Origin of the sequence: Haladaptatus sp. T7, assembly GCF_026008575.1 — an archaeon.
GTDB classification, from domain to species: Archaea; Halobacteriota; Halobacteria; order Halobacteriales; family Haladaptataceae; genus Haladaptatus; species Haladaptatus paucihalophilus.
Genome location: NZ_BROP01000006.1, coordinates 1 through 57,671 on the forward strand (window position 1 = coordinate 1; position 57,671 = coordinate 57,671).

The following is a 57,671-nucleotide window of genomic DNA, read 5'->3' on the forward strand; positions in this document are numbered from 1 at the left end:
ACCACGACTTCGACGACGACGGCGACGGAAACTACCGACTCTTCCGAATGGGCGTCGACTACGATCCCGGAACAGACCTGCGAATCGAGGGGTTCACCGTCGACCAAACGGCGGACGACACCGGTATCCGTGTCATCGAGGCCGAGGTAACCGACGGGTTGACCATCCGCGATATCGAGATCGAGGGCAAACACGACAGTGGAACGTGGGGCCCGCTCCGAGCCGTCGTGCACAACTCGGACGGTAGCGGTCTCGTCGAACGGTTCGAGGCACCTGACGGCGGCGCGTGGGAAGGGAACACACCGAGCGATTCCCTGTGGCGTGGACCGACCGGTATCCTCTGCAACGAAGCGAACAAGGGAAAGATGACGTTTCGCGACTGTGTACTCGGAAGCTTCCCGGACAACGGGTTGTACGCCGCCAACGGGTCCGGTGCTATCCAGGTCGAAGGTGGTCACTTCCAGAACAGTCTGAGTTCGAACGTCCGTATCGGTGGCAAGGACAGTTACATCGAGAACGCCACTATCATCATTGACAAAGAGAGCGACAGCGGTATCGCCCAGCGTGGTCTCCGCGTGGAGGGAGGCGCCAACATCGTCGCACGGAACGTCGACATACGGACGAACATCGATAATAGTCCCGCAATTTGGGTCACGAGCGATGCGGACGACGTAACGGTTGTCGACTCCACTATCACGGCTCGAACCGATGGCACAACGAATGCAATTTTCATTCAGGAATCTTCGGGTCGAACGAGTATCAAGCGAACGACCGTCGATCACGAGGCGGGGGGTTCGGAGGCTATCAAAATCAAGGAGGGTGACCAGCCGGTTTCCCTCGAAAACGTCACCGTCACCGGGAACGCAGCGACCAAGGGTACCCGGAGTGCCATCCAGAACAACCGTGACGATAGCGAGTTCCGCAATCTGAAAGTCCACCACGGCGGTGAAGCGGGCCGACGGGCGCTGACGAACACAGGGAACAACGTCGTGATCTACGAAGGCGATTACGTCTCCGAAGAAAACGCGCTTGTGGAGGCCGGTAGCGGAACGATGATAGAAAGCGTCTCCGCACTCGCACGCAGCGGGAACGAGGCACTTCGCATCACGAGTGACGCCGAAGGAGTCACCGTCACGGACTCCCACATAGAGAACGGCATCGACGACAGCAGTCCGGACGGGTACGAAGGCAGCAACAACAGCTGGGAGTACGACGGCGGCGACGAGGACGACGGCAACTCCGGCGGAGATTCCAGTGGTGACTCCGGCGGTGACTCTAGCGGTGATTCCGGCGGAGATTCCGGTGGTGATTCTAGTGGTGACTCCGGTGGTGATTCTAGTGGTGACTCCGGTGGCGATACCGGTGGTGATTCCAGTGGTGATTCCAGTGGTGATTCCGGTGGTGACTCTAGCGGTGATTCCGGTGGTGACTCCGGTGGCGATTCGGGTGGCGATTCCGGCGGTGACTCCGGCGGTGATTCCGGTGGCGATTCCGGTGGTGACACTGGGGACGACCAGGACGACCGCTGTTGATCCCTGTAATCCTGGTCTGACGCTTCAAACTCTCTGTCCTTCTCTGCTGTTTCAGCCGTTCACTTCGTGAGCGGAAACCACGGATATATTACTCGTTCGAACGTTCGCTTAACCGTTCGATGTCGAACCCATGGTCGCAGAGGAACGCCTCCATCCCCTCCGTTGAATTCCATCTCTCACGTTCGATTCCGTACGGATTTGAAGAACGAATTCGGGTGAATTACTCGTAGTAGGCTTTATGCTCGACGACCTCGGCGAAGGCGACGTTAGGAGTGACGTTGGTGATTTCGACGGTGACTCGGTCGCGTTTCTCTGTGTCGGGTACGATGATCACGTAGCCATTATCGATGCGGGCGATGCCATCGCCTTTCTCGCCGACGCCATCGATATCGACTGTTCGGTGGTCGCCCTCTTCGACTGGGGCCGCCGAATGGCCCGACTGTCGATCGTGATTCTGTTCTTGGTGTGTCGAGGGTGCTGTCTCTGGTTCTGTACTATCCGCTGATGACGGATGTTTCAGAATACCCACGCGGTATGCGGCGTCTGGTTGGATGTCCCCATCCACAACTTCACGGGTCGGCACAGTAAGCGTGTATGACCCATCCTCTGCTTCAATTTTGCCGCTGAAAACACAGCGTAGTTCGTCGGGTATCTCCATCTGTCCGTCTCATTATCCCGAGAATATAAGAATCTGTGTTTGTGTCTACCGCTAGAGACGACAATACGGGTCGATAAGCCACCTCGGTTTTGACTACATTCGGTATCGTCCAATTAGCTCTTCTTTATCCTCTCTCAAATCCCGGGACCGGGATATCCAGTTTGATCGGTGTTCTGCAAATCGATTATGATTGGTTACTGATCACGGTGTCGTTCACCACTACCGTTCTCGACTTCGTTCACCACTATTATTTAGCAGATATATTATAATAGATTTAATTTCTAAAGGCAGTAATTATATGATTAGTATTCCACATGGATGAAGACCAACTGCTAGAAACGACTGATGAAGATCGCCTCCGTGAACTCATCCGAGATGAGCTCACCTCGATCGAAGATGAACGAGAAGAATCTGGGCCTTCTCTTTCACGGCGAGGTACACTCGCGACACTCGGTGTCGCGGGGGCCAGTGCGATGGGGCTGCTTGGCTCTGCCGGTACCGCAACAGCGGCCACAAGCGAAGACGTCGGGACGGCGAACAATCCAGTATCCAACGTCTACACACAGAATCTGTTCACGCCACAACTCAATGATGGGGTGTTCGTTGTCGGTGAAGGGGGCTACGACACGATTCAAGAAGCCCACGACGCCCTCCCGGCGAAGGGTGGCGGTGTCGTTCTCGTGACTGAAACCTACGACCGGACGAACGAGTCATATCCGATTCACTGGACCACGCGCGCCGGACTCGTTGGCGACGGTGTGACGAAATTAGGGGATGCATCAAACGATTCGGATTTCATCCTCAACGTCGACTTCACTGAAGACCGCAATGGTGACGGGAAGATAGATGACCCGAACGAAGCAGCTTACATTAGTCATCGTCCACCCGGCGCGTGGTTCGAGAACCTCCAAATCGAAGGTGGGAAGGTTGGTGCGTACATCCGATCAACGCGCTTCAGTGTCTGGAAAAACGTGAACATCACAGGTGCATACAACAATGGCTTCCGAATCAGCTACGATGGCTCGAACGCCATCAATAGCCACGCTTTCTTCGGTTGTACTTCGGAGAAAAACGGTTATGACGGTTGGTCTGTCTCCCAGACTGCCCACGATATCAAGTGGTATGGTTGTACCGCACAGCTGAATGGTCGCCACGGTCTGAACGTGGACAAAGCCTTCGCCTGCGCATGGGTTGGTGGTGCGATTCAGAACAACGGCAAGTGGGGTGTCCGCGCGACTTCAGCCCACGGTCTGACAATTCGTGATGCCTACATCGAAGCCAACTGTAGCCAGGATACGATTGACGATGCAGAGCTGAATCCACATAGCCTGTCTGCGGAGCCCCCGGAGTCGCAATCGGACATTCTCGTGGACGATGGTGGCGAAAGAGCGGTCTCATCTGCACAGGTGAACATCGCGGACTGTTACATCAACTCGGACATGTCGAACAACACGTACTCGATGATTATCAACGGCGGGAAATGCTGCACCTTCCGCGACAACATCGTCAGAAGTGGGTCCGACATGAACTGTATGGTCTCTATCTGGGAGGGTGTCGACAATGACGTGTACGAACCATCTAACTACGACGACTTAGAGGATGTCGAGACGATCACGAGCTCCGAGGATAATGGCACGCGTACTCGCTCGTTCGGCGTGATTGGTGCGGCGACCGGCGGTGTCAACCTCGCGAATGAGACCGGAAACACGCCTGGTGATTTCGGTCTGGACAATGGAACCAACACCAACGGAAACCCATACTATGCGGTCTGGGACGGATCGAACTGGATTTGTGCAGCTAGTCCGACCATAATCGCATAAACTCTCCCGCGCTTTTCCGCTCAAGTATTGCCGTTGTGTGTAGACAATATCGGTCTGGTGTATCAACTTGGAATTGTAACTAAAAATGAGTGATGGCAATTAAAAGCTAATGTCTCACATTATTAGGACGAACTCGTCGACACATCCTTGAGAACGATACCGACATTATCCATCGTAATGGATGTTTGACCAACTGTTTGCGTATGACCGTCGATGGTGAGCGTTACTCCATCGATGTGGATTGTCGACGAATCGATCGTAAACGCTCGGTGTTCAATCGAAGTGGTCGGGAGTCCCGCCCCCGACAGGTGTGTATCTTGGATCTGAATCGTTCCATCACTAATTTGAATCTGATGCTCTCCCCTCGCGTGTTCGTTCACGTGTGTTGCTGAATCGCCACTGGAGGCTGTGGCACCCATCGCTACGGATGTGAGGAGTACCACGCCCACAAGTAGACAACCCAGGCGTTGTATTCGTCGCATTGCACGTTGAGGGTTGCCACCGCTCTTGATAACTTCCGTCGACTGTTTCGATTTTCAATCGAGCTGTTATTTTCGAAGGATTAGTCACGTGGGATAAATGGTTCCCTCCTAACTCGTACAAATCGGGACTCTCATCCGCTCTATAGCGAATTTTGAAGAATCACGAAGAGGGTCATCGTTTAGATCGTTTGTATCTTTCCTATTCCATGTAATCTTTGTCCAGAGGAACATGAGATACTGCTCTACAATTGCGATGAAATTTTCTGGGTGTGATTTCGGATGCTCCGATTGGTTGATTACTCACCGCACTAGGTGTGCCATTACCCGGCACTTGTCTCCCCTTTACACTCCAAAAAGCAGGGGGAACGAACTCTCTCCCTACTCGTTTCGCTGCCGAGACGGCACAGAAACGCGCACAGGCCGAACAATGTGCCTTCGACGCCGATGTCCCCGGGCTCGTTGACGTCACCGACGAGAGCCACGAGAACCCCGCAAACCATCCGCACGTTATCTTCATCGACGACGTGACGCACGAACTGATGGCCTGTACGTACCCGCATCACGTCCACCGTAACGCCTTCTGCAAGCACATGGCCGCTGTCGAAATCGAAACCGACGACGGGACCCATTGAGTGTAAATGTCTATTCGATGATGTCTCTCGGCAGGTGTGACAAAATATGATCTCGCGACCGGCGAGATAACGATCTCGCTCGCGCCGATTGACGAAACCACCAGCTCTGGCGAGACAATCGCCATCACGAATAGGGACTCGTCCCATCCCGAATCACGGTTATCCAACCACGAGATGAGTATACATACCGACTTACTGAAAAACATCTCAGATATATTAATTAAGGTACGACTATATCGGTTCTCCGCGTTCTAGCTTCTCGGGTGGGGACTATGGCACCAGAGAATTCCACAGCAACTACAGACACCAACCAGTCCTAACTACAGCAGTGGGCACCACTGATTGCTGTTTCGTTAGCCATGTTCATCGTCGTCGATTCGACCATGATGAACGTGGCTATTTCGGCAATCGTGCGCGATTTGAAGACGAACGTCACAGCCGTACAGGGTGCTATCTCCATCTACTCGCTCGTGATGGCCTCCCTCATGCTCGCCGGTGGGAAACTCGGCACGATACGCGGCGTCAAACGCATGTTTACCGTCGGACTCGTCATCTACGGCGTCGGGACGCTCTTGGCGGCCATCAGCTGGAACGTCGGCATTCTCATGCTGGGCTGGTCGATTCTAGAGGGTATCGCAGCGGCGCTGCTGTTACCACTCGCGTTCACACTTATCGTTGCAAACTACGAGGAGAGGAAACAGCGGGCATTCGCGTTCGCGGTACTCGGCGGCGTGCTGACCACGTTCGCGAGTTGGCGCTGGGGATTTGGCGGCCAAGTTCTCGTCGTGCTGCTCACATTCCTTTTCCTGCCATACCTCGACGAACTCGTTACTGCCGAAAAAGGAGCCACGCTTGACTGGATCGGGACGCTGTTGTCGATTCTCAGCCTCGGTACGATAGTAACTGGCTTCCTGTTGGCTGGCCAGTACGGATGGTGGACCGCCCGGCGGCCGTTCAGCATTGCCGACGTCCAGTTCAACCCGGCCGGACTGTCGCCGACGCCGCTGCTGGTCGCGCTCGGCGTTACTCTTGTTGTCGTGTTCATCCACTGGCAGTATCGCCGAGAACGCCGCGGTGAGATGGCACTGCTTCGTCCCCGAATCTTCAGTAACGGCAAATCCCTCTCCGGTATTTCGACGTACACCGTTCGATCGGTGTTCCTCGCCGGTTTTCTGTTCGTCGTCCCGATTTTCCTGCAATCCGCGTTGAAGTTCAGCGCCTTCGAGAGTGGACTCGCTATCCTTCCATTTTCACTGGCGACATTCGTTGTCTCACTGGGTTCCTCGGGACTAAGCGACCGATTCGCCCCGAAACACCTCATTCAACTCGGGTTGGTGATAATCGGACTCGGCTTCCTCATGCTGTATTCGGTAACGAGTTTGACGATGACCATCACGACAATGATCGTGCCGATGGGCGTCATCGGAATCGGCATGGGGCTGATGATTGCGCAACTCGTGAAGCTTACCCTCTCGACAGTTGAGTCAGACGACACCCCGGAAGCGTCGGGCGTGACGAACGCCTTCGACTCGCTCGGAAACGCGCTGGGTACGGCCGTCATCGGCTCTGCGCTCTTCTCGTTCTACTACGGCGGTGTTGTCGATGGCGTGCTTCGTGCCGGACAAGTCCCGGTGACACCATCCGAACGCGAATCGCTGGTGGTCCTTCTCGAAGACGCGAGTAAGGTCGTTACACCACAGGAACAAGCAGCGTTCGTCGCAAGTCTGCCACCGGATGTACAGGCCGGACTGGCCGGACTCCTTGATACGACGATGATCAGCGCACAACAGGAGACGCTCCTGCTCATCATGTTATTCTTGCTCGCCACGTTGCTGCTCTCGTCATTTCTTCCAAAACAACAACTTCGAGAGACGAGCCCTGATGAACAGGTCGAATTGGAAGAAGAGCCGGCACGTGACCGAGATGTCAGAACTGCCGGCGACGACTGATTCGTTGCCAAATATCTCTCTGGTGATCCGATAGCGTGACGGAAAACCCCTCACGGGCCCATTCGAGAGTAGAACATCGGTAACAAATCGGTCGGTGGGACTATTGGAGATACAAACGATACCGAGTCATCTGTCACACTATCATCGTACGGGATTCAATGAGAGCAGCGGTTGTGTTGCGTGCCGTTGCGTTCCGTCTTCCAGATATTTCTCCAGTTGGGCTTCAAACTCGTGTTCGGTGATTTCTCCCCTCACGTAGCGAGAATGCACCTCGTTACGAGCGCCGAAAAACTCGCTGCGGCTCTCGCTCGGATCCTTATTAGGATATTAATGAGGAGCACGGACTGTAGTGTCTGAAACGGCACTGTCTAGTTTAGCTCCTCTTCGACAGGCGTTCGGTTGTTGAGCGATTGATGCGGTCTCTGATGGTCATTGTAATGCACAAACTGTCCAATACAGCTCCGGACGATCGGCCGACCGACCATCCACAACGTATGGAAGCGGTTGATGAGATATTTGAGCGTATGAAATCACGTTTCGATCATATTCTTGTCTGTGTATTTAAGCCAACCGTGAAACGAAATTCGAAAGAGAGCGATTGATAGCTGTAGTCCTCGGCGAGAAACACAGCCCTCGAAAAGTCGTATATGTCGGCTAATTTATCCAGAAACGAAGCGCCGGGTCAGTGCCATTCCGATCAAACACTGTGACATCGAACAACAGTTTTGTTTCGGTGATTATTGTATTGTATACACAAGACTATCCTCCGTTGATTTTGACAGCGGTTTCGTCCACCGCGACCCGCGTCGGCGTCGCCGATGTCGCCGCTGACGGGTCGGACACGCTGTTAACCAGTCGATGTACCACTGGAAAATCGCTTGACGTGAGCGATTTACCCTGAAGGGCACAAGAATTGCTTTTGTCTCCCTGAGTGAACACCCGACCACGTTCCCCCCATTCAAGATTCGCGGTTTCTAACGTCTCGCTGAACAGTTCTTGGTCGAGCAAAGCGCTAAATCCATGAACTGATCCCTTCTTAAGCTGGCTTAACTAGACAGTACCGAATCGACCGTTCTATAATAGGTTGAAAGTGTAGGAAAATCGAATAGACCCGTGGAAAACGACTGCCAAGGTGAACACAAAGCAGAGAAGGTGGTCGTACGCCAAGAGTCACGTCCAAGTCGTCGATACGAAAGCTAACGACCCTCAGCTGAACTCTGGTATTACTTCGTCAGCGAACAGTTCCAATCCGGAATGATCGGGAAAGTCGACGAACCAGCCCTGAAACTTCGTTACACCACGATCGATGCGGTCCTCGATAGCTGCCGCACACTCTTCAGGGGTGCCCATGACAAAGTAGTTCCGGGCGTCGTCCTCCGTCTCGATATCCGGTTGGTCTGTGTATTCCTCCTCGAACTGGATCGGCAACATCAAATCGAGTATCCGATCAAGCTTCTTCTCGTCCCGGGTACAGATTATATGGCCATCCCACGAATACGTAATCTCGTCCGGATCACGACCGACCGTCTCACAGTGGTCCTCGATAACACCGATTTTTCGGTCGAGGGTTTCTGCGTCGCCGTTGAACACGTCCGTATTCCAGATGTCTGCATGTTTTGCAACGAGTTTCAATGTCACCTCTTCTCCCTGCCCACCGACCAGAATCGGCGGATGCGGGTCCTGAACGGGACCGGGTTCGCAGTATGCGTCCTCGATAGCATAGTGATCTCCATCGAACGAGACAGGGTCGGTACCGGCTTCCCACATGCGTTTTATGAGTCGGATGGACTCGTCGAGGCGCATCAGCCGCTCGAAGCCATCACGGTACTCCCAGCCGTACGCGTCGTACTCGGATTCATGCCACCCGCCCCCGAGGCCCAGTTCGAGGCGACCGTCCGAAACCACGTCGAGCGTCGAGGCCATCTTCGCTACGAGTGCGGGATTACGGTAATCATTACAGAGGACGAGCGATCCGACGTTCACATTCTCGGTAAAGCCGGCGATAGTGGAGAGTAGCGTCCAGCATTCGTATTCGGCGTGGTCCCGACCGAGAAACAAGTGATCGGGTGCCCAAACAGCGTCGAACCCGAGATTCTCGGCTTTCCGAATGCCTGCTTTCGTCGTCTGCCAGTCGAGTTCCTCATAACAGGGTGTGTCACGATGGATGGGGTCGGTCTCCTCTTCGGGCGCACCAGCGAACACCGGAATATTGTATTCGAAGCTGATGTCAGGCATCGTTCTGGTCCACAGCGAAGTGATTAAGGGCGTCGCGGTTCAGCTCCGCGCTTACACCAGGGCCATCGGGGAGCGGTATCGAACCGTTCTCAGCGTTTGGCGGGTTCGCGTAGATGGCATCGGCGTACGTCGACTCGCGATCCTCGGCCTCCTGCTGGCGCTCCTTGTACCATTCCGGGATGGGGAAGTACTCCGCTAGCGGCATATTGTCCGAGGCGGCAATACAGTGAAGTGTCGGATTCGTTCCGGAGTGGGGAATTACCGGCACGCTATACGTGTCGGCGATGTCCGCGATGCGCATCATCTCGGTAATACCCCCCACACGGTGGACGTCGGGTTGGAGAATATCGACGGCACCCCGTTCGAGCAGTTCCTTGTGTCCGAAGCGCGTGAACTCGTGTTCTCCACCCGAGATCGGGGTATCGACGGCATCGCGTATTTCCGCGTAGCCGTCGATATCGTCCGGGATAACCGGTTCTTCGACCCAGGCCATATCGTACTTGTCAAGTCGATTGATCATCTTCTTGGCGTACCGGACGTTCCATCCCATGTATACGTCGCCCGCGATATCGATATCGTCACCTACGGCGTCGCGGACAGTTTCGACGATTTTCTCGTTTTCCTCCATGCCCGCCCGTCCGGCCTCGGGGCCGTATCGGAAGCGGAGTTTCATCGCGTTGAATCCCGCCTCGACGTAGTCGACGGCCTCCTGGGCGAGTTTCTCGTGATCAACGGGATGGAGATTACTCGCATAGCTTGGAATCTCGTCGTTGATCGGACCGCCAAGCAGTTCGTAGACTGGTTTGTCGACCTCTTTGCCGGCGATGTCCCAGAGTGCGATGTCGACCGCACTGATGGCCTCGATAGCTGCCCCCTTCCGACCAAACGGAATCGTTGCGCGGTACATCATGTCCCAGAGCCGCTCCCGTTGACGAGGATCCTCACCCTCGATGAGTTTCGAGAGCGTCTCGTCGATGATCGTTTCGATAGCACCCGTTGCCCAATTCCCATGTCCGACGCCGGTGATCCCCTCGTCAGTCTCAATCTCGACGACGACGTCCCCGACGGGGCCCATCCATTTGCGACGGGCTTGTGGGTTGTCGCCGTCGGCGTTGTTGTACTCGTCGAACTTGCTCATGACTGTGACGAGCGGGAATTCCACGAATTCGCCCCAGGAATCGGTGCTGACCTTGGTAACAGAAATGTCGGTGATTTGCATGGTTTTGTGGTGGATCTCGATGCGGTGGTCCGCATCTAAATATGCTAGCAACTCCATCATAAATGTTTGTACGTCGCTGCTTGATTTCCTGTTCCATTTCTTAACGTCCCAAGCTATAAGTTTACTACCGCAAAACAGTGTAGAAACGCTCGCCTTCCCGGAGAGCGTAGTACCAACAATGAAAGCTATCGTTCAAGCTGGAGCCGAGTCTGTCGAACTTCAGCAACGAGACCGTCCGGAACCGAACAACGATGAGGTCCTTATTCGCGTCCACACCGCGGGACTCTGCGGAAGCGACGCACACGCCTACCGTTACGAAGGCGGGTACGAATGGATACCGATCCCACGAATAATGGGCCACGAGTACTCGGGAGAAGTCGCCGAAGTCGGTGACGACGTAAACGAGTTCGAGGTCGGCGATAAAGTCGTTGAGGAGCCAATTCACGACTGTGGCACCTGCTTCCAGTGTAAGAACGGCCAACCGAACGTCTGTCAGAACTTCTCAATCACAGGGATGCATCGCGATGGTGCGTATACTGAATACGTCACCGTCGCCCCACAACACCTACATGCAGTTCCCGACGACGTTCCACTCGAACACGCTGCAATCACGGAACCGACGAGCATCGCGGCGCGAGCCGTCCTTACACAATCGATAACCGAACCCGGCCATAACGTCCTGGTCGAAGGACCGGGCCCTATCGGTGTTCTCACGGCGTGCGTTGCCGACTCACTAGGAGCGAACGTCACAGTTTCGGGGCTCGGCCCCGACGCAACGTATCGTCTTCCACTCGTCAATGATCTCGGAATTGCTACGCTGAACCTTGACGAGGACGACCTCGACGAGCGAACTGCCACTGTTACTGACGATGTGGGATTCGATGTCGTCTTCGACACTACTGGCCACAAATCCGGCGTCGAGATGGCCGTCGAACAGGTGCGGAAGGGGGGTCAAATCGTCGTCGTGGGACTTCCCGGAGAACCCAGTGAACTATTCATGACGCCACCCGTCCGCGGCGAAGTCGACATCAACACCTCCTACGGATCCACCTGGCGGAACTTCGAACAGGCGCTTCGGCTGATGGAAAACGACGCCGTGGACGCGGAGACCATCGTTGACCCCTCTTTCTCGACGGACGATCCCGAGACTGCATTCGAAGCTTTCCTCAATTCGGAGACCTGCAAGCCGGTGTTCTCGTTCGGGGAGTGACAACGAGTTCCAGCTAAGATTTGTCGCTCGTTAAGTCTCACTCGGTGTATTCTACTAAGTTATTTGATTATTTCATTCGGTACACTTCCTCCATCCATATACCGCTGTTATCATCCTCCAGAATCGGATCCATTATTTCATTCCAGTCGGATTGTGCCTTGCTCGTCTCCATTACTCGCTTGATTATCTCCGGATTTTCGACCTCCATGTAACCGAACACGTGTCCATCCTTCTCGAAGCAACTGTACTGCACGATGTCTGCACCAGACGAGAGATAGGCCTCCTCGAGCGCGTCTGGAACATTCTCGTGTGCTTCGTGGTAGGCGGCGCGCTGTCCGTCACTGATTTCGAGGTGGAACGCGATTCGTTCCATTGCGGACAAGCATATTCATGGTGAGTACATAGCATTTACGTCCAGCCACTAATTGAGGAAAAGTTTAGGTCACATCACAGAGACTATTGTGACGATGGTCATCGATAGTCACACACACGCATGGGGACTGCCCAGTCAGGACCACCCGTGGGTAAACGGCGATATCATCGAACTCGTCGATACGTTCTCGACGGACGCGGGCTACACCGCCGACAAACTGCTCGCGGACATGGACGAAGCGGGCGTTGACGAAGCAGTGGTCGTCGGCTATCCGATCTGCGAGTGGACGGACAACTGGTACACGATCAGGGCAACCGCTGAGTACGACCGTCTCTCGGGCATCGTGATGATCGATCAGTTCGCGGACGACGCCGTCGCCAACCTCCGGAGCGCGATGGCTAACGACGGCGTCCTCGGCTTCCGCCTCGGTGCCATCTGTCCGTACGACCGGATGTGGGAGACGTTCGACCCGACCGTCGACTGGCTTCGAGACGTCATCGACGAAACCGAATTTTGGCAGGCTGCCCGCGAGACGGATGCCACCGTCCAGATACTCGCACACGTAGACCAACTCGATCAAGTTCTCGAACTCGTAGACGCCTACCCGGAGCTTACGTACCTCCTCGATCACTTCTCGCACGCCGACCCGAGTGAGAAGCCCGGTGACTCTGCGTTCGCCGCGTACGCCGACTTTTCTGAGTACGACAACGTCTACGCGAAAGTGTCGGAGGTCCAGCACCGCTCTGCCGAGGAATATCCGTACTCGGACATGCACGACCACGTACGGTGGTTACTTGACAAATTCGGACGTGAGCGTGTCATCTGGGGCGCTGACTTTCCGAATGTCAGCGATGTCGCTACCTACGATGAGTGTGTCACGTGGCTCGAGCACGTCGACGAACTCAGTACGGGTGATATTAACTGGCTTCGTGGGCGCTCTTTTGAGCGTGCCTTGAGTTAATACGCTTCAGACTTCCACTTCGCTGGTGGTTCCGGTTTCGCTTGTTTCTGAGCCGAGGCGGCCCTTGATGAGTCGTTCCGTCTCCCGCTCGAAGATGTAGACGTGTTCTGGAGCGATTGTGAACTCTATCGCCTCGCCTTCAACGATTTCGTGGAATTGGGTAATAGTTGCAGTTATATCACCATCTGCCGCTTCGGCATGCACGATTGCCTCCGTTCCCAGCGGTTCGATGACGCGAACGCTGCTTTCGAGGACTGGGCCACCGTGTCCTTGGACTCGGGCGCTGCTCGCGTTTAGAAAGAGATCCTGCGGACGGAACCCGACCGTAACTTCGCTAGTATCAACGTCGGCAGGAAGGAGCTCTGCAGGGATTGTGAACGAACTGTCGGCAAGTTCAACGCGATAGGTCTCGCCCTCATCGGTCATCTTGGCGTCGAAGATATTCATATCGGGACTGCCGACGAACTGGGCAACGAACAGGTTGGTTGGTTCGTTGAAGATCTCCGATGGCATCCCGAGTTGTTGCAATTCCCCATCTCGAAGAATGGCAATTTTGTCCGCAATAGTCATCGCTTCTTCTTGATTATGCGTTACGTACGCGGATGTGATTCCCATCTCTGACTGGAGTTCGACGATTTCGGTTCGCATCGACTTCCGGAGTTGTGCGTCGAGGTTCGCCAGCGGCTCGTCGAACAAAAAGAGCCGTGGTTCCCGAACTATCGCACGACCAAGGGCAACGCGTTGCTTCTGCCCCCCCGAGAGGGATGCTGGCTTTTTATCGAGTAAATCTGAGATTCCCAGCATTTCTGCGACATCGTGGACCGTTTCAGTGATCTCGGCCGACGAGAGGTCGTTGTCTTCACGCTCCAGTCCGAAGCCGAGGTTCTGCTCGATGGTCATATGCGGGTAGAGTGCGAAATCTTGGAACACCATTGCGACATCGCGGTTCCTGGCTTTCACATCGTTAACTCGGATATCATCGAATGTGATTTCACCCTCCGAGGGTTCCTCGAGTCCCCCGATCATACGGAGGGTAGTTGTCTTTCCGCAGCCGCTCGGACCGAGGAGAACGAGAAATTCACCGTCATCAACTGTGAGCGAGAGATCATTAACGGCGACAACCTCTCCACCGGGGCTGTCGAATCGCTTGGTTACGTCACTAATTTCTAGCCGAGTCATAAGAGAACAATGTTCTCTCCCCCCTATTAAAATTACTGTCGCTAGCGTAGCTACGCGGGATAATTGTGCAAATAGTCACGGAAACTTGGAGAAAGCGGCGAAAAAAGTACGATGTCAGCCCTTGATTGCGCCACCAGTCAATCCCTGGACGAAGTATCGCTGAATGTAGGCTAATCCGATCAACACAGGTAGCGAGACGAGGATCGAGGCTGCGGCGACGACGTTCCATTGTGTGTTGAATCCTTGGACGAAGGTGAGCAGACCAGGTGGAACCGTGTATTTCGTGTTCGACAGAAGCGTGAGTGCGAAAACCAGCTCATTCCACGCGAGCAGAAATGCGAAAATAAACGACGCGATGAGCGAGTTCAGCGACATCGGTACGATTACGAACCGGAAGGTTTCGTACGACGAGCACTGATCCATTCTCGTAGCGTCGAGGATAGCTTCAGGGAACTCGTCGAAGAAACCCTTCATCAGCCAGACCACGAAGGGTGAGGTCATCGCACCGTAGATGAGCACCAGAGCGAGATGTGTGTCGAAGATACCGAGCGTATTGACGAGCTCCCACATCGGGACCATAATCGCGGGCCCCGGAAACATCAACGAAGCCAGCAAGAGGCTCATCATGGCTTTTTTCCCAATGAATTCCCGGCGAGAGATAGAATAGGATGCAATAGTACCGAAAACGACCGCTATCAGGGCTGCGCCGATCGAAACCATCAGGCTGTTTATGATGAGTCCGACGATATCGATGTTGATCGCGGACGAGATGTGCATCCCAAACGTGTCCTCGAAGAACCCCGTATAACCTCCTGATTGGATCGACGACTCGACGACGAGCCGAAATCCTTGGAGCGACCAATTCTCCGGGAAGAGCGTCGGGGGGATCTGTTGGATCTCAGCGGTCGTTTTGAATGCCGTTACAACCATCCAGTACAGTGGGAACAGGACGAAAACGGTGATGAGTGCCGTTGTTAGTCCCACGACCGTTTTTCTCAGATACTGTCCCGCACGCGTGTCGAACAGCCACGAGGGATTCTTGTTGAACTCTTCTGTCGGATCAGTGGATTCAGTACTCATTGGGCATCACCCTGGATTTCGTCGTAAACGCGAATATAGTAGTAGGAGAACACTAGTAGAACCGAGAATAGTAGAACTGAAAGTGCGGAGGCGACTCCAACGTTGAAGTCGGTAAAGGCAGTACGGTAGATCATTACTGGGAGTGTCGTGCTAGAGACTCCAGGTCCTCCTTTCGTCATCACCCAGATCATCGAGAAATTCCTGATATTATATATTAACATCAGGAGAAATCCGATCGCTAGATTGTACCGCATCATGGGTAGTGTAATATATCGGAACTCTTCCCAAGGGGTTGCGCCATCCATCCGTGCGGCCTCATACAGATGTTCATCAATTCCCTGGAACGAGGTAAGCGTCAAGAGCGCAAATAACGGTGCGAGTCGCCAGATAATCCCGATAATCGGTGGCCAGAGAGACAAATCGTTCGACCCTAACATAACGATATACTGGTCGGTGATACCAAGCTGAACCAATAGCTCGTTGACAACTCCCTGAGACCCACTGAACATGAACTGCCATATCGACGCCCCCACGACTCGTGGGAGCACCCATGGAATGAGAACGATGGCGCTGGCGACGCTCACGTAGGGTAGTTTTGCGTGTAACAGCCATCCCATGACGAATCCGATGATGATAGCCGCCAGACTACCAATGGTTACCCAGAGGAAGGTGTTCCAGAGAACTTGGTGAATGGCCGAACTGTTCCATATCCCCGCGTAGTTTGCGATGCCAACGAACTCCGCTTGATCTGGTTGTAGGAGGTCCTTCTCGAAGAAACTCGTGTAAATCGCTTGCGCGATCGGATAGAGAATGAATAATCCTACAAGAGCCATAACCGGAAGGATTGATAGGTATACCCGGAGGCTCGCTGGAATTCGATCAAGAGCCTTCTCGTATGTCGTCCGTGTTTGATCTGCGTAACTCATTGTTCTATCGATGGAGTATTGGGGCGTTTAATGCAATAGACGAAAAGTATTTCTCTAGTCTAAATTTCAGGACAAATTCTCATCAAGAATCTTTTGAACGGCCGGGTTAGCGTTGTTACATGCTTTTTCCGCAGTGGATTTGCCCGTCGCGACTGGCTGAATAACCTTCGTGTTGATCTCGCTTTGGACGGACGACAAGCCCGGGAATGAGGGGAATCGAGATGAACTCGTGAACAACTTGTTCTTGTCGTAAAGCTTGAGCAAATCCCCAAACTGGCTTTTCATCAGGTCGGCCGGTTCCTCGAAGGCCGATTCGATGGTGGGGATTCGACCACGGATACCGACATCTTTCTTGTACGTCCATGGTTTGAGTTGATCGGGTTGGTTCCACCACTCAGCAAAGTCGAACGCGGCCGTACGCTGCGCGTCATTATCGATTCCGCCTCCGAGCATGAATCCTTGTGCATTCTGTAGGAGCAGATCCTGTGGCTCGAAATTACCACTCGGATTATTCGGGAGCGGAGCGCGAGTGACTGTGTGACCCTTACCGTCGAGCCAAGGCTGAGGTGCGCCGGTCGTCTGATAAACGGCGTTTGCGTGCGAATACGTGATGAATATTCCTGATTTTCCTTCACGAAGAAGGCGTCCGGCGGCAATATGGTCAAGTTCTGCTATCGACTTGGGGAACAGACCTGCTTCGGCGATTTTTTGATAGAGTTTCACAGCGTCCACGAATCCCGGCTTGTTGATTGTCGCCTTCTTCGTCTTCGGATCGAAGTATCGTCCGCCGTTCGCATAGACGAAGCCGATGAAGTATCCTGCTGTCAGTCCGAAGTCGGTCCCGGGGGCCGTAATGGGTGCCGTGACACCCTCTATCTCTTTCATCTCTTTCCCCATCTGGATGAGTTCGGGCCACGTGCGAGGCGGTTTGTCGAAGCTCGTTTTCTTCAAGTAGTCAGCCCGAATGTCAATGAAAGGACCGAGGTCTGCGTATCCGCCAGGCAATCCCCATTGTCGCTTATTATCGTAGTCACCGAGACCAGAGTACTGCTGGGCTTGGATGTTTGCATCCACAAACGGCTTATTGAGCTTCTTGAGTCGATCTTGGAACGGTTCCTGGTCGACTGGCTGTATTGCTCCAGCGCTAGCGTAATCGGGAATTTGTTGGGTCTGTCCTGCCATGACGTCAGGCAGATTTTGATTCGACGCAGCGGAGGCGATGATTTGATATTTGTCACCCCACGATTTGTGTTGGTACTTAGCTTTGTGCTTGCTGTAGTTAGTGTAGTGACTGCTGATGTACTCGCGCTCCGCTGGAATGCCGCCAAAAAGCCAGAAATCGAGGTTTTGTTCACCACTGCCACTTCCATCTCCTCCACCATTGTTACTACAACCAGCAAGGCTAGCCGCTGCAGCTGCCCCGAGTCCACTAACAAAGGTTCGCCGATTCAGACGTTCGTTGCGTTGGTGATTCTTGGACATGATATGTGTTCCTCATGGCGCTGAGCCTCCACCATGGGTCTGTCTTAAGACGAGTACGAGAATAACATAAAAGTTTGGGTGATTGAAAGATCCCACAGTGACTTAAATATATGAATTGCTTCCTTGTTGAAATAAAATCGGCAGGGCAGTCACGCAGTCTTTAGATACAGTTCACCACTTCATTCGGTAACAACCGTGTTACGGAGTGTACCGATGTCCTCGACCACCGCCTCAACGTCATCACCGGGCTCTAAGAGTTCCGGTGGGTCACGGAAGATTCCAACACCGCCAGGCGTACCCGTGGGAATGACGTCTCCAGGCCGCAACGTCATTACCTTCGAGAGGTACGCAATGACCTCATACACGTTGAAAATGAACTCCTCCGTATTGGATGTCTGTTTCACCACCCCATTTACGCGCAATTCAACATCGAGGCTGTTCGGGTCAATACCGTCGTCAGTCACCAGTTCTGGCCCCATCGGCGAGAATGTGTCGTAGGATTTCCCGCGGAAGAACTGTCCATCTTCGAACTGTGCATCCCGCGCGCTCACATCGTTTACTATGGTGTATCCTGCAATGTACTCCGCGGCGTCGGCCGCGTCGACGTTTTTAGCGGTCCGTCCGACGACTATGGCGAGTTCCACTTCGTAGTCCAGTTTGTCAATACCATCTGGATAAATGATCGCGCCGTCTGGATTCGTCACCGACGTTGGGGACTTCGTGAACAGCATCGGTTTTTCAGGAATATCTTCGTCCTGCTCTTCCGCGTGGTCGTGGTAGTTTAGGCCAACACACGCAATTTTCCCCGGATTTGGAACCGGAGCGAGTTCTTGGATTTCGTTGCGTGGTTCGGCCGAAAGCATGTTTGTACCGAGAATCTGACGGACTTTCTCTCGATATCCCGGTGTGGCGAGGTTCTCGTAGGTCAAATCGTCGAACGGAGCGTCAGCGAGTGAGTAAACGTTGTTATCAATGGCAACACCCCAGACTGGGTTTCCGTCCGTTGCGTAGCGTACGAATCGCATCGGGCACCTGTTCGTAAGGCCCTGTCAAAATGGTTTCCCCCATCCGGAGCCGACCCATCATACGATTATACCGGACGGATAATTTTGACGATACTGCTAGCTACGTTCTCCAACGGCTCCACAAAGTTATCGCTACGAGGCTCAACATTTGTCCGGTATTACCCAAAATTTATCGTACCCCATGCTCATCGTTCATGTATGTGCAAGCATAACAGGGTCCGGGTGAAATCAACGGCAACTACTTTCGATGTCATTGACTCATTAAAAGAGCTCGACCACCCCGGTCTGACGGAAGTCGCAGAGTTTCTCGGCGTCCCAAAGAGCACTGCACACGATTACCTCAGTACGCTCATCGAATTGGATTTTGTCGTCAAGGAACCTGAAGGGTATCGGCTCGGCGCACGTTTCCTCGAATATGGCGGGTACGCACGCGAAAGCATGAAAGTATATCGTGTTGCTCGCCCCGTCGTTAATCGTCTCGCCGAGGAGACGGGTGAGCACGCTAACCTCATGATCGAGGAACACGGCCTCGGTATTTTCCTCTACAAGGCGAAGGGTGACGACGCGGTGAATCTCGATACGCACCCAGGGATGCGAGTTCCGCTCCAGACGACCGCGCTCGGCAAAACAATTCTCGCGCACTTGCCCGAGGACGAAGTTAGACGCATCGTCAACGAACACGGCCTGCCGGCGGTGACCGAGAAGACGATCACCGATCGGGGCGCCCTGTTCGACGAATTAGAAGGCATTCGCGAGCGGGGGTACGCCACGGACGACGAGGAGCGCGTCGAGGGAATGAGATGTATCGCCGCACCAGTGGTGAACCAGAATGACGTGATCGCTGCCGTTAGTGTCTCCGGTCCGATGAGCCGAATGCATGATGAACGCTTCGAGAACGACGTTCCCCGCCGTGTTCTGAGTGCTGCGAACGTTATCGAAGTAAACATGACGTACTCGTAGTATCCGGTAATATCCAATGATTCTATCTATTGTTCGATTGGCCCCGTATTTCCACAATTCGAGGTCGACAATTCCCGCTGGGTCTGTGGTCACTTTGCTATCCGCCGGAAACAACCCTTTCTGTATCACCGCACTAGTCTTTGAAAGGAACGTCGTGAACCCGCGAATACGTCCATTGAGTATCCCGCAGACAGAGCACCACGTCGATGACGCTGTTCGATTGCGTACGTCCGGTAGTACCCTAACCGGGATTATTCTATCTAATGGATGCCGGAAAGAAATGGCTCTCGTTAGACGTTACAGAACTACAATTGTAATACATTTTGGCAGCGTCGGTAATCATAGTAATAGAAAGAGAACAGGAAAAAGCACGTCAGAGACTAACAACCGATCGATCTACCGCCAAACCATTATTCACATCTTAGGATGTGGAAATTAATACGCGGTGAGGAAACTACTGTCCGGTCATATCGAATCGCAGCCAGCCTGGGTGAAAATGATCAACGCGAAAAACGCCCGCCCAAAAAGAAGTAAAACGGGGAGCAGTGCGGTCGAGTACTACTTTAAAACGAATGGAGCCTCGAGCGGGAGCGGGAACGTTCTTTTTCGTAGAGTTAAACAAATAGTCCTTATATCGGTTGATCTTGACATGGCCAGACCGTTGATTGCGTACAGGGTGACGGATCGTTCAGGTCGGGTCAGGGAAGTTCGAGTTTGAGCAGTTGGGGTCCAGACACACGGTGGGTCATTGGCAGTAGACAGGGCACCATAGAAGAATACTGGTCTATTTTATACATTTAATACATATACAAGGTTTATTGTATGCGGAGATATAACATGGTGATGAAGCAGTAAACAATACCACGCTTCACGAACCCATGAGTCAGCCAATCTCATCAGACATTTCGTCAGACGAACAGAATCAACAGAATGCAAGCGATAGCCAGATTCCACTTAACCGGCGTGAGTACCTTCAGTACACGGGCGCGCTTGTGAGTGCACCATTCATCGGAAGTGGGGTGGCTGCCGCTGAAAAGCCAAACAAAGACCACTATGCAGAGCTACCCTCACCGGTCGACCTCCGAGTCGAGTATGAGCGTAACCCTAACAATCTCGAACCTACGAACGGCAGTACTGCTGAACGACCCCGGTTTTCGTGGGTGGGTGCCCCCAATTCAGGGTCAGGTAGACAAGTTGCCTATCAGATAATCGTCTCGCGGACTCAACACAACCTTAAGAAAAACCACGGCGATGCATGGAATTCGTGCAAGGTCAACTCGGATGAATCGACGAACATCTTGTACGACGGGTCGGTGCTTGCACCCGACCAGACCTACTATTGGAAAGTCCGTGTCTGGGATGAAGACGGCGACGTGAGTGAATGGAGTGATGTGGCAACGTTCTCTACGGCGATCCCTGACGCAGACGACCAGTGGGAAGGTGAGTGGATCAGTGCCGACATCGACCCGATCGAGGCACCGGAGGGCCATTCGAACGAAGTCCCCCCGGATCCGCTGCTCAGAAAAGAATTCTGCCTCGACAAGGGAGTCACAGAGGCGCGGCTCCACATCAGTGGCCTTGGATTCAACGAACCATATATTAACAGCGAGCGTGTCGGGGACAACGTTCTCGACCCAGCAATTACCGACTACGAGGAAACAGTACTGTTCACTTCGTACGACGTGACGGAACTGGTCCAGGAGGGCCGAAATGCCATCGGTGTTGCCCTCGGCCGTGGTCGGTTCGGCGAACCACTTGAGAATACGTGGTTCTGGGAAGATACCCCATGGTGGGATGACCCCCAGTTGCTCGTCCAGCTCAACGTCACATACGAGGACGATTCGACTACGTCGATCGTGAGCAACGACACCTGGCAAGTGACGGACGGGCCAACCCGATATGATTCGCTCTTTGACGGTGAAGAGTACGACGCCCGTAAGGAACAGCCGGGATGGACAGGCCCGTCCTTCGATGATGCTGACTGGGAGACAGCTACCGTTGTTGATGCACCCAGCGGTGAACTTGAACCCCAGCGTGTTCAACCGGTCCGAACTCACGAAACAGTGACGCCCGTTAGTCGGTCGAACCCCAAAGACGGAGTGTACGTTTTCGACATGGGCGAGATGGTCGCGGGCTGGACCCGTCTCACGGTCGAAGGTTCTGCGGGAACAGAAGTCAGAATTACGATGGGTGAGAAGCGTAGCGACGACGGAACCGTTCACCATAGCTGGTCGCCAGGCTACCCAGAGCCCATCCAAGAGGATACATACATCCTGAGCGGTGACGGGACAGAAACTTGGGAATCCCGCTTCACTTATAAGGGCTTCCGGTACGTGCAAGTGGAAGGTTTCCCAGGGACACCCACAGCAGACGACATCAAAGGTGTCGTTGCTCACACCGACCTAGAGACGGGGAACGACAGCGAGTTCTCGAGCTCGAACGACCTTCTCAACCAGATTCACGAAAACACACGGCGCGCACTTCTAAACAACCACCACGGTGTGCCAACAGATACGCCCGTATACGAGAAGAACGGGTGGACCGGTGATGCACAAGCGACAGCCGTGACGGCGATGTACAATTTCGACATGGCCCGCTTCTACCAGAAGTGGCTCCGAGATCTACGCGATGCTCAGCGTGAATCAGGAGAAGTCCCAACAATCGTCCCAACAAGCGACTGGAGCTACGAGGACGCTCCGGGATGGGGTGCTGTTAAGGGACCAACGCCCGGATGGGATGCATCGTACTTCATCATACCCTGGCAGATGTACCAGTTCAACGGAGACAAACGCATTCTCCAGAAACACTACCGACCAATGAAGCGATACATGGACTGGTTTGAGGGCTACTTTGACGGGTACATCCCCGAGATGGGCCTCGGTGATTGGGTCACACCTGGGGAAAATGAAGTGCCCATCGTCGCGACTAGTTACTATTACCGTGAGCTCGACATTTTATCGAAGACGGCCACCGTTCTCGGGCAGAAAAACGAGGCGGCCACCTATGGGGAGAAGAAACAAGCCGTCGCAGACGCGTTCAACGAGCGGTTCTACGATTCGCGGGCAGGCTACTATGGAACTGAGGAGGTCGATACGTACGTTCAGACGTCAAACATCCTCCCGTTGGCGTTCGGAATGGTACCCAGCGACCAAATCAACACGGTTGTGGACTCGCTTGTCCAAGATATCGTGGAAGAACACGACAGTCACCTCTATACTGGATTGTTCGGTACGAAGCACATCCTTCCCGTTCTGACCGAATACGGAAATCACGATTTGGCTTATTCAGTCGCAACTCAGACGACCTACCCGAGTTGGGGACACTGGGTCGAGAACGGAATGACTGCACTCCTCGAATCGTGGCCGCTTGACGCTCGGTCCCGCGACCACCACTTCCTCGGAACTATCGATGAGTGGTTCTACCAGTATCTTGCTGGTATTCGCCAACCAGCCAAACCTGGCTTCGAGCACGTCGTGATCGCCCCGAAACCAGTCGGAGACCTTGAGTCGGCTAGTGGACGCGTCGACACAGTGCGGGGACAGATCGAATCTAAGTGGGAGCGGACCGAAGACAGATTTGAACTTGCGGTCACCATCCCTTGGAACACGACTGCGACGGTCAGGGTCCCGACTTGTAACGGTGAAACTCTCCACGTCGATGGAAGTGAATTGGTGCTCTGGAAGGACGAGAGCGTTGAGAGTGCGGATGAGAACGGCATCGAATCTGTCGAATACAATGGTACTACCGTAGATGTCGATCTTAACGCTGGTGATTACAAGTTTATACTAGAATAACAGTCACCATTCTCTCTGAACAATGGAGAGATTGGCACTGTCTAGTTCTGCCAAAATGATCAGATTCGCGTCTTCGGTCCTGTATGAACCGTTAGCACTACGAACTGCACACAGATCCCGGGGTCACGGGACAGTTCCACTTCCGCTTACGACCTGAAGTGAATGTGTTGTCTCTACTTTCTATTGGTCACCGGATAGAACCCTACTATCGAACTATGTCATCAATTTAGAATTACATATATCTTATGTTGCTATACTGAATTCGCTGGTTGTGAAGATGAGGCTTTGGATCGCGTGAACCACCGTTATGAGACTTTTTCCGGTCAGAATCGAGGTCCATGGCTCAAAGAAAAGAGAAAGGAGACGTGACCAACCGTCGAGAACAACGAAAACAAGAGGGCAGAACAGTACGGTGGCTATCGAAGCCACTCGGTTGGAACCGAGAACCGGACTATCCGACGCCAGTCGATCGTTGCACCGACGCGAGAACCTGCGCGGCAGAGAGAGCGGGACTCCCTCTAGTATGTATAAGGAGTATTGATTCTGTCCGGCGAAGATTTTATACCGTGGATTGAGAGACACTACCACATGAAACTGGATGGCTTCGCACTGGCTGCAACAACAAACGACCTCACACGAGAACCGGAGGCTCGTGAAGCAGCGAATGTCCTCGAATTCCGGATGGACAGCGCACAAGACCCAATTGGGCAACTTCGTGAGTACGACGGGGCGCTCCCGATAATCGCCACGAACCGCACGAAATGGTTCGGCGGTGAGGCGAACGACACTGGCCGACTAGACCGCCTTGCCGCGGCGTCCCGCTTCGACGCGGTCGAACTCGTAGATATCGAGTTGGAGACTGCCCGTGCGATGGGGTGGATTCTCAATGAATTCCGACAGAACAATGTGAAGCTCATCATCTCGCATCACGATTTCAAAGAGACGCCGGATCAAGATGTGCTCGACGCTATATTTGAGCAGTGTGCCCAATACGGGGACGTCGCGAAAGTCGCGACGTATCCGCAGAACAACGATGACGTACTCCGTCTTCTGAAGGCCATCGGTACAGCAACGAACGATGGGATGAACGTAGCAGGGATCTCGATGGGCGGTATCGGGAGTCACAGCCGCGCCGTCGCACCGCTCTATGGGTCGAAACTTGGATATGCACCCCTCGCTTCGGACACCAACGAGTACGCTCCGGGACAGATCCCACTGAAGAAACTGTCCGTGCTCGTTGAAATCCTCCAGACGGCGAGTGAGGATGTCGACGAACTCGAGTCGTTGACCGAGAAACTCGTTGATCGCGAGACGTTCGCGTAGGTCCATTCTGGATTCGCTTCTTTGACAAATTCTCGCAACACTGGCCCGAACAGTTACACGCAAACCGCCGGGATTCATATAACTGCATCTGGTGAGTGATTCACAATGACAGAGAGTACCAATCTCTATCGGAGGATGAATTACACATGAACGAACCACAAAGCGAGGCGAACGCCTACACGATTCGCCTCGAACTGGTCGACGAACCCGGAGAGTTGCTTCGAGCACTCCACCCAATCGGTGCGAACGGTGGGAACCTATTGTCGATATACCACGAGCGTGGGCATATCACACCCCGGGGCCATATTCCCGTCGAAATCGACCTCGAAGCGACGCCGAAACAGTACGAGACGATCGTTGACACGCTCCGTGAAGAGGGGATCAACGTCATTCAAGCGGGAACGGAGCGATACAGCGAGTCCCTAACCGTACTACTCTCAGGTGACCTCGTCGACACCGGACTCTCAGACACATTGACACGGATTCGCGAGACCACGAACGTAACGATTGCCGATTTCGAGTTGTCCGCACCGCAAGGGTCCGAGGATATCTCGAGTGGGCGACTCCGTCTCGGTATTGAAGAGGGCAAGACGGAGCACACCCTCTCAAAGGTTCGGGAGATTGCCTCGGAGAAGGACATCCGCGTTATCGAACCGCTTTCGGGTGGATTTGCATGAAACTCGCGATCATCGGAGCAGGCACCGTGGGTACATCGGTCGCGGAAATGGCCGCTACCTACGGTCACACCGTGACCGCGTTGACTGACTCGACGAGCGCGTCGATCGACTCGGACGGGCTCGACGTCGAGGCTACCCTTTCACAAAAGCGAGACACAAACGAGATCGGAACAGATTCCGTCGAAGACGCGCTGGCGAGCGAGTACGATGTCCTCGTTGAAGCGACTCCCACGACGCTCGATACCGCACAACCGGCCTACGACCACATTCGGGCGGCATTTGAACGAGACCGAGACGTCGTGCTTGCGAACAAAGGACCCGTCGCACAACGATACGCAGATGTTCGGGCGCTTGAACGGGAGAGCGAGGGAGAACTCCGTTTCGAGGCGACAGTCGGAGGGGCGATGCCAGTTCTTTCCACAATCGAGGACTACGGACCCGAACACGTGACTGCCCTTCGCGGAGTCCTGAACGGGACCGCAAATTTCATCCTCTCAAGAATGGCGGCCGAAGGACTCGATTACGAGCACGTGCTTGTAGAAGCACAAGACCTCGGTGTTGCGGAGGCTGACCCGTCTTTCGATGTCGAAGGGACGGATACCGCACTCAAGTGCGTGATCGCCGCGAACGTACTCGCGCAAGGGGAGCGTGAATACACGCTCGATGACGCGTCTGTTGACGGAATCGTCGGAACGTCCGGCAGTGCACTGTCGCTCGCGAACGCCGACGGGCGGACGGTCCGTCTCGTTGGCGAAATCGTGGACGACGAAATTCGCGTCGGACCGCGGATCATTCCACAACAATCCCCACTCGTCGTTTCTGGTACCGAGAACATCGTCCAACTCGCAACCGAGAACGCCGGCCTGCTGAGTGTCTCGGGTCACGGTGCCGGCGGATCGGCAACGGCAATCTCCATCATGGCCGACATCCGTCGTTTGGAGTGACAGCATGATCTGACTCTGCTGCCTCCCTTCTCCCCTGTCAATAACAAAACTGTTTTACCGGATTAGGGAAAAATATTCTGTAGATACTTCTATGGATAGATACTATTTCAGCGGGACTATTAACCAGTTTCAAAAATGCGAGACGCCGGTCTTCACATCAATAACCATGCCAGCCAAACACTGCGCTAGCTACACTTTCGACCATCTACTCGTGTCCCGACTCTCGCTGACAACCGGGAGTCGTGGCTAATCATCCCATCTCAGGTTCGATCTCTCCCGACATCCATTACGCTGTAATGCCGTCGTTAGGACTGGTCAGCGAGCGAGACGACCGGGCAGGAGGCATTTAGCAGAACTGTTTGTGCGACACTTCCGAAAAGTAACTTCCCCGTCTGTGAGCGACGTCGCGGACTGATCACTACGTAACGAGCCTGGTGATCGTCCGCGTACTCAACGATTTCGCTCGCCGGATCACCGATGCGGCCAACGGTCGTCGTCCCGACCCCCGTTGGGTTCGTATCCACAAGTGACTTCGCCGGCTGGGCGGCTTGCTCTCGCAACTCGGCGGTACTGACTGCCTCGTCCTTATTTGTACTGTCCTCTTCGATTTGGATGGCCTCCGAGCGTTTCATCACGTGCAGGACGTGAACCTCCTCTTCGAACTTCTCTGCCAGGATAGTGGCTTCCGCGAGTACATCTGTCGCTCGTTCCGTACGGTCGATGGCTGCAACGATGACCATAGGTCCCATATGGAGCCACCACTATTAGTTGTTGGTGACTACGGGTGAATTCATGGGTCCCGTCGACTTCCCTATCGGTCTCGCCGTCGCGCTTGCGCTCGGGTTGGGGAACGTACCTGTCGCTCGGGTATTTATTTTGCTCACGGCAAAGCCAGTTGCTGTGGCACCAGTTATCTTCGCCGTGGAGTTCGCGAGTGATACCACTGTTCGTGGTGTGGCACTCCCCGAATACGTTTCAGTAAACGTGCTCACAACGACGCTCGTATCCGTCCCCGTCCTCTCGATTGTTGTCTTGATTCTTAAGATAGGACTCGTCTGACCCGCCATTACGACAGTGGCGACGAGATAGCAGCTACAAATAGTGGATGGAAAAAACCGGTGAATCCAGGTCTCTTAGAAGAGCCCGAATGCACGGGGAACCGCCAGCGTTAACGGCGGAACGAGGATGATCAAGAGGAGGACAAACGCCAGTGGCAGATAGTAGGGGATCATCGACCGCATGACATCATCAAGAGACTCGTCAGTAACGCGCTCCAGCACAAAGAGAATCAGGCCAAAGGGTGGTGTGATAAGTCCGTACATTAGGGCGACGACCATGACGATTCCGAACTGAACTGGGTTGATGCCCAGCGTCGGATAGAGAGGCACCAGCATTGGGACCATGATCAGAAGAACTGCCGTACCTTCCATGAACGTCCCTAGGACCAGCAGAATGGCAGTGAGGATTAACATCGTCACGGGGGGACTCGCGGAGATTCCAACGAGAATCTGCCCGATCAAGTCGGGAATACCGGCGAGCGTTAACCAGTACGCGTAGAGATTCGCGAAGCCGAAGATGACTACAATGCTCGCGGTGTCCTCGAACGTGTCCTTGCTGACCTCTATCAGGTCGGTCAGCCCGATCGAGCGATAGTAAAACACGCCGAGAAGTATTGCATACACGACGGCGATCAGAGCAGCTTCCGTTGCGGTGAACACGCCACCGAGGATCCCGCCGACGATTATGAGCGGCGTGATAAGCCCGGGCAAGGCCCGAAGAAAGGACTCGAATAGGTTCGAGAGATCGTGGCTGTCTTCTCTCGGCCATCCGTCGCGCTTTGCGAGGTAGAAGGCCGTAGTTGCCATCGCGAGGGCCATGAGAAGGCCCGGGACGATACCGGCGACGAATAGCGTCCCAATCGATCGTTGCGCGAGCACGGCGTAGACGACGACGGGGATGCTTGGTGGAATGATCGGCCCGATGATTGCGGAGGCACCGGTGATGCCGACGGCGTCATCCCCTTCGTAACCATTCGACGTCATCGCCTCATATTCCACACTCCCGATGCCTGCAGCGTCTGCGACGGCAGATCCGCTCATCCCAGAAAAGACCAGGCTAACGAAGACGTTAACCTGCGCGAGACCACCGGGAAGGGGACCGACTAGCTCGGTGGCGAAATTAAACATGTCGTCGGTGATTCCAGTGATATTCATGATTCGTCCGGCCATGAGGAAGAACGGAACGGCAAGGAGGACCCATGAGGTCATCCCAGCCCAGAACCGTTGCGTAATCACGACGAGATTCAGAGGCGGACCGATTGGCAACAGCATGATGAGGAGGACAGTTAGACCTAGCGAGTAGGCTGCTGGCACGCCAACGGCGTACAGTGCCATGAGGATGGCGATGAATGCGACGAGTAGGAGAATCTCAGGCATTGGTCCTCCCCAAGAATTCGGTAACGCGTTTATGCGTGTCGAGTACAACTACGATGAAGAGGCAGGCGGCACTCAGCGCGATTAGGTTGTACGCCCAGCCAACCTTGAACCACTCAATCATCGGAAGCGCGGTATCCCCGGAAACGCTGGTCGCTCGATACGCAGACAACACGAGCGTGGCTGAGAAGAACGCCATCAGGATGTTCCGGACGAGCAACACCTGGTCGGTCCGGGTGATGATACGTTTTAGAACAGGGAGGAACGAGATGTCCGCCTCGTTCTGGAATAGATATGGGAGTGCGATAATCGTCATTAGTGCAAGGGCAGTTCGCGCGACTACGTAGGTCCAGTTGAGGTCGATGGGGAAAGTAATGTAACGACTGACCACCTGAAGGAGTCCTACTACTAGCATTACATTTAGTAAGACCACCCCTACAGCAGTGGTGATCCGGTCTAACCAGTTCTGCGCCATAGTAGGAAAGCCCACTCGTTCACTAAAAACATTTTGGTTCCCCGTGGAATGATCAGGATAGATGCCCTGATCGATGTGGTGAGACACAGGGTCGACCGTGGAGTGTCCTACCTCTGACCATCCATGGGAACTGGGAACTCTATGCGAGGTTGAGGACGTCGTTGATGTTGACTGCCCACTTGTTCTTCGAGAGCTGCTTGAGCGCCGGCATTCCAGCGTTTACGAAAGCCTCACGGTCCACCTTATCCGCTGGAACGACGGTGGTGCCTTTCTGCTTGGCTTCCTCGTAGAGACTCGACTCATTGCTCTTGATCTGGTCGGTCATCTTTTCCACGGCGTCACTTGCGGTCGATGTAACGAGGTCGCGGTTGTCGTCACTGAGCCCTTTCATGAACTCCTGATTATAGAGGAAGTGCTTCGTACCGAGTAAATGATTTGTAACGCTGAAGTGGGACTGAACCTCGTAGAGGCTGACCGAAAGGAACTGCGAGATGGGGCCTTCGGAGGCATCGACGACACCCGTTTGGAGTGCCGAATAGAGTTCGTCGTACGCAACCGGAGTGACATCCGCTCCGATTTCGCCCCAGACTTTGGTCCACGTGTCGTACTGTGGAAGACGAAGCTTCATGCCCTGTACGTCTTTCGGGGTCTTCACCGTGGAATTACTAGTGAAGCCACGATTGCCAACATAGAACGCATCACCCAGTTGGACGCCGTTCTTTTTGAGAATCCCGTTCAGACCGTCGTCCGGCTTCAGGTACTTGTCCGTGACCGCCTGGTAGTGGTCCATATCTTTGATAACGAATGGGTCACCAGCAAAGGAATACTTGGATGCCCACCGCTGTGCGAGGGCAGTCGGACTCTCGTGGAGGATATCGACAGTCCCACTCTCGAGAGCGTCGAGGTTGTCCTCTGTCCCGCCGAGTGAGCCAGCCTTCAGGTCGACCGAAATTCTTCCGTCTGATTTCTTCTCGAGGGGCTTGATGAAGTGTTTCTTGGCGGCCTTCACCGAGACATTCTCCGGTGGCTGAGTCGTAGCGAACGTAATCGTTAGCTTCTCACCGTCCGATTTCGCGTTCGACTTCCCGTTGTTATTATTCGAATCATTATTACCAGTACAGCCTGCGAGACCTGCCATCCCGATACTGAGGGCTGCACCGCTCTTTTTTAATAGGCTCCGCCGAGATTGCGCCGTCTGGTCGCGAACCATACTACTCCGACCTTACCAATCAATAATAAAAGTTGTGGTGCCCAAGTAAGAACGACACGTCAAATGGGTCAGTTATCCGGCCGCGGATCCCACTCTCGCTCGACGAGAAAGTCGTCGAGTTTCTGCTTCGGGTTTTCGAAGACGTTCGACCCATGGAAGACGAGGACGGTATCGAAGTCGTACTGTAGCAGGTCGTAGAGATTGATCTCCGCGGCCTTGTGATCATCGTTGAACAAGGCGGGCGGCGGGAGGAGATAGCCCGCAGGCAATCCGGCGCGGTCGGCACCGTCGAGCGCATCACCCGAGATGAGGATGTTGCGGTCGCGGAGGAGCAATGCAGACGTCGCCTTCGTGTGGCCGGGTATTTGAATGACCTCGATATTTCCGTCGAGGACGTCACCATCATTGAAACGATGGTCCGGTTCGTAGTCGATTGCTTCGTAGAGTTTGGTTTCGTCATCGGCCGCGAGGAACTCCGGTTCGAACGCCTCCATGACAGACGGGAGGCCGCCGTGGTGCCCGTGGTCACCGTGGGTAAGGATCACACGATCTATCGTTCCAAATTCTTCACGAATCGTCTCGACGAGTTCCTCACCGTTCTCGTCGAACCCGGTGTCGATGAGAGTCGTCTTACCCTCGGGGACGTCCTCGAGGATGTACACTCGGACATGTTCGAACTGTACCTTGTAGATGCCGTCAGTTACCTCTTCAGCAGTCATTCCGGTGGAATAGTCGAGCAGCGTATTGGATAAATCTACCGAAAAACAGGGTACAACGCCTATCCTTAGGCGATCGGCTGCGCACACGAAACTATCTAACCGATGCCGAGGCTGGATTTCAACATAGTCGAAGTTTTCGGAGGCCTTATCACGACGCTCTTCCTTTGAGAAAGTATGACACGGGAGAACGACGACGGGCCTCGGAGGCTGAAAAGCGTCAAGCAGGCCTTCGATATGATCGAATATCTGCGGACAGATGGGTCAGCGACGCTCTCGGACGTCGCGCAGGCGCTGGATATGCCGATGAGCACGGCGCACATTCACCTAGCAACACTCGTGGATAGCGGCTACGTGGTGAAGTCGGATGGCAAGTATCAGTGTAGTCTTCTCTTTCTCAGGACCGGCGGGGAACTCCGCGATGAGATGCCACTCTTCCGGGCGGCAAAGAACGAAGTCGACGATCTCCAAGAGAAACTCGGCGAAATAGCCAACCTCGCGACTATCGAGAATGGATATATGGTGCAACTGTACAAGTCCGAGAACGCAGAGTCGATCGACGACAACGCTCCGCTCGGTGATCATTTCTATATGCACACGACGGCGACGGGGAAGTCGATGCTTGCTCATCTTCCTCAAGAGGAACGTGAAGATATTCTCGAACGTCGTGGACTCCCGCGGTCGACGGAGGGAACCATCGATGACTACGAGGAGTTGATGGCCGATCTTGAGACGATCCGTGAACGGGGATACTCCATCAATCGCGGCGAGCACTTCGGCGGTGTCTGTGCGGCAGCCGTTCCAATAATGTCGAAGAATCACTCGGTACTTGGTGCTATCAGCCTCAGTGGGCCGATTAGCCGAATGAGCGACGAGCGAATTGAAGACGAGATTGCGCCCGAACTGTTCGATAAGAAGAACATCATCGAGCTAAAACTCAAGCAGTATTAGCTCACCACCGTCTAGGATTACATACATAGTTGTGTAATGGGTATCCGGGCTTGCCTTTACACTGATACCACTGTCACGGTAAGGATCTCTCGGTAGCGTAGTTCAATAATATTGAAGATCCGAATCGACCTATCAATGGAGTAGGGTCTTTCGAATAGACACAGAAAGACGGTTAGAGAGGAATATGCCCGTGTTGTGAAACGCAGCTCTAGAAGGGCGACAAAAAGATATTTAACGCTACTTGTACATCTCCCTATCGATGAGTACGCAACGAGTTCTAGTCACCGGACCGTACGGTGAGGCCGGGGAGGCGATTATGAACTACCTCCTCGAAAAGGAGGACTATGAGTTCACCTTCCTCGACCAGAACGACCACCCAGAGTACGACACGCACGTCGCTGACATCTCTGACTACGAGGCGATCCGACCCGCGTTCGATGATCAAGATGCCGTAATCCATCTTGCTGCCCAATCAGACGCAGGCGCCGACTTTGAAGGAATCATCGAGCCAAATATCGTCGGCACCTACAACGTCTTGCAAGCGATGAAAGAAGCTGATGTTCCAAAGCTCGTCTTCGCCTCTTCACAGCGCGCGATGGGGCTCTACGAGGAGGAACACGAACCCGCACTCTACGAAGAGGACTACCCGAGCGAGTACGATCCGCTCCGACTCACCCACGAAACCCTCCCGAAGCCGGATGGTTACTACGGTGCATCGAAGGTGTTCGGCGAACACATCTGTCAGATTCACGCCCGTCGGGGTGGTTCACCCGAACAGGTTTACGCACTTCGAATCTCCAGCGTACGTACGGAGGCTTACGACCATCCGTACGGGGATGCCGAACGTGGCGTCGAACGGGGAGATGAGGATACGGTAGAGGAAGGGGAGGTCTGGGACCAGTCTCAGACCGGCTCTTGGGAGCGTGGGAGCAAGGAGTACGAGCAAATGGTGAAGCGACTGAAAGCGACTTGGACCTCCCAGCGTGATTTCGCACATCTTCTTGAATGCTGCCTACAGGACGACACAGTGACGTATGACACGTTCTACGCAGTCAGTGACAACGCCGCCCGCTGGTTCGGCACCGAACACGCGAAGGCAGTCCTCGGCTACGAACCTCAGGACGATGCGTCCGAATGGGACAGCCCACCGAACACAATCCAGACCCCAAACTAAATGGAACCCCAATCCAGCAAACCGGTAGGTGAGACGATGAAAGCCATCGTTCAGACTGGTCGTGAAGAGGTGGAAGTCCAAGAAGTAAAACGGCAGAGTCCAAGCGCCGACGAGGTTTTAGTTCGCGTCAAGTACGCTGGCGTCTGTGGCAGCGACGTCCACGCATATCTACAAATGGATGGCTTCGAGTGGGTGAAGATGCCGCGCGTGATGGGACACGAGTACGCGGGTACGGTCGTCGAAACCGGCGAGAATGTCACCCGTTTTTCGGTCGGTGAGACGGTGGTCGAAATCCCGATCCATCCCTGTGGAGAGTGTCACCAGTGCGAGATTGGTGAGGAGAACGTCTGTCAGAATACGACGCTCGTCGGGATGGAGACCGACGGTGCTTACTCGGAGTACACGACTGTCGACGCGAACCAGCTCATCGCGATTCCCGATGCGATTGAAACACGCCACGCAGCAGTTACAGAGCCCCTCGCGATTGCAGCGCGAGCAGCCTATGAGCGGGCGGACGTTACTCCTGGAGATTCCATCCTCGTCCAAGGACCAGGGCCGATCGGTATGCTGATCGCCGCTCTGCTCGACTCACTTGGAGCGCATGTTATCGTCTCCGGACTCGGAAAAGATACGAAATACCGTCTACCGCTCGCCAAAGAACTCGGGATAGAGACCGTCGATATCAGCGAGACGGACCTTGGTGAGTACATTGAGAGGGAGACCGATAGTATTGGCGTCGACACCGTGTTCGACACGACCGGCCACAAAAGTGGGGTTGAGACAGCTGTCGACTACGCGCGAAAAGGCGGTGAGGTAATTGTCGTCGGCCTCCCCGGGGAGTCGAGTGAATTGTTTTTCTCACCGATCGTCCGCGGTGAACTTGATATCAAGACCTCCTACGGAGCGACTCGGGAGAATTACAAGCAGGCGGTGAACGTGCTTGAGGTCGGTGCTATCGACGTGGAAACTATCATCGACACCAGTTACGAAAGCGACGGGCCTGCGTCAGCGTTCGAGGACTTCCTTGCTGGACAAACCTGCAAGCCGATGTTCTCGTTCCAATAGTCAGATGGATCACCGACCGATTTGGAATGCTCATTCGAGTTCTACCACATCGAAGACGACCTTTGCCGATCCACATACAACCACTTCTGTAAGGCCAATAGACAGAATTCTAGGATAGTGTATTGGCTCATTCTCGGCTGTAAATAGCAATATAGGGTCAGTTATGGATGATGAGTCACAAAGACCGATAGTTTAAGGTACGGCAATTACATTGTGAGAAGTGTGCATACCGTAGAGCCAGAGATCGAACGACCTGATAGTGAAGTCGTTGAAGGTTTCGAGGGAATTCCCAGCTCTGTTGCGTCGGACGTGACGGGGAACGTGCGCTTCGCGATGGACTCCGGCATCAAGCCAGTATACGACGGAGCAACACTCGTGGGGACTGCAGTGACAGTAAAGGCAGAGCCAGGTGACAACCTCATCATCCACAAAGCGATCACGATGGCGGAACCAGGCGACGTGCTCGTCATCGATGCAAATGGGTACGTCGAAACTGCCCACCTCGGCGAACTCATGTGCGCCTCTTGTAAGGCGAACGACCTCGCCGGCATCATCATCGACGGTGCGATCCGCGATAGCGCAGACATCAAGGAGATGGAGTTTCCCGTGTACGCTCGGGGGATCCACCCACAGGGTCCGCTGAAGCAGAGCCCTGGGTCGATTAATGTTACCATAACATGTGGTAAAGTGTCAGTCGATCCTGGAGATATCATCGTCGGTGACGATGACGGTATTACGGTTGTTCCCGGTGAAAATGCAGAGAAAGTGCTCAAAGACGCTCGTGAGAAATTTGCCGCCGAAGGTGACACACGTGAACTCGTCGAGGATGGTGCGTACCTCTACGAAGCTAAAGGATACAACAAGCTATACGAGGATATGGACGTCGTCGGCCCCGAAGATTCCGTCCAATAACACTTCAAACCGGTGTACAGGGTTGGTTGAGGAAACCAGTACCACGACCGATCTGGAGATTGAGCCGGACACTCGCTTGAGTTGGGGGACTCATCGAATATGTGGGCGGCGATAGTCTCATCTTAGGCGTCGATATACGTGCTTCACGTACTCGATTAACTCACCTTCTGTCGAAACATATGTGCCGAAACGACCGAGTCCTTTTCCATTCTGTGTCAACGATCCTCTGATATGGATGGGACTCTTTTAGAGCCCTCGAAAAGCAGCTCAAGGATACAAACGCACGACGAAGACAACGAATTGCAGATCAACGTTGAACCCATCCACCGAGAAAAACGCTAGTCGGAAATATTGACAGCAGTCCTCAAGGAACGCGCTTTCCCTTCTCTAGATTCTGCAGGGGTCACAGCGCAAGTAGACGTAGTGGTGTTCGCCGGGTCGGCCAGTTGGAGCGCGTGATGTGGACCGAAGATCCGGTTGGGGGGTTGTCATTATGCTCCCACCGTCCAAGTTATTCGCCGCGAGGTGGATGCAACCGGTATCAGCGTGTTTCGAGACTTCGTGGTTGCCGTATTCGTAGTTCTCATCATAGTCGCTCCCCCGAAACGCTTCCGACAAGTCTCGCACATAGATTTAGTTGGTATCCCCGTACCCGTCCACTTCCGCTTAGTATAATATGCGGCAGTGTCCGAGTTGCCACCGATTTCAGTGTAATCCAGAGCTTGAGGCCCCATACCTGTCGAAATTGATTATTTTGAACTTCATAAATCGTATAACGCTTTATCAATTCTGGGGGCTGGAAGATGAGATTACATAGGCGATAAGCACCCCGGAATGCACGAATTCAACAGGGTCAAAACCGCGTTCGCCGTCATAATCGGCGCATGCTCGTCTCGCTAGTCAACTCAACCCGGACGAGTAAGTCGACCGTGCGCCAGATCGAGAACGTCAAACAGGAAAGGCGAAGTAGAAGGATTGCAAGACCAAGTTCTCGTGTGTCAGTCACGCGTTCGAGCAGACCCACGTCGGTGAGTCGGTTCGAGGACGGAACGTAAGGAGAGACCGTTTCGAATCCAACATGGGTCGTACACTACCACATGTACGCTTACAAGCGATCTAGAAGAAAAATATTTAAAATTTACATATTGTCGTAGTCGGATACGCGCGAGTAGTCCATCGCAATACCCACGTCACTCGGGGATGACGAATATTCGGAAATCGTTGACGTTTGTTCCCGTTGCCCCCGTTACGATACGGCCGTCGAAACGCTCCAGAAATCCGCCAGCGTCGTTTTCTTGGAGTGCCACCTGTGCTTCTGTCTTCGATGGGATCGTTTCGGAAGTTGCGATACCACCCGCAGCGGTGGAGACGCCATCGATTCCGTCGGTATCGACGCTGGCGACCGTAATACCCGGTTCCGTGAGTTCGAGGGCAGAACTGAGTACGAATTCTTGATTCGGACCGCCGATACCATCCCCACGGCGGGTAACCGTGGTCTCACCCCCGGAGAGTAACACCGCGGGTGGTTCGACCGGAACCCCCGTGTCGGCACACTCCTCCGCGATGCCGGTCAGTGTCTTGGCGACCTCTCGGGATTCTCCCCGAATCCGTGAGCTCAGTATCAGCGGTTCGTATCCACCCTCACGCGCCACCGCGGCGGCCGCCCGGAGCGCTGTATTGCCGTCCGCGAGCACGTACTGGCTCACGGACGCGAAGGATGAATCGCCGGGAGAAGGGGTCTCCTCGTAGAGTCCCTCCGAGCCCCGTTGGAGGCGGGTAGTGACCGAATCGGGAACGTCGATATCGTACCGGTCGATGACCCCAACCGCGTCCCGGAACGTCGATTCGTCGGCCGTCAATGGACCGCTGGCGATCACATCGAGGCGGTTGCCGACGACATCGCTGAACACGAGGCCGACGACGGTCGCCGGCGATGCAACGTCGGCGAGTTGCCCACCTTTGACGTCCGAACAGTGCTTGCGAACGGCGTTGATCTCGCCGATATCCGCCCCACAGGTCAGCAACCGATCCGTCGTCGTTTGGAGATCCGAAAGGTCGATACCCGCCGCCGGTGCGGGCATGAGCGCACTACCGCCGCCGGTGACGACGACGAGAACGAGGTCGTCCGCTCCTGCCGACTCGGTCATCTCCAGAAGCGTCCGCGTACTTTCTACGCCGCGCTCGCTCGGGATGGGGTGGTCACCGGGGAGAACGTCGATTCGTTCGGTTTCCACCGGCGTGTCGGTGACGACGACGCCGCGGTCGATCCGGTCACCGAGTACCGTTTCGAGTTCCCTCGCCGCGGTAGCGGCCGCATTCCCACCACCGACGAGGAGTACGTCCCCGTGCTCCGATAGGTCGTATCGGTCGTCGTCGTCGACGCTCATCACCGTGCCATCCAACGTGACGCGTTCGTCGATAACGGTCGATGGTTCCGATGCGCGGATACCGGCGGCGATACAATCGAGCGCCACCTTCCGATTGGGATCGCCGACGGAATCGGTGTCGGAGAACATCGGCTCCGTTTTCTTCATTGCTGGATGGGTGGTGCTGGATCCGTTTTGCGTTCGGTCCGATCTGGCGACGTCATTTCGACACCGAAACCCATTCGCCGGTCTCACCTGATTCGTAGGCGGCGTCGAGGACGCGGAGCAGTTGTACTGCGTCGTCTATCGTCGCGGGGACGTCCCCGGTCTCGTAGCCGTCGAAAAACGCCTCGAAGTAGTCCTGAACGTAGTCACCCCATGCTGGGAAGCGGTCGTACGTAAACTCGTACTCGATGGTTCGTTTCGGGGCACCGGACCAATCGGGGCGTTCGGCGGTGAGTTCGAGCGGAACGGTCGGTTCGTGCTGGAGCGAATCGTGATGGACGGGCGTCCGAGCCTGCGCATCGGTTCCGTAGATGCCGAGGTGGGTATCCTTCCCTCGGTCGCTCAGATAGTAGCCGGTGTGATACGTCCCCAGCGTCCCGCTCTGCGTCTCGAACTGGAGGACGCTTCCCGCTTCCACGTCCACCTCCGCAGCGTCGTGAAACCGCGCGTTCACTTTCGTTATCGGGTCGTCGAGGACCCACGGCATCATATCGACCCAGTGTGGACCGATCCACTGGAGCGCACCGCCGCGGCTCGTCTCCCGGTCGTAGATGTAGTGATCGGTGTTCCGGTACGAGAGCTGACTCGCGTTGAATCGTCCCTCGACGGTCCACACGTCGCCGAAAAAGCCGTCCCGAATCCGTTCACGAAGGTCCAGCATGACGGGATTTCTTCGATAGAACGTCGTCGGTGAGACGGTTACGCCTCTTTCGTTCGCCTTCGAGACGATCGGCTCCAAATCCGCCGCCGTCCGACCGATCGGTTTCTCGCTGAGCACATGGACTCCGTGTTCCACCGCGGTTTCGACGATAGACGGAACCCTGTCGTTTCGGTAGGTGATCCAAACGACGTCGATGTCGGCCTCGGCGACGAGTCGCTCCGGGTCTGCATAGACCGTCGCCCCTTCCACGAGGTCCGCGACTTCCTGTCCTTCAGTCGTGATTTCGTCGGGGCGTTCGTCCATCGCCGCGAGGTTGGAGAGATCGATCTCCCGGCCCGGTTCGCAGACTGCTGTGATGTCGAGATCGAGTCCGCTCGCGATCGCGAAGTACGGGTCCCGATGGTGATGATCCACTCCGACGTAGCCAATACGTTCGGTCATACGCTGGAATCAACTGGGGAATCGCTTATGAAAGTACCGGTCACGACGACTGTATTGTTGTCCGTCCGGGCTAGGTCGGGGCGGCAAACGTCGCTCTCCACGGCCAAATATGACAGATGGATTTCGAGACGTTCCAATCGATAAACTATTATAGTTCAACTATCGAGATTTGGACGACGTGAGACAGCTATGGAAGAAATTGGTATCGTGATGAACGGCGTGACGGGTAGAATGGGAACCAATCAACACCTCATCAGGTCGATTCTGGCACTCCGCGAGGAAGGCGGTGTCGAGTTGTCGAACGGGGAGCGAGTGGTTCCCGACCCCCTACTCGTCGGACGAAACGAACGCAAGTTACGGGAATTGAGCGAGGAACACGACGTCGACAGATGGATCGCCGATCCGGACCTCGAAACGTGTCTGGACGGGGACGATGCGATCTACTTCGATTCACAGGTCACGCCGCGGCGACCTGAATCCCTCCTCAAGGCCATCGATGCCGGGAAGGACGTGTATTGTGAGAAGCCGCTCGCGATGGACTTGGACACTGCACTCGAAGTCACTCGCGCCGCGGAGCAAAGCGACAGCAAGCACGGAATCGTACAGGACAAACTCTGGCTCCCCGGGTTGATGAAGCTGAAGCGGCTGATCGACCAGGGCTTTTTTGGCGAGATACTCTCCGTGCGCGTCGAATTCGGCTACTGGGTGTTTACCGGCCACATCCAGCAGGCACAGCGGCCATCCTGGAACTACCGCGCGGAAGACGGTGGCGGAATCATCGACGATATGTTCTCCCACTGGAGTTACGTGCTCGAAAACCTCTTCGGCCGGGTCGAATCGGTCATGTGTCTCGGGAAGACTCACGTACCCCGCCGTGTTGACGGGACGGGCGAGGAGTACGAAGCGACGGCCGAGGATGCGGCGTACGCCATCATGGAACTGGAGGACGACATCGTTGCACAGCTCAACTCCTCGTGGACGGTACGGGTCAATCGGGACGATTTACTCGAAATACAGGTCGACGGAACGGACGGAAGCGCCGTGGCGGGGCTGCGGGACTGTAAGACACAACACCACGCCAACACGCCCAAGCCGGAATGGAATCCCGATACACCGACCGAACACGACTTCTACGACGACTGGACGTCCGTTCCCAACAACCAAACGTTCGAGAACGCGTTCAAACGGCAGTGGGAGATGTACATTCGACACGTCGTCGAAGACGAACCGTTCCCGTGGGACTTCCGCGCGGGTGCGAAGGGCGTCCAGTTGACCGAAGCGAGCCATCAGTCCTGGAAGGAAGGTCGTCGGGTTTCCGTGGACGAACTGACTATCTAACGAACGCAGCGCGGCCGATCGGTCACCGAACGTCCGAACGGCGTCGCGAACGTCACCCACGGTCGCCGATGCGGTCCCCGCTATTTTTCGTCCCGATCCGACGTGCCGTGGGAAGACGTTTCGTGTGGCGACGGATCGGCGAACTCACCCGATTCGAAGCGGATCGGGGCGGGTTCTTCGACGACTCGGAGGTCGTCCCGGTCCCTCGCTTCCTCGACCAGCGCCGTCGAAGCGTAGAGCCGATGGAGACGCATCGTATCGGTTGCGCGGAGGACGCGGACGGTCGTCGAATCGACGACGCCGATGGTCGATAGTGCGGCGACGAGTCCGGCCCGGTCGGTTTCGACGGCAGGCGGTAGACGGACGCCGCGGGTGGTGCTCGCGGTCAACGCGTTGATGAGCGTCGTCGGCATCTCGATCTCCGTGAGGAGGTTCTCGTGTACGAAGTCGGCCGAACCTACACCCATGGCATTACCGTGGGTCGTTTCCGTCAACGAGCGCGTGTATATCCGCTTGATATCGGGGGTTTCCGGCTCCGGTTCCTGGATCGCGAAGGGACGACGACCGATGACGTTCGTGTCCATCCCCTGTCCGCTGATGTCCTTTCCCTGCTGATCCAAGATTAGAACGTCGAGTTCCGGGAACGGAACCTTGGGCATGATATCGTAGGCCGTTTCGAGGAGTTCGGCTTCGCGGTCGAGGAACCCTTCCGGCGGAATCCCTTCGATTTCGGTCGTATCGTCGTGCTGGTCTTCGAGTATTGCGACTCCCCCGACGACGGGGAGTTCCGCGAGCAACTGGGCGGTGATTTCGGGAATCATGTCCCGCAACGACCAGTTGACGGCCCAGTCGTGAGCGATTTTCGCACCGCGTTGTTTCCCCATTCCGATGACGAGCATCTTCGACAGGCCGCTTTCGACGTCCCCGCTGAAGTCCGTGTGCGGTTTGATCCGATTGATAGGGACGATGGCATCGGCGTTCGCCGCGTTGGCGTCGGCGACGACCGGAACGTCCCGCTCGTCGGTGCGACCGACCTCGATGACCTCCATGCTCGATCGGATCTCACAGCCGATTACGGACTCCGCTACGCCGAGCTCGGCCAACATCTCGCGTTGACCCGCCCCGGTCGCGCCGCCGTGACTCCCCATCGCCGGGAAAACGAACGGTTCGTATCCGCGATCCTTCGCTTCGGTGACGACGCCGGTGACGATGTCGGGAAGGTTCGCGATACCGCGACTCCCGACGCCGAGTGCGATCTCACTTCCGTCCGGCAGCTCACCGATCGGAAGCGAAGCGAAGGCGCGTGCGGCGCGTGCGGCGATGTCCGCCTCCGGAATGGGGTTCGTCTCCCATACCTGCTCTATGATTCCCATCTCCGGGAGCGGTGTCTCGCCGCACGCTTCGAGGATGGACTGTTCCGGGACGGCGAGCGAACTGCGCGTTCGATTCGAATCCATATTGTAACGCTGGGCCGGTCGTTTGATAAATATAACCCACGTCACCGAACGACTCGAATCGGGAAAAATCACACCGAACGGTCGTATTCAGCTCAACATTTAAGTAGTAGAAAGGAAGATAGCCGATCGATGCAATTCGTTCGCTACAACGGCGGTTCAGGTCCCACCATGGGTATCAAGGAAAGGTCGAAGATTTACTCCGTCGCCGATCTTCCGGCGGGGGAGCCTTCGTTCGAAGACCTCACCAATCGACGGTATCTCGATAGAGTACGGGACGGGGTTCGGAACGGGGCGCTCTCCGACAGGGACGAGGATGACGTGGACTTGCTCGCACCGGTGCCGCGTCCCGGGAAGATCGTTTGTGCCGGACTCAACTACCGGGACCACGCCGAGGAACAGAACGAGGAGATTCCCGAACGTCCGATCCTCTTCTCGAAAGCCCCGACGACCGTGACGAACCCGAACAGTCCGATCGTCCACCCCGACGGTGAGCAAGTCGATTACGAAGTCGAACTCGCCGCCGTCATCGGCCGCTTCGCCAAGGACATCGACGAGGACGAGGTGAGCGACTACATCGCGGGATACACGGTTCTCAACGACGTGAGCGGACGCGACGCGCAGTTCTCGGACGGGCAGTTCTTCCGCGGAAAGAGCTACGATACCTTTTCGCCGATGGGGCCGACGCTCGTCGCCGGAAGCGACTACGACCCGAACGCCGTCGACGTCGAATTGCGGGTCGACGGGGAAACGAAGCAGTCGTCGAACACGCGCCAGTTCATCTTCGACGTCCCGGAACTGGTGTCGTTCATCAGCCAGAACATGACACTGCGGCCCGGAGACGTGATCTCGACCGGGACGCCCGGTGGCGTCGGTATCTTCCGCGACCCCGTCGATCTGCTCGAACCGGGGCAGGTCTGCGAGGCAGAAATCGAGGGGATCGGTACGCTCACGAACCCCGTCGTCGAATCGTGACGCCGTAGAATCCGATCACGGATACCCACGACAGAGTTTTCTTTTCGAATTCCACGGACGAAGGCGAGTACGCGGTCGTACTCGAAATCCCGGCGTCGTCGTTCGTCCGACCGTGATCCTCGCGGTTCCACCGCCGAGGCTACTCCGACCGCACGGCGTCGATGACGCCGCGAAGGTAACCGACGGTGAACCCGCGGGACCGATGACGCCAATCGTCGTCCCCGGTCATCTTCGGAACGTGATCGGGGATGACGACCCCGTCGTACCCGATATCGTGGAGGGTTCGAACGACGTCGACCGTATCGAAATTTCCCGCGTCCACGAACGTTTCGTGGAATTTCGGGACTGTCCCAACCACGTCTCGAAAGTGGATAAAAACGATCTGGTCGCGTTCGCCGAACCGACGGAGGACTTCCGAGACGTCCTCGCCCATCTGCGAAAAGCAACCGAGACAGAGCTTCAAGCCGTGGTTTTCGCTCGGAACTATCGACATCGCCCGCTCGAAGTTCTCGACGTCTCTGAACAGACGGGGGATTCCTCCGAGCGACTCCAACACGGGCGGGTCGACCGGATGCAGCGCGAGCGTGACCCCCGCTTCCTCCGCGACGGAGAGGACCGTCCGCAGAAACTCGTTATACTGTTCCCAGAACTCCGATTCAGTGTACGACCGGTCGAGTCCGGGAGCAAGTGCGTCCGGGTCGTCGAGTTCGGAGAGGTCGAACGCGGTGGTGCTGGCCTGACCGCGCGTTCTCACTGGCGACGTTCGCATCGGCACGACGCCGCGGGGATTCCACTGATATCCCAGGATGGGAATACCGGCTTCGCCGAGGTTACGGATGAGGGTCGTTATCTGTTCGAGCGCTGCGTCGCTTCCCTCCCGACCGAACATGATGTCCCCGTATAGCGAATACGGAAGCGATTGAACCCCCGTGAGCGAGAGTCCCGCGGATTCCACCCGTTCGCGGGCGGCTTCGAGATCCGCGGCCGAGGGAATCGAATCCCGGCCGATTGGGACGGTTTCCGACCCGTCGCGGTCGTTGAAATCGTCGGGTTCCTCCTCCGTATCCGCGTGATCGAGGAACACGTCGGTCGCGCCTAATTGACGAACGTATCGAAGGCGCTCGTCCGAGAGGGTACGCGTCCGAACGCCGACGCGAACGTCGGCGGCCCGATTCGCTCCGGCATTCGTTCGATTATCGTTCATACCGATTCACCGGGTCTAATCGTGAAAAATCAACCGACCGAGCAGTTGCGGTTCGTACACATCGACCGTCGGTTCGACGGCCATTCACGACGGTTCCCCCACTCACTAACTCGGAGCTACAACGTGGGCCGATGCGTTTTTGCCGCCATCTACGGCGAATCCGTCTCGGCAAGAACGGTTTCGAGCCTCGCCGCCAAGTTTTCGCCCATCCGGATCATGGCATCGTCGCCCGGATGGACGAGATCGGTCGTGAGGCCGCCGAGGGAGTCGAGAACGTCGGGACCCTCCACGAGGGAGACGTTATCGCGTGCCGTCTCCCGGACGACGTCCCGAAGCGCCTCGCGGAATCGCTCACACCGCCCCTCCGTGTCCGTTCCCTCGCAAACGTCGCGGGCGTTCGGGTAGATGGTGATGGGAACCACCGGTTTCTCCGGATGGGCGTCGGCGACGGTTTCCACGAGATTCCGTGCGCGTTCGTGGAACTCCGAAACCGAAAATCGATCGACCATGTTGACCGAGACGGCGAGCGTCGCAACGTCCCAGTCGTCCCGTTCGGCGATGTGTTCGGCGATGGCCTCGTCGCAGAACGCCGTGCCGCAGGAACCGAGGTTGATCAAGTCCGCTCCCAATCTGGAGGCCGTCTGGGACGCGTAGGTCAGATGCTCGCCGAGAGGTGCCTCACCCTCCGTGATGGACGTTCCGTAGGCGAGATAGCGCAGGGAGGGCAGTTCGTCCGCGCGTGGCGGTCGAACGTTCCCCTCGACGTCGTGGTAGAAGACGTGGCCGCCACGGTGTTCGCCCGGAAGCCGTAAGCGGCACACCCGGGGGTGAAAATCGAGTTCATCGACCCGGTCGGATTCGATTCGACCCAGTTTCTCGGGGAACGTCACCTCGATGGTCCGTGGTTCGGCCCCGACGACGAACTCCTCGGTTCCTTGGAACGGTCCCCAGAACGGCCGAACGACGCTTTCGCGCACGCGCGTCGAGAGGGTCACGCGCACCGGTCCGTCGGGAACGAACCGTATCTCCGCCCCCGCCGGATGACACATCCGGTTTTGCGCCCCCTCGTTCAAACCGAGGCGGACGTCTTCGGGGACGCGTTGAAGGAGTACCCCGTCGTGGCCGTCGATCGATCGAGTCGCTGCGACGTTGTGGAATTGAAGCGAGTCGCGTTGCACGGGGACTCCTTCGTAAGCACCCACCAAATACGTTCCTCACGTTTTCACCATACGGACCGGAAAAATCGTCGCTCGTGGGTGGGACTCGGTTGGAAGCCGTTCCCTACGACCGAACGATTTCGGACACGGACACCGGCGGGAAGCGACCGACTCGCTAGTTCGGCACGACGGGACGACCGACCTCGGCGGATTCGTACGCCGCCCGAACGATGGCAACCGCCTTGCGTGCCTCGTGGCCGTCGAGTTCGTACGGTTCGTCGGACTCCACGGCGTCGAGGAACGCCTCGACGTTCCGACCGTACTCCGAACGGTCGTCAGCGGACGGAGAGGAGGTGGGTGCCTCGGTTTCGTCCCCTCGCTCGTGGCGGAACTGCCACTCGCCGTGCTCGTCGGCGACGATTTCCGCCGACCCGTCGCGCCCACCGATCTGAATTCGTTTTTCGAGGCCGGGATACATCGACGTCGTAGCGAGGACCTGTCCGAGCGTGCCATCCCGGTATCGCAGCGAGAGAACGGCGGTGTCCTCGACCTCGATTTCGGGACCGTCGTGGCCCAACGTATCGGTGTACGCGAACACTTCGGCGACCGGGTTCACCTCGGGACCGACATCGAGCGCCGCCCCGGCGAGCCACTGTGCCATATCGACGCCGTGGATGGACTGGTTGATCAGCGCACCGCCGCCGTCGAGGGCTCGTGTCCCCTGCCAAGCGTCCTCGTAATACTCGTCCGGTCGCCACCAGGGTACCGACACGCTCACCGCGGCGAGGTCGCCGAAACGACCCGAGGTGGCGGCCTCGTGAACCGTCCGGGCCGCCGGATGGTACCGATTCTGGAAGATACCGCCGAGACGAACACCGGCGTGCTCGCAGGCCGAAATCATCTCGTCGATCCGTTCGGTCGTTATTTCGAGCGGTTTCTCACAGAGGACGTGCACGCCCCACTCCGCTGCGGCCCTCGCCGGTTCGAGGTGGTTGCCGCTCGGCGTGCAAACGAGGGCGACGTCGAGGTCCGCCTCCACGAACATCACTTCGTAGTCGTCGTACCACGCACACCCGTACTTCGTGGCGAACGCCTCCCCTTTGGTGCGGGTACGACACGACCCGGCGACCAGTTCGGCGGTAGCTATCTCCTCGATTCCCCGCGCATGCGTGTCGGCGACGGAGCCGATGCCGACGATTCCGATACGAAACGTCACGGTTCTACCGCCGTGTACCCATCGCAAAAACCTTTCGTCGGTCCATCTCCCGTTCCGAACGACGTTACCGGACCAGCTCTGTCGGAAGGTCGTAGGTTGGGTCGTTGACGAACCGGTCCATCCCGGCTTCGAGGGAGAGGGACGTACCGCCGGGGAGCGTCACCCGAATGCGGTTCGATTCCGCGGCCCGCTCCCGTCCGTCGGTGCTGACGGTCGTGAACTCGTGTTCGCCGTATGCGCCGGCCTGGACGAGCATCTCACGGTCCTGCCCGCCCACGTTGACGAGCGTCAGGACGATGCCGTCGGTGGTTACCTCCTCGACGAGCGCCGCGACGCCGTCGGGGAGTCCCGGTCGCCCCCGTCCGAGGTCGAAGTGACGCACTTGGGCCATGACGAGGCCGCCGTAGTAGATGGGCTGTGGCGCGCCCATTGTGAGCTGAAGCAACCCCTTCTCCGAAACGGGATTTCGGTTTCGGAGGTAATCTTCGTCGATCTCGTCGGGGCAGTATCCCTCCTCTCGCATGAGTTTCGTCCGGTCCCGAACGTGTGCGTGGTTGGCCTCCATGATGCGTTTCGGATAGTCGGGAAATTCGCCGTCGAGGTAGGAGAGCCACGCGTATTCGTGGCCGTCGGCGTGTTTCGTCTTGGCGCGCGGATCGACGCGTCGCCAGTCCTGTTTGTGGTGATTGCGCAGATCACGGACGCGCTGTCGGTCGTCGTCTCGCATCGACATGTACCAGAGGTGGACGGCGTACGGGTCGTCCTTGTGCGGTCTGAACTCGAACCAACCGTCCTCGTAACGAATTTCGCCGTCGTTCTCCTTGAGGACGCCCGAAGCGTTGTAGTGATAGTTCCCCGGTTCACCGAACTTGTGGGGGATGTAGAGGGTATCGTTGACGGCGTCGGCGCTCACCTCGATGCCGCGTTCCATCAGGTGATCGAGTTGTGACCGGGGGAAGTCCAGGTGTTCGCGGGTACCGTCGAGGAGGACGGCGTTCTCGGCGGCGACGGTCGGGCCGATACCGACGTAGTGCCACCCGCCCCACGACCACCCGTAGTAGCCGCCGTACCACTTTCCGTTCGTGTACTCGCCGATTTCGCCCGATCGTCCCACGTTGTCGGGGATGATGCCGCCGTTCTCCGCCGTCCGTTCACGCCAGGCATCGAGATAGTCGAACACCCATTCGCGGTATCGGTCGTCGCCCGTATGGAGGTACGCGTTCGTCATCAGGCTCGTGACGTTGAGGTTCAGCGGGATGTCGCCCTTCGTACATCGTTCGTTGAGCACTTCGAACAGTCGCTCCTCGTTTTCGGGGTCGTGAAGGTCGGCGGCTTCGTCGAATTCGGGGATGTCGCGCCACGGGAGTCCGTGACGCCACCAGCGATAATCCGCTCCGTAGCCGTGGGAGACGTACTCCGAAAAGTCCGCGTAATCGGGACCCATACTCCCCGTCTGGGGGCTTCGGACGAGTCGCTTTTCGGCGTCGTAGTTGCCGGTCTCCGAGTCATCGAAATACAGCCCGGCGAACCGTTCCGCGCGGTCCACGACCGCGTCGTCGGTCGGGTCCGCGAGGCCCATATTGTAGGTGTACAGGTTCCCCTCGCCGAGGTGGAACCAGTCGCGGCCCTGGTCGAACTCGTCCACGTACATCGGGTGGCCGTAGGGCGTCTCCACCTCGGAGAGGCTGTCGATGACGGCCCGGTACGTCTCTGTCGCCGCGTCGAGGAACAAACGGTCGCCGCCCATCGCGTACACGAGCGGCCAGTTGTAGAATCCCTCGACGAGGTCGTCGGAGCCATCGATGCCGACGTGGCCGTCCGGTGGCCACAGCGGACGGCCCTCGTCATCGAGGTATCGATCGGTGAACGAATCGACCGCATCGCGGGTTACGTCGAACAGTCGTCGCTGATCCGTCGCCCAAGCGGGCGGCTTCGTATACGGTTTCGTCGCTTCGAACGAGGCCATAGCTTCTACCGGAGGCGCTCACGTAATCAATATTTGGGTCGGGGAATTCGAGTATATAAAGATCGTTCGAGACCGCGCCTTATCGTTCCTCCAGCGATTCGATGGGTTCGGTATTCCCCCAGTTGACGGTCGCCCCCTCGTTCGGTGCCGCCCATACCACGGCGTTATCGATGACCCGTTGGACCTCGGGTTGATGGAAGATCGGATACTCCTCGTGGCCGGGGCGAAACGCGAAGATTCGCCCCCGTCCACGGCGATAGCAGACGCCGGAGCGGAACACCTCGCCGCCCTCGAACCACGAAATGAACACGGTTCGGTCAGGTTCGGGCACGTCGTACGGTTCGCCGTACATCTCGGTCGAGGGAATCTCGAAATACTCGTCGAGGCCGTCGGCGATGGGGTGACCGGGGTCCGCCACCCAGACACGTTCGGTTTCGCCGCCGTGCCGATATTTGATGTTGCAGGTCGTCCCCATGAGGCGCGTAAACGGCTTCGAGTTCTTTCCCGAGTGCAACGGGACGAATCCCATTCCGTCGTGAACCGCATCGACGACGCGAGTCGCAACATCGTCGCGTACCGCATCGTTCGCGCAGTGTGACCACCAGACGAGAACGTCCGTTTCGGCGAGTACGGATTCGGTGAGACCGTGCTCCGGGTCCTGTAACGTCGCCGTCTCGACGGAGTGGCCGTCGGCTTCCAAACTCGACGCGATGGTTCCATGGATACCCTCCGGATAGCGTTTCGCGACTGACGGCTCTTCACGTTCGTGGACGTTCTCGTTCCAAACGGTTACTCGAACGGGCATACGTCGTGTCTCTCGAAAACGAACCATAAGTGTTCGGTTCGACTCAACGACGTTTGGGGTCAGCGAGTCAGCAGGCCGATAATCGTGGCGAACCGTGCCATCCGGACAGGCGGTTGGGGACGGGGTATACCAACCCACTGCGTTCCCTTCTGACGAACAGGAACATTACAAGAATAGTTCTGTAATGCTTACTGTGACACGACGGCATACACTTCCAGTATCGGACGGGATATCACCGATCAGGCCCCACCGAAAGCGGACGTGAAGGCGGATTCGACGGGGAGAGAACAGACACAGGTATCCTCGATGATACCGACGAACGAATACGATAGGACGTTCCTGGGTGGGGTCGCGAGTTCCCGAGAGACGAACAGATCATCGATCGGTTGACGTTCGCCGCGAGAGGGTCGAACACTACTGAGGGGGCCAGTTCCGTACCCGTTGTTCCATCGATCATCGATGACCGCGACGATTGTATCACCAAAAGTTGTTGAGAGTACTGAAACTGCGAGTTCCCTACAGGGGAACAAATTTATATTAGGGGAGTACCGTTTGTGTGGTATGACAAGACAGGCCGAGGAAAACACCGGACGAACGATCCAATCGGTGAAGATAGCTTTCAACATCATCGATGTAATCCAAGAGCGTCAGAACGTCGGTGTAACCGAGCTATCGAACGAACTGGGACATTCGAAGAGCACCATTCACAGTCATCTGCAGACGCTCGTCGATCGGGAAATCGTGGTCCCTGAAGAGGACAGATACCGCCTGAGTCTCCGGATTTTGGACATGGCGAGTCACGTTCGTGATCAGGTTGGAAACTACGAAGTGATCGAGAAAGAAGTCGAAGAGTTGGCGACGAATACGAACGAAATCGCGCAGTTCGGCATCGAGGAGTACGGCCGGGTATCCTACCTCTGTAAATCCAGAGGGCCGAAGGCGGTCGAAACGGCGTCGAGAATCGGAACGCAACAGCCGATGTACGCGACTTCGTTAGGAAAGACGATCCTCGCTCACTTGCCTACCGAACGACAGGAGCAGATAATCGCGGAGTGCAGTTTCGAACGGCAGACGGAGAAAACCATTACGAGCCCCGAGGAGCTTCGCGACGAACTGGAGACGATCGTCGAACGTGGATACGGGATCGATAACGAAGAGAACATCCACGGGCTTCGATGTGTTTCTGCGCCCGTACGGAGCGGGGATGCGGTACTCGGTGCCATCAGCATTTCGGGTCCGACGAGCCGATTCACGGACGACCGACTACACAACGAACTCGCGGATCACGTCCTTCGCGCAGCAAACGTCATCGAGCTGAATACGAGATACTCCTAGTCGCACCACTCTCCTTTGAGGGATGGAGCTCCGTGTTGAGGCTCCCGAGGTTCCAAGGGTCCAAAGATGGGTGTTCACTATCAGGACCGCTTGGATGGCCCGCCGACAGGGAAATTTGCACGTCGAAGTCGCTCGTCATCCTAGAGATGGCTCTCGCCGACTGCGACGGGACCGTCATTCCGCGATGAGGCGTTCGATGTCGTCCTCGAGTTGACCGTACAGCTCCTCCGCCGTCCGCTCGTCCGCGGGAGACAGTGGTTCGATCGGCTCACGAACGTTCCCGCCGTGTAATCCGGCGAGGTCGAGTCCCTTCTTCACCGCTGAAACGCTGATCGCTCCGGCTATCGTGTTGTTCTCCCCGGTCTCTTCACGGAAGTTTTGGTAGGGTACACAGATATTGCGGATGTGTCTCGCGCGTTCCCAGTCGCCCGCGGTAAGCGCCTCGAACAACTCGAGGCCGATCTCCGGGCGGAAGTTGCTGACGCCCGCCGAGAACCCTTCGATGCCCTCGTTCCAGAACGACAGGGCGAACGGTTCGGCGAGACCATCTATCCAGACGACATCGTTGGCACCCGCTTCGACACCCATGCCAAGTTTAACCGCGTCTTCGAGGGCGTACTTGATGCCGACCACTCCGTCGACGTTCGTCAAATCCCGCAAGTATTCGACCGACGGGTCGAATCCTTTCACGTAGGGAACCAGAGGGGCATCGGCGACGGAATCGAGTTTCTCGTAGTATCGGATAAGCCCCTGTTCGTGGATGTACGAGTGATCCGGGGGCATGATCATCATCGCGTCGACGCCAACGCGGTCATAGCTACGGACGATATCCTTTGCTTCCTGCGTACTCCCGCCGACACCGGCGAGAATACATGCGTCCGAAGGGAGCGCGTCCACGCTCGACCGTGTTACCTCGACCCGCTCATCCCGTGAGAGGGAATGATACTCGCTGATATTGGCGGACGCCAAAAACGTCCGAATTCCCCTCTCATAGAGCGTCCTCGCATTCTCTTGGAGCTTTTCGTGTTCCACCTCAAGGTCGTCGTTGAACGGTGTAAGGAGTCCAGCGGCGACACCACGCAGGTGCTGACGCACCTCATCGTTGGAAAGTGGCATACTCGGGATTCTAAGCGCGTCAGCATAAAATCTTCGTCTATTAAAAACAAACCTGACATCTTGACCGACGGATCGTTGGAAATAGAAATCCTCCCGTCATCCACAAACAATTGCGAACGGCTAATTCCCGGAGGTTTATCGTCCTGCGGTTGGCAGTAGTGTGCATGCGGCTTACGAACGTTAGCGGCCACGCACTCTCGTCTCCGATAGACCCACCTCAAGACCGTCGTTTCTCCGGCGGCGTCAGACGCTTGCGCAAACGCGATGTCGTTCTCGTCGTTCTCGAAACAGTGACCGGAAAACGGGGCGTCGCAACCGCTGGCGCGAGCAGTTCCGCGATGCGGGAGTACTTCGAGGGAGATTCACAGGCGACGTTCGCCGACGTCGTTAACAGTGCCGTAGCGGAGTCACTCGTCGGCGAATCCATCGAAGTGATCGACGATGCACACGAACTGTTGCACGAAACCGGACTCCCGGATCGCCTCCGATACGAGGCCATCTCCGCTATCGATGTGGCACTGCACGACCTCCGTGGGAAGGAACTCGGGGCACCGATCTACGAACTCCTAGCCGACGAGTTCGGAAGCGACCCCACGGCGGAGATACCGATGTACGCGAGCGCGGGAATGTACATGGACCCGGCCGGATATGCCGAGCAGGCGCGGGCCCTCGAAGCGTCGGGGTTCATGGGGTACAAATACCGGCCGGGAATCGGAATCGACGGCGATCGGAAGACGATCGACCTCCTCGCCGAGACGGTGGGCGACATGGAGTTCATGCTCGACACGCACACGTGGTGGAAGCTCCGTGACGCGTATGGGGAAGCGGCTGTTTCTGAACTGGTCGAGTACGCGAGCGAGCGCGGGGCGTACTGGATAGAGGAACCCGTCGACCCGGACGACAGGGGGGGATACATCGCGCTCTCGGCCACGGGTGCACCGCTCGCCGGCGGTGAGAGCGAGGAGACGTCGGCCGGACTCATCGAACTCGGCCGAACCGGGGCGGTCGATTTCCTCCAGGGAGACGTCCGACATCACGAGGGGTACACCGGTTGTGCGTCAGCGGTCGAGTTCTGCCGAGGGCGCGAGGTCGAATTCGTCCCACACAACTTCGGCACGTGGCTCGGTCTCATCGCCAACGCGCACCTCGTCGCCGCCGCCCCGGAGGTCGATCTGCTCGAATATCCCGTCTTCCAGCGCGACCCGTTGCTCAGGGGGGACGTCGACCCCGGAATGTACCCGTTCGACCTCGCGTTCGACATCATAGAGGGGTCGCCATCCATTACGGACGGCGTTCTGGCGGTTCCTGATGGTCCCGGCCTCGGCGTAGAGGTCGATCTCGATGTCATCGAGGAGTACCCGTTCATCGACGGTCCGTGGACCGAGTTCCGGTACGACGAAAGTCCCTGATTCTACCTCGACGAGGAACGTTCTCTCCCATCGTTTCCGCCGTCGAACCGCTGGTTGACATAAATTATAACTTATCCGACTCGGAGGGTAGCACATGGAAGTTACGAACGTCGAGACGATTCCCATCTCTATGAGCCTTCCCGAAGGGGAAGGGGTAGGTGATGCTCGCGGCTTCGGACGAACGCGTGCGACGACGTTACTCCGGATCGAAACGGACGACGGAACGGTCGGATGGGGCGAAGCGTTCGCGCCGGGTTCCATTGTGGCGGCGACGATCGACGAACTGTTTCGGGACCGCGTCGTCGGGATGGATCCGTTCGACGTCGAGTCGCTCGCCGACGAGTCGTACACGGACCCGTACCACTTCGGCGGAAGCGTGTTCGTGCAGAGTTGTGTCAGCGCCATCGACGTGGCCCTCTGGGACATCATCGGGAAAACGGTCGGGCGACCCGTTCATCGACTGCTCGGCGGCACGGAGTGCCGAACACTGACGCCGTACGCGTCGACGATGTACTTTACCGACGCTGAACGACCGCTCGAACGCCCCGTCGAGGAAGCGGTCGATGAAGGGTTCACCGCCGCGAAGATAAAGATCGGAAGCGGCGTCGAAGACGATATCGAGCGGGTGCGCGTCGCACGAGAAATTCTCGGCGACGATGCGCGCCTGATGGTCGATATGAACGGGAACTATCGCCCGCGACAAGCCGTGAAAACGGCGAAGGCCATCGAGAAGTACGATATCACGTGGATCGAAGAGCCCGTCCCGCCGGAGAACGAGAGCGGATACCGGGAGGTGAAATCCCGGATCGACACGCCGATAGCGGCGGGGGAAGCCCACTACGGACGGTTCGCGTTCAAGCGTCTCGTAGACGACCGGGCCGTCGATATCGTTCAACCGAACCTCGGACGATGTGGTGGATTTTCGGAGGCGCGACTGATCGCGGATATGGCCACGACGGAGAACGTCGCCGTTCGACCGCACATCTGGAACAGCGGCGTCGGAATGGCCGCGGCGGTGCAGTTCGCCGCGAGCGTGTCGTCCTATCCACACACCCGGAACATCCCGGAACCGATGATGGTGGAGTTCGACAGAAGCGAGAATCCGCTTCGGAGCGAGATTCTCGAAACGCCGTTCGATCCGTCCGGCGGGATCCTCGACGTCCCGCAAGGACCCGGGCTGGGTATTTCGGTCGACCGAGATGCGGTCGAGCGGTATCGAACGGAGTGAAGACGGCCATTTTTCGGCGCTACATAGTTTTATTTACGATGCCACTCCATCAGTGAGCATGCAACGAGGATTCGTCGTTATAGACGACACCGCGATGCACAGACGCTTGCTCGAAGAAGCCGGTCGGTTCGCAGCCAACTCCGACGCCGAGTTGATACTGTTTTCCTGGATAACGCCGGAGCAGTTCGAAGAGCAACTCGATGCGCTCGAATCGGTGGAGGAGACCGAGCGGACGAACTACCGCGAGTTCACGGCACAGGAGGCCGCCGTGCGCTTCGGTCGTCAGGTCGCCGAGGAAACACTCGGAACGTTAGTCGACGACGTGACGTACGATGTCGTCGGCGAAGTGACGGAGAAAGACGAGCTCGGGAGCACGGTACTCGAAGTGGCGGAGAAACACGGGTGTGATCACGCGTTCATCGCCGGACAGAAACGGTCTCCCACGGGGAAAGCCCTGTTCGGCGACGTCACACAGCGGGTTATTCTCAACTTCGACGGGTTCGTGACGACCGCGATGGAATGATCGTCAACGGTGGTCGAGGTCCGTCAGTGGTCACCGGAATGATCGTCGGCGGAGACCGAGGCCAATCGGCGGTCACTGGAACGACCGCCGGTTCCAGTTGATTTAATAGCCAAACACGCAATCGTACCAGCATGGACGTTGTAGTGACCGGTGTCTACGGACGCTGTGGAACCGCCATCATCGACAATCTTCACGACCGACCCGAATACGACTTCACGTACTTCAACCGGTCCGACAGACCGAGCGACCACCCGTACGGCGAGTACGACACGGTCGTCGGCGACATCGCCGAGTACGAGAAAGTTAGAGACGCCTTCGAGGGACAGGACGCCGTCGTCCACCTCGCCGCCTATCCGTACACCGACGGCGACTGGGGGGAGATCCTCGAACCGAACATCATCGGCATGTACAACGCGCTCGAAGCGGCCCGAGAAGCGAAGGTCGAATCGTTCGTCTTCGGATCGACGAACCACGTCATGGGGATGTACGAACAGGCCCACAAACCGGAGTTGTACTCGCCCACGTACGACCTCGTCATCGACGACACAGACCCCGTTCGTCCCGATTCGTACTACGGAGCATCCAAGAGTTTCGGCGAGGACCTCGGTCGCTACTACGTCGAGAACTACGAGTACCCGAAGCGATTCTACGCGCTTCGCATCTGTAGCGTGCGAATGCCGGAGTACGACCACCCCTACGGTGACGCGGAAATCGGCGTCGAGGAGGGTGAGTGGGAACGAAACAGCCCCGAGTACGACGAACAGGTGGCGCGAATGAAAGCGACGTGGCAGTCGCGGCGGGATTTCGCCCATCAGATCGACTGCTGTCTACAGGACGAGTCCGTCGAATTCGACATCTTCAGCGGCGTGAGCGACAATCGACGACGGTGGTACGACCTCGAACACGCGCGCGCGAAAATCGAATATAACCCACAGGACGACGGTGAGGAGTGGGACGCTCCCCCGGAATAGGAGTCCGTACTCGCCGACCGTACCGCTCTGGCCTCAGTAGTTCAGATACGCCGTCTTGATGGAGCTGAAGAAGTCGAGACCGGCGTCGCCCTGTTCCCGATACGTGTTCGTCGAGGACCCCTTGTAGCCGCCGAACGGCACGTGAAGCTCCAAGCCGGTTGTCTTCTCGTTCACCTTCGCGACGCCCGCCTCGACGTCCTCGATGAACTGATGTCCTTCCGAGAGGTCGTCCGTGACGATACTGGCCGACAGGCCGAACTCCACGTCGTTCGCGACGGCCACCGCCTCTTCGAAGTCCGACACCGAGATGACCGCGAGTACCGGGCCGAACACCTCCTCTTGAGCGATTCGCATGTCGGCGCGGACGTCGGAGAAGACGGTCGGTTCGACGAAGTATCCGTCGTCGTATTCGGCACCGGTGAGACGGTCGCCGCCGGTTTCGAGGGTCGCACCGTCTTCGAGGCCGATATCGACGTATTCGAGCGTGCCCTCGAGTTCGCTCCCGGTCACGTGTGGCCCCATATCGACGTCCGCGGTTCCGTCCCCGATTTCGAGCGATTCGGCGTAGTCCACGATGCCCGCGACGAATTCGTCGTACACGTCCTCGTGGACGATGGCGCGGGAACAGGCGGTACACGCCTGCCCGGTGACCCCGAACGCGCCCGAGCCGACGATATCGACGGCCTCGTCGAGGTCGGCACTCGGCATCACGACGGTCGGGTTCTTTCCGCCCATCTCACACTGCACGCGTTTCAGGTCCTCGGTCGCGGTCTGAGCGACCATCGTCCCGATGGCCGTACTCCCGGTGAACGATACGGCATCGACCGCACCGTGTTCCGTAAGGGGGCCTCCGACGTCGCTACCCGATCCGGTCACGTAGTTGACTACCCCGGCGGGCAATCCGGCCTCCTCCAAACATTTAACGAGTTTCAGCGAGACGCCGGGTGCGGCGGACGCGGGTTTGAGAACGACCGTGTTACCGGCCGCGAGCGCCGGGGCGAGTTTCCACGCCGGGATGGCGATGGGATAGTTCCACGGCGTGATGAGCGAGACGGTTCCGAGCGGTTCGCGTTTCGTGTACAGTTGCTTGTTCGCGGCGCTCGCCGCTTTCATCGTTCCGCCGAGGTCACGGGTCTTCTCCGCGTAGTAATCGAAGATATCGATGGCGCGTTGTACTTCGCCACCGGCCTCCGCGAGGGTCTTTCCCTCTTCCGTGGTGAGCGTCTCGGTCAGTTCGTCTTTGCGCGCATCGAGTGCATCGGCCGTCCGTTTCAGGATACGGCCGCGCTCAGGTGCGGGCGTCGCGGCCCATTCGTCCTGTGCCGCAACCGCTGCTTCGACCGCGCGGTTTGCATCGTCGCTCGCCGATTGTTGGTACGTCGCCACGATTTCGTTTTTGTTCGCCGGATTGTGTACCGTAAACGTGTCACCCGACGCTGATTCTGTCCAGTCTCCGTCGATATAATTACCGTAGTCTGTCGACATCCTCAGATACAGCAACGGACGGCCACTATACTAAGGTTTTGGTGATGACAAACGAAAGGAGGTGTGCTGTACACCGAGATGCGAGGAGGGATAACCGCACCCCAATCGATTTATACTGTTACTACGTACCACGATACCAATGAGTTCAGTTCAGAAAACTGGCGAGACCAACGACGGTACGAGCCGTCCCATGGAGTTGTTTTCGACGATCAGAAACTCGGTCACGCTCTCCCTCGCGACGCTGGGAATCATCATCTTCGTCGTCGGATTCCTCATCAATACGGGAGTTTGGGCGGCGATATACGCCACCTGGGGGGCGGCACTTTTCCTCGTCGGCGTACTCGGGTACACGTTCATTTGGTGGCAACGTCGGTGAACGGTCGACATCGCGGTCGCCCAC

48 protein-coding genes and 1 pseudogene are annotated in these 57,671 nt (G+C 56.5%); 24 read left to right on the forward strand and 25 right to left on the reverse strand.

The annotated features are described in order from the left end of the window. The coding region (locus OPC11_RS15850; RefSeq protein WP_264782536.1) for a hypothetical protein at nt 1–1,532 on the forward strand (1,532 nt) is incomplete at its 5' end. 220 nt (nt 1,533–1,752) lie between these two features. On the opposite strand, the gene OPC11_RS15855 is transcribed toward OPC11_RS15850, so the two are convergent. Beyond that, nucleotides 1,753–2,190 (reverse strand): TRAM domain-containing protein, encoded by a 438-nt coding sequence (locus tag OPC11_RS15855; RefSeq protein WP_264782537.1) that lies wholly within the window; start codon nt 2,188–2,190, stop codon nt 1,753–1,755. Nucleotides 2,191–2,504: 314 nt separating this feature from the next. Between OPC11_RS15855 and OPC11_RS15860 the strand changes: the two genes are divergently transcribed. The 3 genes from OPC11_RS15860 (at nt 2,505) to OPC11_RS15870 (ending at nt 7,073) form a co-directional block, all read left to right on the forward strand. Beyond that, a complete protein-coding gene (locus OPC11_RS15860; protein ID WP_264782538.1) occupies nt 2,505–4,010 on the forward strand; it encodes a hypothetical protein in 1,506 nt (501 codons plus the stop codon). 796 nt (nt 4,011–4,806) lie between these two features. Continuing rightward, on the forward strand, nt 4,807–5,124 hold the full coding sequence (locus tag OPC11_RS15865) for a hypothetical protein (protein ID WP_264782539.1): 318 nt from the start codon (nt 4,807–4,809) through the stop codon (nt 5,122–5,124). 359 nt (nt 5,125–5,483) lie between these two features. Beyond that, a complete protein-coding gene (locus tag OPC11_RS15870) occupies nt 5,484–7,073 on the forward strand; it encodes an MFS transporter (RefSeq protein ID WP_264782540.1) in 1,590 nt (529 codons plus the stop codon). A gap of 368 nt (nt 7,074–7,441) precedes the next feature. Here OPC11_RS15870 and OPC11_RS15875 read toward each other — a convergent pair. From OPC11_RS15875 to OPC11_RS15885, 3 genes and pseudogenes are all read right to left on the reverse strand, one after another. After that, nucleotides 7,442–8,081, reverse strand: a pseudogene (locus OPC11_RS15875) (DDE-type integrase/transposase/recombinase). Between the two features lie 198 nt (nt 8,082–8,279). Next, nucleotides 8,280–9,308: an LLM class flavin-dependent oxidoreductase gene (locus OPC11_RS15880; protein ID WP_264782541.1), complete on the reverse strand. Its 1,029-nt coding sequence runs from the start codon at nt 9,306–9,308 to the stop codon at nt 8,280–8,282. Next, nucleotides 9,301–10,527, reverse strand: a complete 1,227-nt coding sequence (locus OPC11_RS15885) for an enolase C-terminal domain-like protein (protein WP_264782731.1) — start codon at nt 10,525–10,527, stop codon at nt 9,301–9,303. The genes OPC11_RS15880 and OPC11_RS15885 overlap by 8 nt, the downstream gene beginning before the upstream one ends. A gap of 178 nt (nt 10,528–10,705) precedes the next feature. On the opposite strand from OPC11_RS15885, the gene OPC11_RS15890 reads away from it, so the two are divergent. After that, nucleotides 10,706–11,737, forward strand: a complete 1,032-nt coding sequence (locus OPC11_RS15890) for an alcohol dehydrogenase catalytic domain-containing protein (protein WP_264782542.1) — start codon at nt 10,706–10,708, stop codon at nt 11,735–11,737. Between the two features lie 67 nt (nt 11,738–11,804). Here the strand turns inward: OPC11_RS15890 and OPC11_RS15895 are convergent, their stop codons facing one another. After that, on the reverse strand, nt 11,805–12,110 hold the full coding sequence (locus OPC11_RS15895; RefSeq protein ID WP_264782543.1) for an L-rhamnose mutarotase: 306 nt from the start codon (nt 12,108–12,110) through the stop codon (nt 11,805–11,807). Nucleotides 12,111–12,204: 94 nt separating this feature from the next. Between OPC11_RS15895 and OPC11_RS15900 the strand changes: the two genes are divergently transcribed. Continuing rightward, complete coding sequence (locus OPC11_RS15900) at nt 12,205–13,071, forward strand: amidohydrolase family protein (RefSeq protein WP_264782544.1); 867 nt, start codon at nt 12,205–12,207, stop codon at nt 13,069–13,071. A 6-nt stretch (nt 13,072–13,077) separates the two neighbouring features. Here OPC11_RS15900 and OPC11_RS15905 read toward each other — a convergent pair whose 3' ends face one another. The 5 genes from OPC11_RS15905 to OPC11_RS15925 form a co-directional block, all read right to left on the reverse strand. Beyond that, on the reverse strand, nt 13,078–14,250 hold the full coding sequence (locus OPC11_RS15905; RefSeq protein ID WP_264782545.1) for an ABC transporter ATP-binding protein: 1,173 nt from the start codon (nt 14,248–14,250) through the stop codon (nt 13,078–13,080). A 114-nt stretch (nt 14,251–14,364) separates the two neighbouring features. Next, nucleotides 14,365–15,330 carry a carbohydrate ABC transporter permease gene (locus tag OPC11_RS15910; RefSeq protein WP_264782546.1) on the reverse strand — a complete coding sequence of 322 codons (966 nt, stop codon included), beginning with the start codon at nt 15,328–15,330 and terminating at the stop codon, nt 14,365–14,367. After that, the gene (locus OPC11_RS15915; protein WP_264782547.1) at nt 15,327–16,256 is read right to left on the reverse strand and encodes a sugar ABC transporter permease; all 930 of its coding nucleotides are present in this window, start codon (nt 16,254–16,256) and stop codon (nt 15,327–15,329) included. The genes OPC11_RS15910 and OPC11_RS15915 overlap by 4 nt, the downstream gene beginning before the upstream one ends. Before the next feature lie 66 nt (nt 16,257–16,322). Then, a complete protein-coding gene (locus OPC11_RS15920; RefSeq protein ID WP_264782548.1) occupies nt 16,323–17,738 on the reverse strand; it encodes an extracellular solute-binding protein in 1,416 nt (471 codons plus the stop codon). A gap of 179 nt (nt 17,739–17,917) precedes the next feature. Further along, a complete protein-coding gene (locus tag OPC11_RS15925) occupies nt 17,918–18,763 on the reverse strand; it encodes a fumarylacetoacetate hydrolase family protein (RefSeq protein ID WP_264782549.1) in 846 nt (281 codons plus the stop codon). 198 nt (nt 18,764–18,961) lie between these two features. On the opposite strand from OPC11_RS15925, the gene OPC11_RS15930 reads away from it, so the two are divergent. From OPC11_RS15930 to OPC11_RS15950, 5 genes are all read left to right on the forward strand, one after another. Further along, a complete protein-coding gene (locus OPC11_RS15930; protein ID WP_264782550.1) occupies nt 18,962–19,723 on the forward strand; it encodes an IclR family transcriptional regulator in 762 nt (253 codons plus the stop codon). Nucleotides 19,724–20,601: 878 nt separating this feature from the next. Next, a complete protein-coding gene (locus OPC11_RS15935) occupies nt 20,602–23,517 on the forward strand; it encodes a glycoside hydrolase family 78 protein (protein ID WP_264782551.1) in 2,916 nt (971 codons plus the stop codon). 588 nt (nt 23,518–24,105) lie between these two features. Then, nucleotides 24,106–24,840 (forward strand): type I 3-dehydroquinate dehydratase, encoded by a 735-nt coding sequence (locus OPC11_RS15940; protein WP_264782552.1) that lies wholly within the window; start codon nt 24,106–24,108, stop codon nt 24,838–24,840. 146 nt (nt 24,841–24,986) lie between these two features. After that, complete coding sequence (locus OPC11_RS15945) at nt 24,987–25,517, forward strand: hypothetical protein (protein ID WP_007975812.1); 531 nt, start codon at nt 24,987–24,989, stop codon at nt 25,515–25,517. After that, complete coding sequence (locus OPC11_RS15950; protein WP_264782553.1) at nt 25,514–26,461, forward strand: 3-hydroxyacyl-CoA dehydrogenase NAD-binding domain-containing protein; 948 nt, start codon at nt 25,514–25,516, stop codon at nt 26,459–26,461. Before OPC11_RS15945 ends, OPC11_RS15950 begins: the two co-directional genes overlap by 4 nt. Before the next feature lie 305 nt (nt 26,462–26,766). On the opposite strand, the gene OPC11_RS15955 is transcribed toward OPC11_RS15950, so the two are convergent. Continuing rightward, on the reverse strand, nt 26,767–27,201 hold the full coding sequence (locus OPC11_RS15955) for a universal stress protein (protein WP_264782554.1): 435 nt from the start codon (nt 27,199–27,201) through the stop codon (nt 26,767–26,769). Nucleotides 27,202–27,253: 52 nt separating this feature from the next. Here OPC11_RS15955 and OPC11_RS15960 point away from each other — a divergent pair, with 52 nt between their 5' ends. After that, nucleotides 27,254–27,520, forward strand: a complete 267-nt coding sequence (locus OPC11_RS15960; RefSeq protein ID WP_264782555.1) for a hypothetical protein — start codon at nt 27,254–27,256, stop codon at nt 27,518–27,520. Between the two features lie 74 nt (nt 27,521–27,594). Here the strand turns inward: OPC11_RS15960 and OPC11_RS15965 are convergent, their stop codons facing one another. From OPC11_RS15965 to OPC11_RS15980, 4 genes are all read right to left on the reverse strand, one after another. Continuing rightward, on the reverse strand, nt 27,595–28,896 hold the full coding sequence (locus OPC11_RS15965) for a TRAP transporter large permease (protein ID WP_007975818.1): 1,302 nt from the start codon (nt 28,894–28,896) through the stop codon (nt 27,595–27,597). Further along, on the reverse strand, nt 28,889–29,368 hold the full coding sequence (locus OPC11_RS15970) for a TRAP transporter small permease subunit (protein ID WP_007975820.1): 480 nt from the start codon (nt 29,366–29,368) through the stop codon (nt 28,889–28,891). Before OPC11_RS15970 ends, OPC11_RS15965 begins: the two co-directional genes overlap by 8 nt. A gap of 139 nt (nt 29,369–29,507) precedes the next feature. Then, complete coding sequence (locus OPC11_RS15975) at nt 29,508–30,578, reverse strand: TRAP transporter substrate-binding protein (protein WP_264782556.1); 1,071 nt, start codon at nt 30,576–30,578, stop codon at nt 29,508–29,510. A 68-nt stretch (nt 30,579–30,646) separates the two neighbouring features. Beyond that, nucleotides 30,647–31,297, reverse strand: coding sequence for an MBL fold metallo-hydrolase (locus OPC11_RS15980; RefSeq protein ID WP_007975824.1), 651 nt, complete (start codon nt 31,295–31,297; stop codon nt 30,647–30,649). Nucleotides 31,298–31,471: 174 nt separating this feature from the next. Between OPC11_RS15980 and OPC11_RS15985 the strand changes: the two genes are divergently transcribed. The 4 genes from OPC11_RS15985 to OPC11_RS16000 all read left to right on the forward strand — a co-directional run bounded on the left by OPC11_RS15985 (nt 31,472) and on the right by OPC11_RS16000 (nt 35,396). Continuing rightward, entirely contained in the window at nt 31,472–32,245 is a 774-nt protein-coding gene (locus tag OPC11_RS15985; protein WP_264782557.1) for an IclR family transcriptional regulator, read from the forward strand. A 259-nt stretch (nt 32,246–32,504) separates the two neighbouring features. Next, nucleotides 32,505–33,419, forward strand: a complete 915-nt coding sequence (locus OPC11_RS15990) for an NAD(P)-dependent oxidoreductase (RefSeq protein WP_264782558.1) — start codon at nt 32,505–32,507, stop codon at nt 33,417–33,419. A 36-nt stretch (nt 33,420–33,455) separates the two neighbouring features. Then, on the forward strand, nt 33,456–34,484 hold the full coding sequence (locus OPC11_RS15995; RefSeq protein ID WP_026177988.1) for an alcohol dehydrogenase catalytic domain-containing protein: 1,029 nt from the start codon (nt 33,456–33,458) through the stop codon (nt 34,482–34,484). 222 nt (nt 34,485–34,706) lie between these two features. After that, entirely contained in the window at nt 34,707–35,396 is a 690-nt protein-coding gene (locus tag OPC11_RS16000) for a 4-carboxy-4-hydroxy-2-oxoadipate aldolase/oxaloacetate decarboxylase (RefSeq protein ID WP_007975831.1), read from the forward strand. A gap of 1,190 nt (nt 35,397–36,586) precedes the next feature. Here the strand turns inward: OPC11_RS16000 and OPC11_RS16005 are convergent. Together OPC11_RS16005 and OPC11_RS16010 are read right to left on the reverse strand one after the other, a co-directional pair. After that, complete coding sequence (locus tag OPC11_RS16005) at nt 36,587–37,930, reverse strand: DUF4147 domain-containing protein (protein ID WP_264782559.1); 1,344 nt, start codon at nt 37,928–37,930, stop codon at nt 36,587–36,589. 52 nt (nt 37,931–37,982) lie between these two features. Next, on the reverse strand, nt 37,983–39,089 hold the full coding sequence (locus tag OPC11_RS16010; protein ID WP_264782560.1) for a Gfo/Idh/MocA family oxidoreductase: 1,107 nt from the start codon (nt 39,087–39,089) through the stop codon (nt 37,983–37,985). 189 nt (nt 39,090–39,278) lie between these two features. Here OPC11_RS16010 and OPC11_RS16015 point away from each other — a divergent pair, with 189 nt between their 5' ends. Next, on the forward strand, nt 39,279–40,427 hold the full coding sequence (locus OPC11_RS16015; protein ID WP_264782561.1) for a Gfo/Idh/MocA family oxidoreductase: 1,149 nt from the start codon (nt 39,279–39,281) through the stop codon (nt 40,425–40,427). An 80-nt stretch (nt 40,428–40,507) separates the two neighbouring features. Here the strand turns inward: OPC11_RS16015 and OPC11_RS16020 are convergent, their stop codons facing one another. Further along, nucleotides 40,508–41,884 (reverse strand): DUF362 domain-containing protein, encoded by a 1,377-nt coding sequence (locus tag OPC11_RS16020; protein WP_264782562.1) that lies wholly within the window; start codon nt 41,882–41,884, stop codon nt 40,508–40,510. 129 nt (nt 41,885–42,013) lie between these two features. On the opposite strand from OPC11_RS16020, the gene OPC11_RS16025 reads away from it, so the two are divergent. Beyond that, nucleotides 42,014–42,856 (forward strand): fumarylacetoacetate hydrolase family protein, encoded by an 843-nt coding sequence (locus tag OPC11_RS16025; protein WP_264782563.1) that lies wholly within the window; start codon nt 42,014–42,016, stop codon nt 42,854–42,856. A gap of 139 nt (nt 42,857–42,995) precedes the next feature. Here OPC11_RS16025 and OPC11_RS16030 read toward each other — a convergent pair whose 3' ends face one another. The 5 genes from OPC11_RS16030 to OPC11_RS16050 all read right to left on the reverse strand — a co-directional run bounded on the left by OPC11_RS16030 (nt 42,996) and on the right by OPC11_RS16050 (nt 49,204). Continuing rightward, a complete protein-coding gene (locus OPC11_RS16030) occupies nt 42,996–44,060 on the reverse strand; it encodes a mannonate dehydratase (RefSeq protein ID WP_264782564.1) in 1,065 nt (354 codons plus the stop codon). A 149-nt stretch (nt 44,061–44,209) separates the two neighbouring features. After that, a complete protein-coding gene (locus tag OPC11_RS16035; RefSeq protein ID WP_264782565.1) occupies nt 44,210–45,238 on the reverse strand; it encodes an SGNH/GDSL hydrolase family protein in 1,029 nt (342 codons plus the stop codon). A 154-nt stretch (nt 45,239–45,392) separates the two neighbouring features. After that, nucleotides 45,393–46,433 (reverse strand): Gfo/Idh/MocA family oxidoreductase, encoded by a 1,041-nt coding sequence (locus OPC11_RS16040; RefSeq protein ID WP_264782566.1) that lies wholly within the window; start codon nt 46,431–46,433, stop codon nt 45,393–45,395. A 64-nt stretch (nt 46,434–46,497) separates the two neighbouring features. Beyond that, on the reverse strand, nt 46,498–48,399 hold the full coding sequence (locus tag OPC11_RS16045; protein WP_264782567.1) for a hypothetical protein: 1,902 nt from the start codon (nt 48,397–48,399) through the stop codon (nt 46,498–46,500). 79 nt (nt 48,400–48,478) lie between these two features. Beyond that, nucleotides 48,479–49,204, reverse strand: a complete 726-nt coding sequence (locus OPC11_RS16050) for a ThuA domain-containing protein (protein WP_264782568.1) — start codon at nt 49,202–49,204, stop codon at nt 48,479–48,481. Nucleotides 49,205–49,765: 561 nt separating this feature from the next. Between OPC11_RS16050 and OPC11_RS16055 the strand changes: the two genes are divergently transcribed. After that, nucleotides 49,766–50,539, forward strand: a complete 774-nt coding sequence (locus OPC11_RS16055; RefSeq protein WP_264782569.1) for an IclR family transcriptional regulator — start codon at nt 49,766–49,768, stop codon at nt 50,537–50,539. 174 nt (nt 50,540–50,713) lie between these two features. Here OPC11_RS16055 and OPC11_RS16060 read toward each other — a convergent pair whose 3' ends face one another. Beyond that, the gene (locus OPC11_RS16060; RefSeq protein WP_264782570.1) at nt 50,714–51,655 is read right to left on the reverse strand and encodes a dihydrodipicolinate synthase family protein; all 942 of its coding nucleotides are present in this window, start codon (nt 51,653–51,655) and stop codon (nt 50,714–50,716) included. 164 nt (nt 51,656–51,819) lie between these two features. Here OPC11_RS16060 and OPC11_RS16065 point away from each other — a divergent pair, with 164 nt between their 5' ends. The 4 genes from OPC11_RS16065 to OPC11_RS16080 all read left to right on the forward strand — a co-directional run bounded on the left by OPC11_RS16065 (nt 51,820) and on the right by OPC11_RS16080 (nt 55,786). Further along, nucleotides 51,820–53,064, forward strand: a complete 1,245-nt coding sequence (locus OPC11_RS16065; protein WP_264782571.1) for a mandelate racemase/muconate lactonizing enzyme family protein — start codon at nt 51,820–51,822, stop codon at nt 53,062–53,064. 94 nt (nt 53,065–53,158) lie between these two features. Then, complete coding sequence (locus tag OPC11_RS16070; protein WP_264782572.1) at nt 53,159–54,292, forward strand: mandelate racemase/muconate lactonizing enzyme family protein; 1,134 nt, start codon at nt 53,159–53,161, stop codon at nt 54,290–54,292. Nucleotides 54,293–54,350: 58 nt separating this feature from the next. Next, complete coding sequence (locus OPC11_RS16075; RefSeq protein ID WP_264782573.1) at nt 54,351–54,815, forward strand: universal stress protein; 465 nt, start codon at nt 54,351–54,353, stop codon at nt 54,813–54,815. Nucleotides 54,816–54,946: 131 nt separating this feature from the next. Beyond that, a complete protein-coding gene (locus OPC11_RS16080; RefSeq protein WP_264782574.1) occupies nt 54,947–55,786 on the forward strand; it encodes an NAD(P)-dependent oxidoreductase in 840 nt (279 codons plus the stop codon). Nucleotides 55,787–55,819: 33 nt separating this feature from the next. Here the strand turns inward: OPC11_RS16080 and OPC11_RS16085 are convergent, their stop codons facing one another. Then, nucleotides 55,820–57,271: an aldehyde dehydrogenase family protein gene (locus OPC11_RS16085; protein WP_264782575.1), complete on the reverse strand. Its 1,452-nt coding sequence runs from the start codon at nt 57,269–57,271 to the stop codon at nt 55,820–55,822. Nucleotides 57,272–57,410: 139 nt separating this feature from the next. Between OPC11_RS16085 and OPC11_RS16090 the strand changes: the two genes are divergently transcribed. Continuing rightward, nucleotides 57,411–57,647 (forward strand): hypothetical protein, encoded by a 237-nt coding sequence (locus OPC11_RS16090; protein ID WP_264782576.1) that lies wholly within the window; start codon nt 57,411–57,413, stop codon nt 57,645–57,647. The last annotated feature ends 24 nt before the right edge of the window (nt 57,648–57,671 follow it).

What these genes read in the sequence shown, in the direction of transcription:
- OPC11_RS15855 (WP_264782537.1), bottom strand. Translation starts at nt 2,190, where the DNA reads ATGGAGATACCCGACGAACTACGCTGTGTTTTCAGCGGCAAAATTGAA.
- OPC11_RS15860 (WP_264782538.1), top strand. Translation starts at nt 2,505, where the DNA reads ATGGATGAAGACCAACTGCTAGAAACGACTGATGAAGATCGCCTCCGT.
- OPC11_RS15870 (WP_264782540.1), top strand. Translation starts at nt 5,484, where the DNA reads ATGTTCATCGTCGTCGATTCGACCATGATGAACGTGGCTATTTCGGCA.
- OPC11_RS15880 (WP_264782541.1), bottom strand. Translation starts at nt 9,308, where the DNA reads ATGCCTGACATCAGCTTCGAATACAATATTCCGGTGTTCGCTGGTGCG.
- OPC11_RS15885 (WP_264782731.1), bottom strand. Translation starts at nt 10,527, where the DNA reads ATGCAAATCACCGACATTTCTGTTACCAAGGTCAGCACCGATTCCTGG.
- OPC11_RS15890 (WP_264782542.1), top strand. Translation starts at nt 10,706, where the DNA reads ATGAAAGCTATCGTTCAAGCTGGAGCCGAGTCTGTCGAACTTCAGCAA.
- OPC11_RS15895 (WP_264782543.1), bottom strand. Translation starts at nt 12,110, where the DNA reads ATGGAACGAATCGCGTTCCACCTCGAAATCAGTGACGGACAGCGCGCC.
- OPC11_RS15900 (WP_264782544.1), top strand. Translation starts at nt 12,205, where the DNA reads ATGGTCATCGATAGTCACACACACGCATGGGGACTGCCCAGTCAGGAC.
- OPC11_RS15905 (WP_264782545.1), bottom strand. Translation starts at nt 14,250, where the DNA reads ATGACTCGGCTAGAAATTAGTGACGTAACCAAGCGATTCGACAGCCCC.
- OPC11_RS15910 (WP_264782546.1), bottom strand. Translation starts at nt 15,330, where the DNA reads ATGAGTACTGAATCCACTGATCCGACAGAAGAGTTCAACAAGAATCCC.
- OPC11_RS15915 (WP_264782547.1), bottom strand. Translation starts at nt 16,256, where the DNA reads ATGAGTTACGCAGATCAAACACGGACGACATACGAGAAGGCTCTTGAT.
- OPC11_RS15920 (WP_264782548.1), bottom strand. Translation starts at nt 17,738, where the DNA reads ATGTCCAAGAATCACCAACGCAACGAACGTCTGAATCGGCGAACCTTT.
- OPC11_RS15925 (WP_264782549.1), bottom strand. Translation starts at nt 18,763, where the DNA reads ATGCGATTCGTACGCTACGCAACGGACGGAAACCCAGTCTGGGGTGTT.
- OPC11_RS15930 (WP_264782550.1), top strand. Translation starts at nt 18,962, where the DNA reads ATGTGCAAGCATAACAGGGTCCGGGTGAAATCAACGGCAACTACTTTC.
- OPC11_RS15935 (WP_264782551.1), top strand. Translation starts at nt 20,602, where the DNA reads ATGAGTCAGCCAATCTCATCAGACATTTCGTCAGACGAACAGAATCAA.
- OPC11_RS15940 (WP_264782552.1), top strand. Translation starts at nt 24,106, where the DNA reads ATGAAACTGGATGGCTTCGCACTGGCTGCAACAACAAACGACCTCACA.
- OPC11_RS15945 (WP_007975812.1), top strand. Translation starts at nt 24,987, where the DNA reads ATGAACGAACCACAAAGCGAGGCGAACGCCTACACGATTCGCCTCGAA.
- OPC11_RS15950 (WP_264782553.1), top strand. Translation starts at nt 25,514, where the DNA reads ATGAAACTCGCGATCATCGGAGCAGGCACCGTGGGTACATCGGTCGCG.
- OPC11_RS15955 (WP_264782554.1), bottom strand. Translation starts at nt 27,201, where the DNA reads ATGGTCATCGTTGCAGCCATCGACCGTACGGAACGAGCGACAGATGTA.
- OPC11_RS15960 (WP_264782555.1), top strand. Translation starts at nt 27,254, where the DNA reads ATGGGTCCCGTCGACTTCCCTATCGGTCTCGCCGTCGCGCTTGCGCTC.
- OPC11_RS15965 (WP_007975818.1), bottom strand. Translation starts at nt 28,896, where the DNA reads ATGCCTGAGATTCTCCTACTCGTCGCATTCATCGCCATCCTCATGGCA.
- OPC11_RS15970 (WP_007975820.1), bottom strand. Translation starts at nt 29,368, where the DNA reads ATGGCGCAGAACTGGTTAGACCGGATCACCACTGCTGTAGGGGTGGTC.
- OPC11_RS15975 (WP_264782556.1), bottom strand. Translation starts at nt 30,578, where the DNA reads ATGGTTCGCGACCAGACGGCGCAATCTCGGCGGAGCCTATTAAAAAAG.
- OPC11_RS15980 (WP_007975824.1), bottom strand. Translation starts at nt 31,297, where the DNA reads ATGACTGCTGAAGAGGTAACTGACGGCATCTACAAGGTACAGTTCGAA.
- OPC11_RS15985 (WP_264782557.1), top strand. Translation starts at nt 31,472, where the DNA reads ATGACACGGGAGAACGACGACGGGCCTCGGAGGCTGAAAAGCGTCAAG.
- OPC11_RS15990 (WP_264782558.1), top strand. Translation starts at nt 32,505, where the DNA reads ATGAGTACGCAACGAGTTCTAGTCACCGGACCGTACGGTGAGGCCGGG.
- OPC11_RS15995 (WP_026177988.1), top strand. Translation starts at nt 33,456, where the DNA reads ATGAAAGCCATCGTTCAGACTGGTCGTGAAGAGGTGGAAGTCCAAGAA.
- OPC11_RS16005 (WP_264782559.1), bottom strand. Translation starts at nt 37,930, where the DNA reads ATGAAGAAAACGGAGCCGATGTTCTCCGACACCGATTCCGTCGGCGAT.
- OPC11_RS16010 (WP_264782560.1), bottom strand. Translation starts at nt 39,089, where the DNA reads ATGACCGAACGTATTGGCTACGTCGGAGTGGATCATCACCATCGGGAC.
- OPC11_RS16015 (WP_264782561.1), top strand. Translation starts at nt 39,279, where the DNA reads ATGGAAGAAATTGGTATCGTGATGAACGGCGTGACGGGTAGAATGGGA.
- OPC11_RS16020 (WP_264782562.1), bottom strand. Translation starts at nt 41,884, where the DNA reads ATGGATTCGAATCGAACGCGCAGTTCGCTCGCCGTCCCGGAACAGTCC.
- OPC11_RS16025 (WP_264782563.1), top strand. Translation starts at nt 42,014, where the DNA reads ATGCAATTCGTTCGCTACAACGGCGGTTCAGGTCCCACCATGGGTATC.
- OPC11_RS16030 (WP_264782564.1), bottom strand. Translation starts at nt 44,060, where the DNA reads ATGAACGATAATCGAACGAATGCCGGAGCGAATCGGGCCGCCGACGTT.
- OPC11_RS16045 (WP_264782567.1), bottom strand. Translation starts at nt 48,399, where the DNA reads ATGGCCTCGTTCGAAGCGACGAAACCGTATACGAAGCCGCCCGCTTGG.
- OPC11_RS16050 (WP_264782568.1), bottom strand. Translation starts at nt 49,204, where the DNA reads ATGCCCGTTCGAGTAACCGTTTGGAACGAGAACGTCCACGAACGTGAA.
- OPC11_RS16055 (WP_264782569.1), top strand. Translation starts at nt 49,766, where the DNA reads ATGACAAGACAGGCCGAGGAAAACACCGGACGAACGATCCAATCGGTG.
- OPC11_RS16060 (WP_264782570.1), bottom strand. Translation starts at nt 51,655, where the DNA reads ATGCCACTTTCCAACGATGAGGTGCGTCAGCACCTGCGTGGTGTCGCC.
- OPC11_RS16065 (WP_264782571.1), top strand. Translation starts at nt 51,820, where the DNA reads ATGCGGCTTACGAACGTTAGCGGCCACGCACTCTCGTCTCCGATAGAC.
- OPC11_RS16070 (WP_264782572.1), top strand. Translation starts at nt 53,159, where the DNA reads ATGGAAGTTACGAACGTCGAGACGATTCCCATCTCTATGAGCCTTCCC.
- OPC11_RS16075 (WP_264782573.1), top strand. Translation starts at nt 54,351, where the DNA reads ATGCAACGAGGATTCGTCGTTATAGACGACACCGCGATGCACAGACGC.
- OPC11_RS16080 (WP_264782574.1), top strand. Translation starts at nt 54,947, where the DNA reads ATGGACGTTGTAGTGACCGGTGTCTACGGACGCTGTGGAACCGCCATC.
- OPC11_RS16085 (WP_264782575.1), bottom strand. Translation starts at nt 57,271, where the DNA reads ATGTCGACAGACTACGGTAATTATATCGACGGAGACTGGACAGAATCA.
- OPC11_RS16090 (WP_264782576.1), top strand. Translation starts at nt 57,411, where the DNA reads ATGAGTTCAGTTCAGAAAACTGGCGAGACCAACGACGGTACGAGCCGT.